Source organism: Bacteroides sp. HMSC067B03, assembly GCF_001811315.1.
GTDB classification, from domain to species: Bacteria; Bacteroidota; Bacteroidia; order Bacteroidales; family Bacteroidaceae; genus Bacteroides; species Bacteroides faecis.
The window spans coordinates 3117-60787 of the sequence record NZ_KV804409.1 but is presented as its reverse complement, the minus strand read 5'-3'; the positions used below and the strand labels follow the sequence as shown (position 1 = coordinate 60787).

Here is a 57671-nt window from a genome sequence, read left to right as displayed (position 1 = left end):
TACGGCGAATGTGCTTCCGAACAAAGAATATACTGTGATATTGACAGATGCGAACGATCAGGAAGTCGGACAGAAAAAGGTACGTACCAATGAATTCGGTTCGTTTGCCACAGATTTTGCATTGCCTTCGGCCTGCTTGAATGGGATGTTCTCGTTGAAGGCCGGAAATGGCAGGACAAGTATTCGCGTGGAAGATTATAAACGCCCGACATTCGATATCACTTTTGAGAAACAGACAGGAAGTTATCAACTGGGAGATCAGGTAGAGGTAAAAGGTAAGATACAGTCTTATAGCGGTGTTTTATTGCAGGATCTTCCCGTGAAATATACCGTGAAGCGTTCTGTCTTTAGTTTGTGGCGGTTTGCGGAAAGCACACAGATCGCTTCCGGTGAGGTGACTGCCAATGAGAACGGGGAATTTACGATACCGGTCTGTCTGGAAGAAAATGATGCTTATAAGAATGATGCCAGAGTATACTACCGTTATTCGATAGAAGCTACTGCAACCAATGTGGCGGGTGAAACGCAGTCTTCTACAGATGTGATTGCAGCAGGTAACCGTTCGTTGGTTTTGCAGACCGAGTTAGCTGATAAGACTTGTAAAGATAAGCCGTTTCATACCGTATTTAAGGTACAGAATCTGAATGGTCAGCCTGTCGAAGTGACGGGTACGTTCAATTTGTACAAAGCCCAAGATGCGGATTTCAAGAAACTGGATGAGAAGCCGGTGGCAACAGGAACGTTCACTTCTAACGAAGAAATGACGATTCATTGGGGAAATCTTCCTTCCGGACCTTATGTATTGAAAGCAACGGTGAAAGATACACAAGGCAAGGAAGTGACAGCTGATGCGAATACGATTCTTTTCTCTTCGAAGGATCAGCGTCCGCCGATTGAAACGACTGTGTGGTTCTATGAGGCAAATACGGAATTTGATGCTGAGCATCCGGCAATGTTCTGCTTCGGGACTTCGAAGAAAGAGGCTTATGTGATGATGAATGTATTTTCCGGAAATGAACTGCTGGAAAGTAAAGTCATGAACTTGTCCGATACGATTGTACACTTTAAATATCCGTATAAGGAAAGTTATGGAGAAGGTGTCTTTCTCAACTTCTGCATGGTAAGGGACGGACAGGTATATCAGGAACAGGTCCGATTGAAGAAACGCCTGCCGGACAAGACGTTGACAATGAAGTGGGAAGTATTTCGTGATAAACTGCGTCCCGGACAAAAAGAGGAATGGAAGCTGACGATTAAGACACCGCAAGGACAGGCTGCCGAGGCAGAAATGTTAGCGACTATGTACGACGCTTCGTTGGATAAGATATGGAATAGAAAGCAGAATTTCAGTATTTATTATAATCAGCTCATCCCTTATTCCAATTGGATGAGTGGATATTTCGGCAATAATTCGTTCAATTACTGGTGGAATCAAAAATATCTCAAGGTGCCGGCAATGGAGTATGATCATTTTGTGACGCAACTATCCATTGAGCATTTCTTGTCTGCCCAGTTGGGAGGGGTACCGGTAATTGTTAGTGATGCTATGGATCAAGCATCATCTAGGACTATACGTATTAGAGGTACAAATACATATGCTGCAAAAGGGAAAGTGGAAATGGTTGGAGCTGTAGCTTCTAATGCTGCAATGGAAGTTGCAATGGATGCGGCAGGAAATATTGAAGAGGAAACCCTCCCTGAAGCCCCTGCCGACTTGCGTACCAATTTGGCGGAAACAGCTTTCTTCTACCCGCAACTCCGTACTAATGAGCAGGGAGAAGTTTCCTTTTCTTTCACTATGCCCGAGAGTCTGACCCGTTGGAACTTCCGCGGATATTCTCATACGAAAGGAATGCTGACGGGTACATTGGATGGTGAAGCTACTACGAGCAAAGAATTTATGCTGACTCCCAATCTTCCCCGTTTTGTTCGTGTCGGAGATAAGACGTCTATTGCTGCTTCTATTTCCAATATGACCGGAAAGCTGCAGGTCGGTACAGTGAGCATGATTCTCTTTGACCCGATGACGGAAAAGGTGATCAGTACACAGAAACAGAAGTTTACCGTAGAAGCCGGAAAGACAATAGGGGTTAACTTCATGTTTAGCGTGAGTGATAAATACGAGATACTGGGCTGCCGGATGATTGCTGACAGCGGTACATTCAGTGATGGTGAGCAGCAGTTGCTTCCGGTGCTTAGCAACAAAGAGCATTTGGTAGAAACTCTTCCGATGCCTGTCCGTGGAGAAGAGACACGTATTTTCTCTCTCGACAGCCTGTTCAATCATCACAGTAAAACTGCGACTGACCGTAAACTGACTGTCGAGTTTACCGGAAATCCGGCCTGGTATGCTATTCAAGCATTGCCTTCATTGAGTCTCCCGGAAAACAATAATGCTATTTCATGGGCTACCGCCTACTATGCCAATACGTTGGCTTCTTATATAATGAATAGCCAGCCACGCATCAAGGCTGTATTCGATAGCTGGAAACTTCAGGGTGGCAATAAAGAAACTTTCCTGAGCAACCTGCAAAAAAATCAGGAGGTGAAGAACATTCTGTTGTCTGAGTCTCCATGGGTGCTCGAAGCGCAAACGGAAGAACAGCAGAAAGAACGCATCGCCACTCTGTTTGATCTGAATAATATCCGTAGCAATAACATTGCCGCTTTGACAAGATTACAGGAATTGCAGAATTCAAGCGGAGCATGGTCCTGGTACAAAGGAATGAGCGGCAGCCGCTATGTCACTACGTACATTGCCGAATTGAACGCCCGTCTTGCTATGATGACCGGTGGGAAACTGGATGGTGCAGCACTTGCTTTACAGAAAAATGCCTTTACCTATCTCCATCAGGAAGCTTTGAAGGAGTATAAAGAAATTCTTAAAGCACAGAAAGACGGTGTGAAGTTTACAGGTGTTTCCGGAAGTATCCTGCAATATCTGTATCTGGTCGCAATTTCGGGTGAACAAGTCCCTGCTGCCAATAAATCTGCCTATACTTATTATCTCTCCAAGGTGGGTGAAATGCTCACGACCGCTTCGATGGATACGAAAGCGATAGCTGCCATTATTCTGGATAAAGCAGGACGGAAGAAAGAAGCTCAGGAATTTGTTGCTTCCCTGAAAGAGCATCTGACGAAGACAGCCGAACAGGGAATGTTCTTCGCTTTCAATGAAAACCCGTACGCTTGGGGTGGAATGAAGATGCAGGCTCATGTAGACGTGATGGAAGCATTGGAATTGATAGGCGGAAATAACGATACTGTAGAAGAAATGAAACTTTGGCTGCTGAAGCAGAAACAGACGCAGCAGTGGAATTCTCCGGTAGCTACTGCCGATGCTGTCTATGCTTTACTGATGAAAGGCGTAAACTTGCTCGATAATCAGGGAGATGTGCGTATTGTTATTGCTGATGAGGTACTGGAGACCGTTTCTCCAAGTAAGACGACTGTGCCGGGGTTAGGCTATATCAAACGTTCGTTTACACAGAAGAATGTGGTAGACGCTCGTAAGATAGAAGTCGAAAAGAGAAATCCGGGCATTGCGTGGGGAGCTGTTTATGCGGAATATGAATCACCGGTCAGCGATGTGAGACAACAGGGAGGAGAGCTGAATGTACAAAAACAACTCTATGTAGAACGTATGGTGAACAATGCCCCTCAACTGCAACCTGTTACTGAAAAGACGGTTCTTCAGGTAGGCGATAAGATCGTTTCCCGTTTGAGCATTCGTGTAGACCGTCCGATGGACTTTGTACAGTTGAAAGACCAGCGGGGAGCCTGCTTCGAACCGATCGGCAGTGTATCCGGTTACAATTGGAGTAATGGAATCGGTTATTATGTAGATATCAAAGATGCTTCCACTAACTTCTTCTTCGACCATCTGGGCAAAGGAGTGTATGTATTGGAGTATGGCTATCGCATCAGCAGAGCAGGAACCTATGAGACCGGCTTGGCTACGATGCAATGCGCCTATGCGCCGGAATACGCTTCCCATTCTGCTTCAATGACAATAATTATCAAATAGTTCAGGGAGGGGATTTCTTGTCCACCGATGAGAAAGGCGTTCCCCACCGATGAAGAAGGTGTTCCCCACCGATGAAGGCCTCCCTCATCGGTGGGGAACTTTTTGTTGATGAATACTGCCTTGCAGGAGCCGTCACCGGGTAAAGTATTTTCTCAAACGGTGTTAATCTATGTAATCTGTGATGAAAAACTCATCTAAAACTCCTACATTTGTGGACCAAAATAAAATATATCACATGAAACGTACTTTACTATTGATATTTACACTGCTTACTGTCACTTTGGCGGCTGTTGCCCAACCTCGTATTTCTTCTAATAAGGAGACGCACAACTTTGGACAAATAGAATGGAAAAAGCCGGTAACAGTGGAATATACGATCACCAATACCGGAAACGAGCCGTTAGTGCTGACAAATGTCACTACTTCCTGTGCCTGTGCTGTAGCAGACTGGACAAAGGAACCGATTGCTCCGGGTGCCAAAGGAACCGTAAAAGCTTCTTTTGATGCGAAAGCACTGGGGCGTTTTGATAAGTCAATAGGTATCTATAGCAATGCCACCCCGAATCTGGTTTATCTGAAATTCACCGGTGAGGTAGTGCAGGAAATCAAAGATTATTCAAAGATTCTTCCTTATGCTATCGGTAATATCCGCATTGACCGTGACGAGTTCTCTTTCCCCGATGTTTATCGTGGACAGCAACCGTCTATGACATTCAGCATTGCCAACCTTTCCGACCGCCCTTACGAACCGGTATTGATGCACTTACCTCCTTATCTGAAGATGGAAGCGGAACCTAAAGTACTGCTGAAAGGTAAAAAAGGAACGATTAAACTGACGCTGGATGCCAGCCAGTTGCAAGACTTCGGACTGACACAGACTTCTGTCTACCTGTCCCGTTTCTCCGGTGATAAAGTGAGTGAAGACAATGAGATACCCGTTTCAGCCATTCTTCTTCCCGATTTCTCGCGTATGACGGAGAAAGATTCTTTGAATGCTCCTTCCATCCACATCTCGGAGACGAATATTGACCTGAGTATTCCGTTGATCAAGAAGAATAAAGTCAGCCATGATATATTGATCGCTAATGCGGGCAAGACCCCGTTAGTCATCAGCAAGCTACAGGTATTCAACTCTTCTGTAGGAGTAAGACTGAAAAAAACGGTCATTCCACCGGACGGAATGACCAAGTTGAAAGTGACAATCCACAAGCGGGATGTAGGTAATAAGAAACATCATTTACGTATCTTGATGATTACAAACGACCCGTTGCGTCCGAAAGTTGAAATAAATATCAAACGCTAACTCTTATTGCCATGGAACATCCTGAAAATAACGAAGAATATAAAGGACTCGTTGTCAATAAAGGCATCGAACAGCCCTCATCTGTGAATCCTTATTTGAAACGTAAACCTAAAAAGCGTCAGCTTTCGGTTGCGGAATTTGTAGAAGGTATTGTGAAAGGTGATGTCACTATTCTCAGTCAGGCTGTGACATTGGTGGAGAGTGTGAAGCCCGAACATCAGGCTGTCGCTCAGGAAGTGATTGAGAAGTGTTTACCTTATTCCGGCAATTCCATTCGGGTAGGTATCAGTGGGGTGCCCGGTGCAGGTAAAAGTACATCAATCGATGTATTCGGCCTTCATGTGCTCGAAAAAGGCGGCAAGTTGGCGGTATTGGCCATTGACCCGAGCAGTGAACGCAGTAAAGGCAGTATATTGGGAGACAAGACACGTATGGAGCAGCTTTCCGTACATCCTAATTCATTTATCCGCCCCAGCCCCTCAGCGGGTTCATTGGGAGGAGTCGCAAGGAAGACCCGTGAAACCATTGTGCTTTGCGAAGCTGCCGGATTCGATAAAATCTTTGTGGAAACCGTTGGAGTAGGACAAAGCGAAACGGCGGTTCATTCGATGGTGGATTTCTTCTTGCTGATTCAACTCGCAGGTACGGGAGATGAATTGCAGGGAATCAAACGCGGGATCATGGAAATGGCGGACGGTATTGTGATTAACAAAGCCGACGGAGATAATCTGGAACCTGCCAAGCTGGCTGCCAGTCAATTCCGCAATGCGCTGCATCTGTTTCCGGCTCCCGAATCGGGATGGATTCCGAAAGTATTGACTTATTCCGGTTTTTATAATATCGGCGTGAAGGAAATCTGGGACATGGTGTATGAATATATCGACTTTGTGAAGAAAAACGGCTATTTTGGATATCGCCGTAATGAGCAGAGTAAGTACTGGATGTACGAGACAATTAATGAACAGCTCCGTGATAGTTTCTATCACAATCCTCAGATTGAAGCGATGCTTCAGGAGAAGGAACAACAAGTGTTGCAGGGAAATCTTACTTCGTTTACAGCTGCTAAGAGCCTGCTGGATACCTATTTTGATGAATTAAAACGATGATAAACCGGAAACAGTGATGGATTAAAAAACGACCGAACATTTACCCCCGATAAATATACCCTAATTAGTAATAACCAATTGTTAACTTTAACACCTGATGAACAAAACCTTATTAACCGGGCTTTTGTGTTGTAGTTTGTCAATACAAAGCTTCGCAGACCAACCGTTAGAGGGGTTCGCTTATGGATCAGTGAATGCCCCTACAGGAAAAGAGTGGGAATCTCCCGAAAATCTGGCGCTGAACAAGGAACAGCCGCATGCTTATTTCTTCCCGTTCCAGCATCTGGACAATGCCCGAAAGGTATTACCGGAGAACAGTCAGTTCTGGCAGTCACTCAATGGTGACTGGAAGTTTCACTGGGCACCCGATCCGGACTCCCGCCCTAAAGATTTCTATGAGACGAATTATGATGTAACTTCATGGGATGTGATTCCCGTACCTTCTAGCTGGAACATTTATGGCATTCAAAAAGACGGAAGCCGGAAGTATGGAACCCCTATTTACGTCAACCAACCGGTGATCTTTCAGCATAGCGTGAAAGTGGACGACTGGCGTGGGGGTGTGATGCGTACCCCTCCTGCCAACTGGACCACTTATAAGGACCGGAATGAAGTGGGTTCCTTCCGCCGTGATTTCGAAATTCCGCAGGACTGGGACGGACGTGAGACCTTTATCAGTTTTGATGGTGTCGATTCCTTCTTCTATCTGTGGATTAACGGTCAATATGTGGGCTTCTCCAAGAATTCACGCAATACCGCTGATTTCAATATCACTCCCTATTTGCAGAAAGGTAAGAATACCGTAGCTGCTGAAGTATACCGTAGTTCGGACGGTTCCTTCCTCGAAGCTCAGGATATGTTCCGTTTGCCGGGTATCTTCCGTACGGTTGCCTTGTATTCGGTTCCTAAAGTTCATTTCCGTGACTTGGTTGCCACCCCCGATCTGGATGCTACTTATACAGACGGTTCTTTGACAGTCAATGCTGAGATCCGTAATCTGGGTAAGAAAGCAATAAAAGACTACAAAGTATATTATTCTTTATATGCTAACAAACTTTACTCTGATGAGAATACATTAGTAGATGGATTCCTGTCTCCTGTTATCGACAAAATCGCTCCGAATGAAACAGGCACTGTTCAGACTGTCCTTAAGGTGAAAGCTCCCAACAAATGGTCGGCGGAGTTTCCTTATCGCTACACATTGGTAGCCGAATTGAAGGATAAGAAGAACAAAACAATTGAGATGGTTTCCACTATTGTCGGTTTCCGGAAGGTGGAGATTAAAGATACTCCTGCCTCCGAAGATGAATTCGGGCTTGCCGGACGATATTATTATGTGAATGGAAAGACGGTCAAACTGAAAGGGGTAAACCGGCACGAATCCAATCCGGGAGTGGGGCATGCCATTACCCGTGAGATGATGGAAAAAGAGATTATGTTGATGAAGCGCGCCAACATCAATCATGTACGTAATTCACATTATCCGGATGATCCGTATTGGTATTTCCTGTGCAACAAATATGGTATTTATCTGGAAGATGAGGCTAATATAGAATCTCATGAATATTATTATGGTGCTGCTTCTCTCTCTCATCCGGTAGAATGGAAAAATGCACACGTAGCACGTGTGATGGAAATGGTGCGTGCCAATGTCAACAATCCGTCTATCGTTATCTGGTCGTTGGGCAATGAAGCCGGACCGGGGAAGAATTTTGTGGCTGCTTATGATGCTTTGAAGAAGTTTGATGCTTCCCGCCCTGTACAATATGAACGTAATAATGACATTGTAGATATGGGCTCCAACCAATATCCGTCTATCGGCTGGGTACGCGGAGCCGTTCAGGGGAAATATGACATCAAGTATCCGTTCCATATATCCGAATATGCTCACTCAATGGGGAATGCCTGCGGCAATCTGATTGATTACTGGGAGGCGATGGAATCGACCAATTTCTTCTGTGGCGGTGCTATCTGGGATTGGGTAGACCAGTCCATGTACAATTATGACCCGAAGACAGGTGTTCGTTATCTGGCTTATGGGGGCGACTTTGGTGATACTCCCAATGATGGACAGTTTGTAATGAACGGCATCGTGTTTGGTGACCTTGAACCGAAGCCTCAGTACTATGAAGTGAAAAAGGTATATCAGCACATCGGAGTGAAAGCGCTGGATATTGAAAAAGGAGCATTCGAAATCTTCAATAAGTACTACTTTAAGAATTTGGCAGAGGATTATTTGTTGGTGTGGTCACTCTATGAAGATGGTAAAGCGATACAGACAAGTCAGCCGATGGATATTAACGTAGCTCCACGGCAGCGCATGCAGATTACGCTTCCTTATAATTATGCCTCTCTTAAAAAAGATGCAGAGTACTTTGTAAAAGTCCAATTCATATTGAAAGGTCAAAGACCCTGGGCTGCCAAAGGCTTCCCGATGGCAGAGGAACAGATTTTGTTGAAGGAGGCTACAGACCGCCCATCCATCCGTGAGGTGGCAGCCGGTGCAGGAAAACTGGATGGATTCGTGCTGGACAAGGATACGAAGCGTATCTTTATAAAAGGGGCTGACTTTGAAGCCATATTTGACCCGCAAACCGGAAGTATCTACAGTCTGAAGTATGGCGACGAGACAGTTATTTCCGATGGCAACGGTCCGAAGCTCGATGCTCTCCGTGCTTTTACAAACAATGATAACTGGTTCTATGCTCCCTGGTTCGAACATGGTTTGCACAATCTGATTCATAAAGCAACTGAATATAAAGTGCTGAATAAAGACAATGGAACTTTGGTATTGAGCTTTACGGTAGAATCTCAGGCACCGAATGCCGCACGTATTAAGGGCGGTACAAGCTCCGGTAAGAATAGCATCGAAGAACTGACCGACAGAAAATTCGGAAGCAATGACTTTAAATTTATCACTAACCAGATATGGACAGTATATCCGGACGGTTCTATCGAATTGCAGTCCAGCATTACTTCCAATCGTTCAAGTTTGGTGCTGCCGCGTTTGGGCTATGTGATGAAAGTTCCCCAACAATACAGTAACTTCACTTACTATGGACGCGGACCGGTAGATAACTATGCCGACCGTAAGAGCGGACAGTTTATCGAACAGTATACGAATACCGTAGCAGGTGAGTTCGTAAACTTCCCGAAACCTCAGGATATGGGCAATCACGAAGATGTTCGCTGGTGTGCGTTGACCAATCAGGCAGGCAATGGAGCTGTCTTCGTAGCTACCGACCGTCTTTCGGCTTCGGCACTTCAGTACTCGGCTCTCGATCTGATTTTGGCTTCCCATCCTTATCAGTTGCCGAAGGCAGGCGATACCTATCTGCATTTGGATTGTGCAGTGACCGGTTTGGGTGGTAACAGTTGTGGTCAGGGAGGTCCTCTTGTACACGACCGTGTGTTTGCCAACCAGCACAGTATGGGCTTCATCATTCGTCCTGCCGGTAAGGAACTGAGTGTTGTTGCCAATGTTGCCCCTGCGGGAGATCTTCCTCTGTCTATCACCCGCACTCCTGCCGGAATGGTCGAATTGACTTCGGCAAAGAAAGATGCTGTCATTTGTTATAGCATTGACGGAAGTAAGAAAGTGCAGGAATACACAGAACCTGTCCCTATGCGTAACGGAGGTACGATCAAGGCATGGTATAAGGATAGTAAGGATATCAGCAGCACAATGAAGTTTGAGAAAATAGAAAGCATTCAGACGCAAGTTGTGTACGCCAGTAGTCAGGAATCGGGTGAAGGTGATGCTTCTCATCTGACTGACGGTGATCCGAATACCATTTGGCATACCATGTATTCTGTGACAGTAGCCAAATATCCGCATTGGGTAGATTTGGATGCCGGTGAAGTGAAAGAAATCAAAGGATTCACTTACTTGCCACGTCAGAATGGCGGTAACGGTAATATCAAAGATTACTCTATTCAGGTCAGCATGGATGGAAAAGAGTGGGGAGAGCCTGTTAATAAAGGAACGTTCGCAAGGGACTCCAAAGAAAAGAGAATCTTGTTTGACAAACCGGTGAAAGCACGCTATATCCGTTTCACGGCTTTAAGCGAACAGAACGGACAGGATTTTGCATCCGGTGCTGAGATAACGATTCTGGCTAACTAGGAATTATTGAATATATAGCAGAAAGAGACTGACTTTTTAGTCAGTCTCTTTATTTTAATCGGAATTAGGGAACTCCTACAGCTCCTTTCCCGCTTTCTCAAAATCCGCCTTAGACTTACTCTGTGTCACAATATACACACCCAAAAACACGAGCGTAATGGCAATTCCCTTTTCCCAGCCGAAGCTCCCGATTCCCATGATAATCGCTGCAATCGAAGCCACAATCGGCTGCATATAATTATACATACTTACTACTGTCGGGCGAAGTAGCCTCTGAGCTGTCATGATGCAGAGATAAGCCAGGAAACTTCCTCCCAATACGACATACAGTACCTGCACAATGGCAATCGTTGGAATAGCAGCCCATTGAATAGTTGAAATATCATAGTAGGAGAAAGGAATATAGCATATCGAAGCGTAGATAAACATCCATTTATTAATAGTCACTGTCGAATATCGTTGTGACAGACCTTTGAATACCGTTAAGTAGATAGAGAAACTGATCTGCGCAACCAGACAGAGCAGGTCACCAATCAGACTTCCGTTGCCGCTGCTTGCCGCCTGACTGCTGATAATAAGAATCAGCGCTCCCATGGCACCGACGAAAATACCCAGCACTTTCTTATTCGTAATCGGTTCTTTCAGATAGATAGCAGCTACGACCATGGTCACTATCGGCAGGGTCGTTGTTACGATAGATGCGTCGATAGGTGAAGTCATGGAAAGTCCGAAGATAAATACTCCTTGATTGAAAACCAGTGCAAACAAGGAAGCAAAGAAAATCTTAAGCATATCACGATGATCCACATGTTCCTGCTTGCAAAAGATGGAAAGTATCCAAAATGCAGCTGCAGCTCCTACCATACGAAAGGTAGTGACGGAGATTGCAGAAAACTCCTGAAGTGCCGATTTTCCGATAGGAGACATTAATCCCCACATTACGTTTGCAGTTAGTGCAAACAGATGGCCGTGCGGGTTCTTATTATTACCCATAAGTTCGTGTATACCTTTTAATTGTTACCTTTATTGAAAACTGCTGCAAAGGTAACTAATTTGTCGCATGATTTGTTTATATTTGCCTTGATTAAAATTGAATATTATGGAACAACAGGCAGACTATATCCAGCGGATCGAGATCAACGGACTCTGGGGCCGCTTTAATATAAGATGGGATTTACGCCCGGATGTGAATATTCTTTCCGGCATCAACGGAGTGGGAAAGACGACTATTCTGAACCGTTCGGTGGGATACCTCGAACAGCTTTCGGGCGATATACAACTCTCCGGTGAAATGAAGAGCGATGCGAAGAACGGGGTACACCTTTTCTTTGATAATCCCGAAGCGACTTACATCCCTTACGATGTGATTCGTAGCTACGACCGTCCTTTGATTATGGGTGACTTTACGGCACGCATGGCAGATAAGAATGTGAAGTCCGAACTGGACTGGCAACTATATCTGTTGCAACGCCGCTATCTTGATTATCAGGTTAATATCGGTAATAAGATGATTGAGATGCTTTCCAGCAATGACGAAGAACAGCGCAATAAAGCGGCTACTCTGTCCCTTGCCAAGCGTCGCTTTCAGGATATGATTGACGAACTTTTCAGTTACACCCGTAAAAAGATAGATCGCCGTCGGAATGATATAGCCTTTTATCAGGATGGAGAACTGCTGTTTCCATATAAACTCTCGTCCGGTGAAAAGCAAATGCTGGTGATTCTACTAACGGTACTTGTGCAGGACAACAGCCATTGTGTTCTTTTTATGGATGAGCCGGAGGCCTCTCTGCATATTGAGTGGCAACAGAAATTGATTTCAATGATCCGGGAACTGAATCCCAACGTACAAATCATTCTGACCACCCATTCGCCTGCCGTTATCATGGAAGGCTGGCTGGATGCAGTGACAGAGGTGAGCGATATTTCTACGGAAGCGGATGGGTTTAAAATCCACCCGACTATTAATTGTTAATAACGATCTATACATGGCAACTTCACTACGCGATAATCTGACTTCTTCTTACTTCAATGCTGCTCACAAGCTATATTCAAAAAAGGCACGCCGGCGCATCATTGCTTATGTAGAGAGCTACGATGATGTTGCCTTTTGGCGCACATTACTCGAAGAATTTGAAAATGACGAGCATTATTTTCAAGTGATGCTCCCTTCGGCTACTTCGTTGGCGAAAGGTAAGAAGATGGTGCTTATGAACACGCTGAATACTGCCGAACTTGGAAGAAGCCTGATTGCCTGCGTAGACAGTGATTATGATTTCCTGTTGCAGGGGGCTACGAATACTTCTCGTAAAATCAACCGGAACAGATATATCTTCCAGACCTATACATACGCCATTGAGAACTATCACTGCTTTGCCGAAAGCCTTCACGAAGTATGTGTACAGGCTACATTGAACGATCGTTTTATTCTGGATTTCAACGCTTATCTGAAGCGATACTCCGAAATCGTATATCCGCTTTTCTTATGGAACGTGTGGTTCTATCGTCAACGGGATACTTATACTTTTCCGATGTACGATTTCCATACTTATACAGCTTTGCGTGAGATCAGTCTTAAACATCCGGAACACAGTCTGGAAGCACTGCAACATCGTGTCAATCAGAAACTCTCTGAACTGAAGGCACGTTTCCCCGGTTCTGTCGGCCAAGTCAACGCATTGCGGCCGGAATTGAAGGAACTGGGGCTTGTCCCGGAAACTACCTATCTGTATATGCAGGGGCATCATGTGATGGATAATGTGGTAATGAAACTCTTGATTCCTGTCTGTACCGCCTTACGCCGGGAACGGGAACAGGAAATCAAACGACTGGCAGAGCATAATGAACAATTCAGGAATGAACTGACTTGTTATCAGAATAGCCAGGTGAATGTGGAGATTATGTTGAAGAAGAATGTTGCTTATAAGCGACTCTTCCACTACGATTGGCTGAGGCAGGATATTCAGGAATATCTGGCAAAGGAAAAATAAACCGAAGGGAATAAATAAAAGAATAAAGGACAGTAAACTAAAAGAGGAACTATTTTATGAAAGAAGTGATTGATACGGTGAGTGTGGCGTTAGCAAATGGAGAAACGGAAAATGTAGGGAACGCTGTGATGCAGGAGGTTAACCGTACGTTGGTCTCGGCAGGAGTGGATGAGGTCTGGGCGGACAAAATAGATAATCTGATCGTATTGCTATTCATTATAGGAATTGCTTTATTGGCTAATCTGATCTGTCGAAAAATTATTCTGCGGGTAGTGGCCAAGTTGGTGAAGCAGACTAAAGCTACTTGGGACGATATTGTATTCAACCATAAAGTGATGGTGAATGTCAGCCGGATGGTAGCACCTATCTTGATTTATATTGCCATTCCTATCGCATTCCCCGAGCATGCGGATTCTGATTTACTTGATTTCCTGCGCCGTCTCTGCCTGATATATATCATTGCTGTTTTTCTTCGTTTTATCAGTGCTTTGTTTACGGCTGTCTATCAAGTATACAGTGAGCGGGAGCAGTATAGGGACAAACCGTTGAAAGGACTTTTGCAAACGGCACAAGTGATTCTTTTCTTTATAGGAGCTATCATTATTATCAGTATTTTGATCAATCAGAGTCCGATGGTCTTACTGACCGGATTAGGAGCATCTGCCGCTATCCTGATGTTGGTATTCAAAGACAGTATCATGGGATTTGTGTCCGGTATCCAGCTTTCTGCCAACAATATGCTGAAAGTGGGCGATTGGATTACTATGCCAAAATATGGGGCGGACGGTACTGTGATAGAGGTTACCCTGAATACTGTAAAGGTACGTAATTTTGATAATACGATAACGACTATTCCTCCTTACCTCCTGATAAGCGATTCTTTCCAGAATTGGCAAGGGATGCAGGAATCCGGTGGACGTCGAGTGAAGCGTTCCATTAATATTGATATGACGAGTGTACGCTTCTGCACTCCGGAAATGCTGGAGAAATATCGTAAGATACAGTTATTGACAAATTATGTAGAGGAGACGGAGAGGGTAGTAGAAGAATATAATAAGGAACATGATATTGACAATTCCGTGTTAGTGAACGGACGAAGACAGACCAATCTGGGAGTTTTCCGTGCCTATCTGACAAATTATTTGCGGAGTTTGCCTACCGTTAATCAGGAAATGACTTGCATGGTACGTCAACTTCAGCCTACAGAGACAGGTATTCCATTGGAACTTTATTTCTTCTCTGCCAACAAAGTTTGGGTGGCGTATGAGGGCATACAGGCAGACGTGTTCGATCATGTGCTGGCCATCATTCCGGAGTTCGGTCTGCGAATCTTCCAAAATCCTTCAGGTGAAGACCTGCGTCGGATAGGAGTGAAGATAGAACATTGATTCAAAAAATAGCATATTATATAAACGATACATACTGTTAACTATAATTGATTATGAATACACCTATACCCAACCAGATTATCCGTGAGATTACACCTTTGTCTGACAAAGACTGTTTCTATATTGCAGAACGTTATAAAACGGAATTTACTTATCCGATTCATAATCATTCTGAATTTGAACTGAACTTTACAGAGAAGGCTGCGGGAGTAAGACGTGTTGTGGGAGATTCCTCTGAAGTGATAGGAGATTATGATCTGGTTCTGATCACAGGCAAAGATCTGGAACATGTATGGGAACAAAATGAATGTCGTTCCAAAGAGATACGAGAGATCACTATTCAATTCTCTTCAGACCTGTTCTTTAAGAGCTTTATCAATAAAAACCAGTTCGACTCTATTCGCCGGATGCTGGATAAGGCTCAGAAAGGACTCTGTTTTCCGATGTCTGCTATACTCAAGATCTATCCCATGCTGGATACGCTTGCTTCTGAAAAGCAAGGATTCTATGCAGTTATCAAATTTATGACGATTCTCTATGAGCTCTCTCTCTTTGAGGAAGAAGCCCGGACATTATCCAGTTCTTCTTTTGCTAAGATTGATGTCCATTCCGATAGTCGTCGTGTACAAAAGGTGCAGGAGTATATCAATCTTCACTATCAGGAAGAAATTCGATTGGGGCAGTTGGCTGGTATGGTCGGAATGACTGATGTGTCGTTCAGCCGCTTCTTTAAATTGCGCACGGGGAAAAACCTTTCCGACTATATCATTGATATCCGGTTGGGTTTTGCTTCGCGGTTGCTGGTAGATTCTACGATGTCTATCGCAGAAATCTGTTATGAGTGCGGGTTCAATAACCTTTCTAATTTTAATCGTATCTTTAAGAAGAAAAAAGATTGTTCTCCTAAAGAGTTTCGCGAGAACTACCGGAAGAAAAAGAAACTGATCTAGCTTTTCTGTATCCACCCTATTATAATAGTTTAGAGTCCTGTTCCCTGAGATTTATTCTTCGGGGTACTAAAATCTATTATCCGTTATGCAGATTAAATCTTACAGAGAAGTGGATTAAAGCTGTATTGTAAGTCGTTGATAACAAGTTTGTAACACGATGTAATAAACCTGAAACGGCTATTTCAAACCATTGTATCTGATTCGTATTCGTATTGTAACCTCCTCCTTCTACCTTTGCCGACGTAATTAAAAACGTAGAGCGAAGTTCGATGAAAAAACTATTTCTTTTTAGATTTTCTGTTGCAGCCTTTTTTTGTTTGTTGTGTGTTCTTCCTGCATTGGCTGCCAATATCAAGATTAAAGGTGCGGTGAAAGACAAGCTCTCCAAAGAACCTTTGATTGGAGCAACGATACGATTGGTGGGAACTCCTGCCGGAGCTGTGACCGATATGGACGGTAATTTTGAGTTGAACAGTACCGGTGTGTTGGAAGGTATGTATGATGTTGAAATAAAATATATAGGATACAAGACGGAAGTACGCCGCAAAGTTCGTGTGGAGAACGGGAAACTGGTGATTTTGGATCTGGAATTGGAGACGGATACACATGAACTCTCGGATGTAGTGGTGGTAGCAAAGAAGAATCGCGAGAATGAGAATATGTTGTTGCTCGAACAACAAAAAGCAGTCATTGCCGTGCAGGCTGTCAGCGTCAAGGAGCTTTCCCGCAAAGGTGTTTCCGATGCGGAGGGAGCTGTAACCAAAGTGGTGGGGGTTTCTAAACAGGATGGAGTCAAGAATGTCTTTGTCCGCGGACTGGGCGACCGCTATAACGCGACTACCTTTAACGGATTTTCTGTTCCTTCGGAAGATCCGGAATATAAGAATATCTCTCTCGACTTCTTCGGTACGGATATTATTCAGTCTGTTGGCGTTAATAAGGCATTTAATGCCGGAGGTATCAGTGATGTGGGCGGTGCGACGATCGACATTGTTTCCAAAGAACTGATCGGTAGCGGAAACCTGAATATCGGTATTTCCGGTGGACTGAACACTCAGACAGTGACAGCCGACTTTCTGAAACTCGACGGAGTCAATTTTCTGGGTTTTGCCAATACAACAGAACCTGCCGATGAAAATAGCTGGGGATTCAAGAATAAACTGGACCCTTCCAGTCAGAGCTTTCAGATGAACCGAAGTTACAGCATCTCCGGTGGAAAGCGGTTTTATCTAGGAAAAGACAAGAATCCGCTCTCTTTCTTCCTGACTGCCGGACATACGACAGATTATCAATATACGGATGAAACAATTCGTAATACAACGACAAGTGGTACGGTGTACAAAGATATGACGGGTAAGAAGTACACCGAGAATATCAGTCAGCTGGCACTGGCCAATGTGGATTATGATATGCAGAACCGTCATCATGTGAGTTACAATTTTATGATGATTCATGCCAATGTGCAATCTGTGGGTGACTATACCGGTAAAAACTCGATCTTTAGTGATGATTATGATAATCAAGGATTTACCCGTCGCCAGCAAACGAATGACAACTTGCTGATCGTTAACCAGCTGATGACTAACTGGGGACTGACCAAAACATTGAGTCTGGATGCCGGTGCTTCTTATAATATTGTGAAAGGAAACGAACCCGACCGCCGGATCAACAATATAACAAAGGCAGAAGAAGGCTACACCTTACTTAGAGGTAACTCCCAACAACGGTACTTCTCCACTTTGGATGAAGATGACATCAATGTAAAGGCAGGACTTGTTTATCGTCTGAAAGATAATGTAGAAGAAATCTCTCAAATACGTCTTGGCTATGCGGGCCGGTTTGTTGATGATAATTTTAAAGCGACTGAATACAATCTGACTGTGGGACACGCTTCTTCCATTCCTTCACTCGACAATTTTTCGCTCGACGACTATTATAATCAGACGAATCTTTCTTCCGGATGGTTTGCCGTTCAGAAGAACATCGATAAGTATTCGGTCACGAAAAATATTCATTCCGCTTATGCGGAAGCTACTTACCAGTTTACTCCCCAGTGGATTGTAAATGTAGGAATGAAATATGATAATGTAGATATTCAGGTAGACTATAATGTGAATAAAGGTGGTTCGGAAGGGAACAACACGATTCAAAAGGACTTTTTTCTTCCAAGTTTGAATTTGAAATACAATCTGAGTGAGAAGCACTCCTTACGTTTGGGTGCAAGTAAAACTTATACGTTGCCGCAACCTAAGGAAATTTCTCCTTATCGTTACGTAGGAGTGAACTTTAACAGTCAGGGTAATGCGAACCTGAAGCCCTCGGACAACTATAACGTCGATTTGAAATGGGACTTTAATCCTACTCCGACTGAACTGATTTCTCTGACAGCCTTTTATAAACTCATCAAGAATCCGATCTCACGCATTGAGGTAGCAAGTGCCGGAGGATATCTTTCTTATGAGAACATAGCAGATAAGGCAACGGTAGCCGGAGCGGAAGTGGAGGTACGCAAAAACCTGTTTGTCCGCCCGGTAAGCAGTGCGGCAAACGGAATGAATAAACTCTCTTTCGGTTTGAACGGATCGTATATCTATACGAATGCGAAAATGCCTTTGGCAACCGTTACCACCGGGTCGCAACTGGAAGGTGCCGCCCCCTGGATTGCTAATTTTGACTTATCTCATAACTACACAAAAGGAGATCATAGTTTCATCAATACATTGGTGCTCAACTATGTCAGCGATAAAATTTATACCATCGGTACGCAAGGCTATCAGGATATCATGGAACAGGAAATCATGACACTTGACTTCGTCTCGCAGGCCAAACTGAATAAGTATATCTCACTTACACTGAAAGCCCGTAACCTTCTGAACCCATCGTATAAGTTGAGTCGCAAGGCTAATGAAAGTGGAGAAGAAGTGGTACTTAGCGATTACAAAAAAGGAATAAATATCAGTCTGGGAGTGTCGTGCACATTTTAAACCGGATCATGAAATAAGATTATTAACTAATTATTAAAGTAAAATGAAAAGATTGTTTGTAAACTTGATGACGTTTGCCGCTATGGCAACTGCACTGACATTCACTGCATGTAGTAGTGATAGTGACGGAGATGGTAATGGAAATGGAAACGGTGGAAATGGTGAAGGAACAGGTAGCTCTATCGTGGTAGGCGAAAATATTCTGTCCGGAACACTGACCGGTGAACAGACATTGGATGCGAAAGAATACATTCTGAACGGAACAGTCATCATTGCCGACGGAGGTCGTTTGAATATTCCTGCCGGAACTACCATCAAGGCACGTGAAGGTTTCAGCAGTTATCTGTTGGTTGCACAGGGAGGTAAACTCTATGCCGATGGTACGGCGGATAAACCAATCGTCTTTACGGCAAATACAACAAGTCCGGTGTCCGGATATTGGGGTGGAGTAATCATCAATGGTAAAGCTCCTATTTCCGGTTCGAAGGCCGATAAGAGTGATACAGCATTGACTGAAATCAACAATGACTATAAATACGGCGGTAATGTAGACAATGATTGCTCCGGTTCATTGACTTACGTGAAAATCTGCTATGCAGGTGCCCGCTCTACTGCGGATATCGAACATAACGGACTGACCTTGAACGGTGTTGGTAACGGAACAAAAATAGAAAATATCTATGTGTTGGAAAGTGCTGACGATGCAATCGAATTCTTTGGTGGTACGGTGAACGTAACTAACTTGTTGGCTGTTAATCCGGACGACGATATGTTCGACTTTACACAAGGTTATTGTGGTACATTGAAGAACTGTTATGGCGTTTGGGAAAGAGACTATACAAGTACGGAAGCCGATCCGCGCGGTATCGAAGCTGACGGTAATATGGATGGTCTGTATCCGGATCATTTGCGTCAGTCTGACTTTATAGTAGAAAACATGACGATCGTAAACAATGCTGCCAATACCACAGATAACGTAGACCGTATGCAAGATGTGATTAAAGTACGTCGCGGTGCGAAAGCTACTATCAAGAATGCATTAGTGAAAGGTACAGGCGGAACAATCGATTTGATCGATATGAAGGACAGTAAAGGTGCGGGTGACGCCAATTCCAGTATTAATATTACTAATACGCTGAGCATCACAGGAGGTAATAAGCTGAATGGTGACTTGAACACATTGGTTGAATCTGAAAACAATACCGGTGCGGATGCTTCTTTGTTCGGCTGGACAGGATCTAATTTATCTTCATTCTAATATACAAATTCGAAATCCGTTTTTATAGAGTTCAAGGGAGGCTTTGCAGGTGACTGTAATGTCCTCCCTTGCCGCATTTATATTTTCTTATTTAACCTCTTTCTTTTTAATAGCAATTATTTCAGGTTTTATATGATTTGCCTGATACTATTTCGTATATTTGTTCTTTCATTACTGTACAAGACATAAAATATGCAAACAGACAACGAACGATACCGAAAAATGGCTTCTCTAGCCCAAGTAGGATGGTGGGAAGCAGATATATCGGCAGGATATTACTTATGTTCTGATTTTCTTTGCGACCTGTTAGGATTGGAAGGTGATACTATTTCAGCAGCAGAATTTATAAATATGGTGCGTGAGGATTATCGTGATCAAATCTTTCAGGAGTTTCGCGCAAACTCATCTATTCATAAAGACTTTTACGAACAAACCTTTCCCATTCATTCAAAATATGGTGAAGTCTGGTTGCATACCCGCCTGGCTTTTCGTGAAGCCGGTACGGGAGACAATGGCGGAGACCGGTCTTTCGGAGTGATTCAACGGGTGGAGGCTCCCAAAGAAGAGGAACAGCGAAACGCTTTGCGGCGTGTGAATGATCTGCTTCGTCGTCAAGGTTTTATTTCGCAATCTCTGCTTCGTTTTCTTCGGGATGATGAGATAGAATCTTGTATCTCGGATATCCTAAAAGATATACTGAATATTTATCATGGCAGGGGGCGTGTTTATATCTTTGAGTATGATAAAACACAGACTCATCATAGTTGTATCTATGAAGTTGTTTCCGAAGGTGTTTCGGCAGAGAAAGATAGTCTGCAATGTATACCTACTGATGAATCGAAGTGGTGGAGCCAGCAAATCTTATCCGGCAAACCTATTGTACTGCACTCATTGAAGCAGTTGCCGGAAGAGGCGGTGGATGAATATCAGATACTTGTCGTTCAAGGTATCACCTCATTGATGGTCACTCCTCTGATGGCGGGCGATCATGTGTGGGGATACATGGGTATTGATCTGGTAGATACTTATCATGAATGGAGTAATGAAGATTTTCAGTGGTTCTCTTCATTGGGAAATATCATTAGTATTTGCATCGAATTGCGTAAAGCCAAAGACCGTGTAACCCGGGAGCAGTCTTTCCTGAAAAATCTTTTCCACTTTATGCCGATGGGATATATACGTATGTCTATCATTCGCGATGAAAAGAATCAGCCTTGTGATTACCGGATAACGGATGCTAACCAGATCAGTACCCGTTTCTTTGGAAATCCGCTGCAAGAATATATGGGGGCTTTAGCCTCCGAGATATATCGTGATCCTTCATCAAAACTGGATTTCCTGGTTGATGTGTTGGAAAGTGACTCATATAAGGAGAAAGATGAATACTTTCCTAATACAGGATTGTATAGCCATTGGATTCTTTATTCGCCTGAGAAAGATGAAGTAGTCGGTCTGTTTACGGATTCTACGGAAGCTGTAAAAGCGAACCGGGCATTGGACCGTAGCGAGAAACTCTTTAAAAGCATTTTTGCCAATATTCCGGCAGGGGTGGAGATCTATGATAAAGATGGATATTTGATCGACTTGAACAATAAAGATCTGGAGATATTTGCTGTGGCAGATAAGAGCGATGTGATCGGAGTCAATTTCTTTGATAATCCCAATGTGCCGCAGGATATTCGTGACCGGGTACGGGATGAAGACTTGGTGGATTTCCGTTTAAGCTATTCTTTTGAACGTGCACAAGGATATTACCAGCCTAATCGCTCCAGTACCATTGATATATATACGAAAGTTAGCAAACTGTATGACAATGAAGGAAACTTTAATGGGTATATCCTGATTAGTATTGATAATACGGAAAGCATTGATGCCATGAATCGTATCCATGATTTTGAGAATTTCTTCCTCCTGATATCAGACTATGCGAAAGTAGGATATGCGAAGTTGAATCTTTTGAATCGGAAAGGATACGCCATTAAACAATGGTACAAGAATTTGGGAGAGGACGAAGATGTTCCGTTAGCTGATATTGTGGGAGTTTATCGCAATATGCACCCGGATGATCGTCAGTCTATCCTTGACTTTTATAAAGAAGTAAGAACAGGGAACCGGAAACACTTCCAGGGAGAAATGAGGGTGAAACGTCCGGGTAATAAAGATGAGTGGAACTGGATACGAATGAATGTGGTGGTTACTACCTATCTGCCTGAGAAAAATGAAATAGAGATCATAGGGATCAATTATGATATTACAGAGCTGAAAGAGACGGAGGCAGAATTGATTCTGGCACGTGATAAGGCGCAGATGATGGATCGACTGAAAAGTGCTTTCCTTGCCAATATGAGTCATGAAATCCGTACGCCACTGAATGCGATTGTTGGTTTCTCAGACTTGCTGGTTGATACGGAAAGTATCGAGGAACGGCGGGAATATATCCAGATTGTCAAGGAGAACAATGACTTGCTTTTACAACTGATTTCGGATATACTGGACTTATCGAAGATCGAGGCAGGTACATTTGAATTCACTAGTGGAGATGTAGATGTGAATATGCTTTGTGAAGATATTGTCCGTTCCATGCAGATGAAGGTGAAGGAGAATGTGGAACTGGTATTTGATCCGCATCTTGCGGAATGTAGAATTATCAGTGACCGCAATCGTCTGCATCAGGTGATTTCCAATTTTGTAAATAATGCGATTAAGTTTACTTCGGAAGGCAGTATTCGTGTAGGTTATCAACAGGAGGGAGGAGAACTGGAGTTTTATGTGCAAGATACGGGAGTTGGCATTGACAAAGAAGGCCAGTCACATATTTTTGAACGTTTTGTGAAGCTGAATTCATTTGTGCATGGTACCGGTTTAGGTCTCTCTATCTGTCAAAGTATTGTGGAACAAATGGGTGGGCAAATAGGAGTGGAATCCGAGCCGGGAAAAGGTTCGCGTTTTTGGTTCCGTCTTCCTTGTTTCGTGGTGGTTTCAGAAAAATAGATAAGTAAGAATGCTATAAAAGTAACGGTCTTGATGAGATTTCCTCATCAAGACCGTTACTTTTATAGAGAGTCGGTTTCTTATATTCCGAATGATAGTTTATCGATAGACTGATATACGATGCTTGCGATACCCAGTCCGATAATACCCAGTGTGCAGAGTGCCAGTCCCCACTTCGTGCAGCGGTCGCTGCGGAAAGTTGGAATCGGATGATCGGAAGGCGTGATATACATTGCTTTTACGATCAACAGATAGTAATATAATGAAATTACAGTGTTGGCTAATGCTATGAATACCAGCAGATGGAAACCTGCCTCGAAAGCTGCCATAAAAATGAAGAACTTTGAGAAGAATCCTGCAAACGGCGGGATACCTGCCAACGAGAACAGGGAAATAGTCATTAGGAAAGCCATTTTCGGGTTCGTCTTATAAAGTCCTGCATAATCTTCGAGTGTAAACTTCTGACTACGTAACGCTACGATGGTAATCACAGCGAATACGCCGAGATTGGCAGCAGCATATACAAGTACGTAATATACCAAAGCAGTCATTCCCTGTGCTGTTCCTCCGATGATACCCAGCATGATATATCCTGCCTGTGAAATACTGGAGAACGCCATCAGTCGTTTTAAGTTCTGCTGACGGATAGCGAATATGTTGGCAATGGTGATAGAGGCGATAGTCACCCAGTAAAGCACTTCCTGCCAGTCATGTATCATCGGTGCGAATACTTTGATCAGGATAGCCATCAGCACAAATGCTGCCGAACCTTTAGAAATGACACTCAGGTAGGCAGTAACTGCACTTGGTGCGCCTTCGTAAACGTCTGCCGTCCATAAATGGAACGGGACCAGAGAAAGTTTAAACGCCATACCGGTAAAGAAGAATACAAATGCCATGATTTGCAACGGATTTCCGTCGATATGTGCAGGAAGGTCTTCGAAATAGAGTGTTCCTGCGGAACCGTAAATCATAGAAAGACCAAAGAGCAACAGTGCACTGGAGAAGAGGGCGGTAAGGATGTACTTGGCACCGGCTTCAGCAGAGTTGTGACGATACTTGTCGAAAGCAATTAATGCTGCCATAGGGATGGAGGCTGTTTCCAGTCCGATAAAGAACATCAGGAAGTGTCCTGCGGAAATCATAAGATACATACCGAACAAGGTAGAGAGTATAAGTACATAGAACTCGCCTTGTTTGAATGAAGTATCATCGCGTTTCATCCATTCGTGTGCCATCAGGAAAACGATCAGTGTACCTATATTCAGTATTGATTTGACAACCGTATGCATGGGCACATAGTGATACATGCCGCCAAAAATATCGGCAGTTGTCCCGGGAACCAGATTGATCGCTGTATGGATTGCCATCAGGATAACAGGCAGCATGGTGTTTAAGACAGGTGTCGTTCCTTTTTGCTTGTGTGCGTCCGGGCTCATGAAGAGATCGGCAAGGAATAGCAGTAGTAAAACTGCTATGAGCGACAGCTCTTCCCGCATATGTAGAAATTGTGAATAATCCATCTTTATAAATTAAGAATTAAAGATTAAAAATTAAAGGTTATGGGATGAGTTGTGAGACCACAGGGAGTACACTTTCACCAATCATGTGGCTTACCCAGAAAGGAGCCATACCCAATCCGGCTACACAAACGATGAGGCAAATAACAGCTACGCGTTCATCCCAGGTCGCATCTGTCAATGCGAGATGATGTTTGTTAGTGCAGGTGCCGTACAGAATCTTGCCTACCAGACGCAGGATATAAACTGCCGTAATAACAATGGATGAACAAGCGATGATGGTCAGTGTACGGTGGAATACATCGTTGTTCTGGAAAGATCCGACGAAGATGGTCATTTCAGCAATGAATCCACTTAAGCCCGGCAAACCGAGATTGGCAAGACCGGCAATCACATAACAAACGCTGAGGAACGGCATCACTTTCATTAACCCTGCAAGTTCGCGGACATCGCGGGTATGCGTACGTCCGTAGATCATACCGATCAGGGCGAAGAACAAGGCTGTCATCAATCCGTGGGAAAGCATCTGAAGAATGGCTCCTGTTGCGGCTGTCTGATTCAGCATCAGAATGGCAAAAAGTACCAGTCCGCAGTGAGATACGGAAGAGTAAGCATTGATGTATTTCAAGTCTGTCTGTACGCAAGCGGAGAAAGCTCCGTAGACAACAGAGATACCTGTCAGTATCAGGAAGATCCATGAAAGTTCATTAGCAGCTTCCGGCATCAGATACATGGCAATACGGAAACATCCGTAACCTCCCAGTTTCATTAGTACTCCGGCATGAAGCATGGATACGGCAGTCGGTGCGGAAGCATGACCGTCGGGACTCCATGTATGGAATGGGAAAAGAGCACCCAATACGCCAAACCCAAGGAAGGTCAGCGGGAACCAGATGCATTGCTGTGCAAAAGGTATGTTGTGCAACTGTGCAATCTCCAGAAGGTTCATGGTAGTAGCTCCCGAACCGAAATAGATTCCGAGGATACCGATCAGCAGGAAAGCGGAACCACCCATTAGCATAAGTGTCAGTTTCATGGCTGCATATTCTTTCTGTCCCGATCCCCATACGCCGATTAGCAGGTACATAGGAATCAACGCGATTTCGTAGAACATGAACATGGTAAACAAGTCGATTGATATAAAGAATCCGAATACTCCCATAGACAATAGGGTGAACCAGAGGAAATATTCTTTTGTCAGAGGTTGCAGACGCCAGGAAGCGAACGTACCTGTGAACACAATAATGGCAGACAATAATAACATCGCTACCGAAATTCCGTCAACACCTACCGAATAAGCGATGTTGAGCGGAGCATACCAAACCGTATCTGCACGGAATAACATTTCTGCCGTGTTTCCGGCACTGCGTTCTCCCAAATACATGAAGGTAAGAACGACGGAGGCTATCAGAAGTGCCGATGCGCCGGTAACCATAACCCCTCGGATTGCTTTTATGCCCCGTGCTGCCCAAAGTCCGGCAAGCATCAGTAAGGGGATGAGTACGAAGATTGATAAAAAATTCATCTTTATGATTTACTAATTAAAGATTTACTATTTACTATATTAAAGAACCAACAGCAGGATAAGCGCCAACGCTCCGCAAAGGAACACATATGCGTATTGCTGTACCTGACCGCTTTGTAAACCACGAATTTCGTCGCTGGTTGTATTCGTTGCCCATGCCAGAAAATCAAAGAATCCGTCTACAACATGACGGTCAAACCAGGCGATAGGAGTAGAAATGCAGCGGAAGATAATCTTGTGTGTTACAAACTGGTATATATCGTCGATATAAAAACGATTGTATGCCGCCTTGTGTAAGCCTTTAAACTGTTTGGCCAACGAATCGGCGACTGGCTGTCTGGCATTCTTATACATCCAGGTAGCAACTGCTATAGAAATGATTGCAATAACAACACTTGTGATAGCTACTGACGGATCAAGATGAATAGAATAGGATTCACCGTTCGAACTGATAAAGTGTCCGAAAGGGATGAAACCTGCTCCACAGGTAACAGCAGCCAGAAACATTAATGGAAATGTCATAGCCAACGGACTTTCATGTGGGTGGCAAGGTGCCGCTTCCTGGTTTCCGTGCGGTGTATGATCCGAATGGGAACTTGCCCGGGACGGCTCTTTCCCCCAGAAGATACCATAGTAGAGACGGAACATGTAGAATGCTGTCATTGCAGCAATCACTGTCATTACCCAACCCATTACCGGACTGTATTGGAAGCATGCTGCCAGAATCTCATCTTTGGAGAAGAAACCGGAGAATGGAGGAATACCGGCAATGGCAAGACAGGCAATCAGGAATGTCCAGTGAGTAATAGGCATGTATTTGCGTAATCCTCCCATAGCTGACATTTCGTTGGAGTGTACCGCATGGATAATGCTGCCGGCACCCAAAAATAGTAATGCTTTGAACATGGCATGTGTGAAGAGGTGGAACATGGAAGCCATGTAGCCCAAACCTCCTTCATGTGGGTCCATAGAAGTACAAACGCCTAAAGCTACCATCATAAAGCCAATCTGTGAGATCGTAGAGAATGCCAGTACACGCTTGATGTCCGATTGTACGCAAGCTACACTTGCAGCATAGAAAGCCGTGAAGGCACCTACCCAGGCAATCATGTGCAGCACATCAGGTGCATAAGCGATGAAAAGCGGAAACATACGGGCAACCAGATACACACCGGCAACGACCATTGTAGCAGCATGGATTAGGGCACTGACCGGAGTCGGACCTTCCATGGCATCAGGTAACCAAATGTGTAATGGGAACATGGCACTCTTTCCGGCACCACCGACAAACATCAGTCCGAGCGCTAATGGAAGCATGGAGGCTCCGCCACTAATCAATGAAACTGTGTCCGGGGTAAAACCGAAGGTTCCACCATAATATCCGTAGATCAGAATACCGATCAGGAAACCCAGGTCAGCAAAACGAGTGACGATGAACGCTTTCTTGGAAGCCGCAATAGCAGCAGGTTTGGTATAGTAGAATCCGATCAGTAAGTAAGAACTTACACCCACCAGTTCCCAGAAAAGATACATCTGGAAAATATTTGTTGCCACAACCAGTCCCAGCATAGACATGGTGAAGAGTGACAGGAAAGCGTAATAACGTTGAAAACCAGTCTCGCCTTTCATATAACCGAAGGAGTAGATATGCACCATCAGTGATACGGTGGAGATGACGATCAACATCATCACAGATATGGGATCGAGCAGAATGCCCAAGTCAAATCGTAAAGTCTCGGTGAAAGGAAGCCACGTAAAATTATAAGGTATCAATGTGGCAAATGTTCCGTCTTCCAGGCGTGGAGCGGAGAAATATTGGAAAGCTGTAACGTATGATAGTACTGCTACTGCTCCCAGTATCAGCGTACCGATAGTACCCGCTGTCCGATGAGACATCCATTTTCCTCCGATTCCCAGAATGAGGAAGGAGAGGAAGGGAAGAAGGAGTATTAGAATTGTTAGTTCCATACAGTTTGTTTTAATTACTTGTTTTATTATAATTCATTCTTTATCTTTTAGCTTATAGCCGTCATTACCGGACTTGCCGTTGTGTTTCCCGGTATGAAACCTTTGTTTCCCCGGTGCGAAACTCTTGTTTCCCCGGCGTGAAACTCTTGTTTCCCCGGTATGAAACTTTTAGTTTCAAGGCATGAAACTCTTAGCTCCTCCGGTGATGAAACGCGTCACCACTTCAAGTCGTCCAGATTGCGAACCTGAATGCTTCGGAGATTACGATAAATGTTAATCATGATGGCGATAGCGATTGCTGTTTCCGCAGCCGAGATGGCGATGGAAAAGAGTGCAAAGAAATAACCTTCCATTCCTCCCGGAAAGAGAAAACGGTTGAACACGGCGAAGTTGATGTCCGTGGCATTCAGCATTAACTCTACAGAAATCAGGATAGCCAGCGTGTTACGGCGGGTAAAGAATCCATAGATTCCTGCAAACATCATGATGGTAGAAACTACCAGATAATATTCCATGTGTATCATATCTGAAATTATTAGGTTTTAAGTGTTAAGTATTAATTCCCTGCGGTTCATTGCGCAGCCTAATACCTGATACTTAATAGTTAATACTTACTTATTTATCTCTTTCGGGCGATTATGATACCACCGATGATACAAGCCAGCAATAAAATACTGATTGCTTCGAAAGGTAATATATAACCATATTTGTCACTGCTTAGCAGGGCATTACCGATAGCGTGAATGTTTATCTCCTGCGGTGCCAGATTTCCGGTTTGCAGGAAGTTGTGCTTCAGAGTGATGAACAAGATAATTCCCAGACCTGCAATCATCGTAAAGAGTCCTGCCAGAAGCCTGCTTCGTTTTAGTTTCTCGGCGCGGTCACCTTCTCCGCTGGTCAGCAGGATGGAGAATACATAAAGAACGACGATACCACCGGCATAAACCATAATCTGGACAGATCCCAGAAATGTGTAACCCAGCAGGAAATAGATGCCAGCCGTGCCGAAGAGCACGAAGAGCAGATAGGTGGCTGAGCGGACAATACGTTGGGTAGTCACCGTCATGATGGACATTGCAATAATAAATGCTGCCAAAAAGTAGAATACTACTGTTTCAAGTGTTGATCCCATATCTAAACTTCTTTTTTCTTTTCAATTACTTTACTACCGACATGATTCAGTCGCAAGACAAGCTTCGTCCGGTCAAAGACAGCATGCTCGAAATTCTGGTCGAACGTGATGGCATCGTGCGGACAAGCATTCACGCACAGTTGGCAGAACATACAAGCTCCCAGGTCATATTCATATTTTGCCAGGATTTTCTTCTTCTTACCGTCCTCTGTCTCAATCGTTTCGCTGGTCACTTTGATTGTATCGTTCGGACAAGCCATCTGACACAATCCGCAGGCTACACAGCGGTGTTCGTTATTCTCATTGTGGGGCATTGCCAGTGTACCACGGAACCGGTCGAACATTTTCAGCTCTTTCCGGTTTTCAGGATACTGTTCAGTCACCTTCTTACGGAAGTATACCTTGATACTGGTTTTCATACCCGTTGCTAGAGTGCTGATACCATGTATCAGTCCTCCTAAGTACGTATATTTTTGATCTTTATATTCCATAATTCTTATATTATATGATTATTCCAAATGGAAACCCGGTTGCGCCGTCTTACCGTTTAAAAGTGGAAGCCGAAAGCGACACAACATGCCATTAACAATAGGTTTACCATAGAAATAGGAACCAGATATTTCCATTCCAGATTCAGAATCTGGTCGATACGCAGACGTGGAAAAGTCCATTTGATCCACATTAAGAGGAACACAACGAAGAATGCCTTGGCAAAGAACCAGATGAAGCCGGGGATGTAGTCCATTACAGCGTTGAATCCGTCCAGACCAACGATATGCAGCGGCATCCAGCCTCCTAAGAAGATAGTAGCGGCTACACTGGCTACGATAAACAAATTCAGATATTCCGCTAGATAAAAGAAACCGAAGTGCATACCGGAATATTCCGTATGATATCCGGCTGTCAATTCACTTTCAGCTTCAGGAAGGTCGAACGGACCACGGTTACATTCTGCATTTCCGGCAATGAGATAGATGATGAAAGCGATCACGGCAGGAATATGTCCTTTAAAGATAAACCATCCGTTGGCTTGCCCCTCTACAATTTCAGAGAATTGCATGGTACCCATCAGTACAACCATCGTCATGATACTCATGCCTACAGACAGTTCATAACTGATAATCTGTGCACCGCTTCGCATGGCACCGATCAGAGAAAACTTATTATTACTACCCCAGCCGGCAAGCAGAATACCTACTACACCGATACTGGAAGCTGCCAGCAGGAAGAATACGCCCACATTAAAATTCAGAATTTCCGCTCCTTTATTAAAAGGAATACAAGCGAAAGTGAGGAACGAGGCGATAATTACCATGAATGGAGCCAGGTTGTAGAGAAAGCGGTCGGCATCCTTTGGAGTGAAAATCTCCTTGGTCAGCATCTTGAGTACGTCGCATATCACTTGAATAGAACCCCATTTACCGACACGGTTCGGACCGAGACGGCACTGGAAGAAACCACAGACTTTACGTTCCATGTAAATTAATACGATAGCCAGAATAGCATATAGTGCAATGATGCACACGCCGACAGCTACGCACTCTATAAAGATAGCCCATCCCTCCGGCATGACGGAGAGCAGCAGCTCATGTATCCAGTTTGTTACTATACTAAAGTCGAACATATATATTTTAATTATTAGGTTTTAAGTATTAAGTATTAATTCCATGCGGAATATAGCGTATATCATATTGCATAGTCGGTTAATACTTAATACTTTATACTTAATACTTGTTTTATCTCTTGTTTATCGGTCGATATCCGGTACTACATAGTCCAGTGTTCCTCCGATGGCAATCAAGTCAGCGATCTTTGCTCCGCGACAAATCGTATCGATTGCAGCAACAAGTGGCAATCCCGTAGCGCGATAGTGCAGGCGATAAGGCATCTTGTCACCCTGACTTTCGAGAAAAACTCCGAATTCTCCACGGCTTCCTTCTACGGCAGCATAATAACTGCCTTCGGGAACACGGATGATAGGTTTCATCTTTTCCTGGTAGGGTCCTTCGGGAATATTGTCTATTAATTGCTCAATAATCTTCAGGCTTTCCATGATTTCGTCCATACGAACCAAGTAACGGGCAAAACAGTCGCCTTCCGTATAAACAATTTCCTGAAAGTCTACTTTATCATATACACCATACGGTATTCGCTTACGCACATCACAAGCCCATCCTGAAGCACGGCCTGTACCTCCGGTACAACCAAATGAAATTGCATCTTCACGACTTAAGACACCGACTCCCTTCATACGGCTTTGAGCGATAATGTTGCCGGTAAATATGTCATGGTATTCGTGAATGATTCCTCTCATATAAGGGATAAATTCTTTCACTCGTTTGATGAAATTAGGATGAAGGTCAGCTTGTACACCACCAATAGTATTGTAGTTCATAATCAAGCGTCCGCCACAAGTTTCTTCAAAAATATCGAGAATCTTTTCACGGTCACGGAATCCATAGAAGAAAGCTGTTAGTGCTCCGAGGTCCATGGCAAGCGCGGAGTAGAATAGTAAGTGAGAGTCAATGCGTTGCAACTCATCCATGATAGTACGGATGTATTTGACACGGTCGCTCACTTCAATGCCCATTGCTTTCTCGATACACATGCATAAAGCATGGCGGTTTTGGTGTGCTCCCAGATAATCGAGGCGGTCTGTTAACGCCAGTGTCTGCGGATATGTAAGACTTTCGTTCATTTTTTCAATACCCCGGTGGATATAACCGCAGTTAGCATCGATTTTACGAATGATCTCGCCTTCAAGAGAAACGCGGAAGCGCATTACACCATGCGTTGCAGGGTGTTGCGGACCAATGTTGACTACATACTCTTCTTCTCCGAAGAGTTTCATTTCTCTGTTTTTAATGGTTCCGTCCGGATTAAGTTCTATTTCCTGTGTTGTATCGAACGTCTCCTCGTTGGCCATACAAAGCGGATTGTCTTTCTCCGGATCATTATCTTTACGCATGGGGTATCCTACCCAATCATTACGTAAGTAAAGGCGGCGCATATCCGGATGACCTACGAAAACAATGCCATAGTAGTCGAAGACTTCGCGTTCGTAAAAGTCGGCTATCTTCCATATATCGCTGACTGACGGAATTTCCGGTCGTTCACGGTCGTTCACGGCTGTTTTTAGTGCTATCCGTTCTCCCGTAACAGTCGATTCCAGATGGTAGACAACGCCTAAACCACGGAGTTTCTCCGGGGCGTCCTTCTCGTCTGCCACTCCCCAGTCCATACCGGTCAGGCTTTCCAAGAAGTCCATCTGTTTTTCATTTCGCAAGCGCAGCATCTCGTCGTGTAACGCTGCAGGAGCTATAAATTGTATTTCTTGCATAATTGTTTAAATTAAGAATTAGGAATGAAGAATTATCTGAATTTCGGAACTACATAGAAACTCTTCATTCTTCATTTTTCATTCTTCATTTCATAAATTCCGGTTTCTTCTCTTTTCTATTCGTTCCACCAAAGAATTTTTCTATTTTCACTTTACGTTGTAATTGCATCATGCCATAATAGAAAGCTTCCGGGCGCGGCGGACATCCGGGAATATATACGTCTACCGGAAGAATCTTGTCCACTCCGTTCACCACGTGGTATGACTTTTTAAAAGGACCTCCACTGACGGCACATCCACCTACGGCAACCACATATTTCGGATCAGGCATTTGGTCATACAAGCGTTTCAGTACCGGTGCCATCTTATTCGTGATTGTTCCGCAAACCATGATCATATCAGCTTGACGCGGACTGGCACGTGCTACTTCGAACCCGAAGCGGGCCATATCATAACGCGCGGCACCCAGTGCCATGAATTCGATACCGCAACAGCTGGTTGCGAAAGTAAGCGGCCACAGTGAATTGCTGCGTCCCCAGTTGACCAGATCGTCCAGAACCCCGAGAAAAACATTCGCTCCTCCGGCATTAAGTTCTTTGACCAACTTTTCCAATGATTCATTATCGATGAATTCATCATACGGAATTGATTTTATTTTCGGTTTTTTGGTTATTTCCATTCCAAAGCTCCTTTCCTCCAGGCATAAGCAAGACCCAGAACTAAAATAATAAAGAAGAAGAGAATGCTAACGAGTCCTTGGGGCCCCATGTCATGCATGACCACTGCCCACGGGAACAAGAAAGCTGTCTCCACGTCGAACATCAGAAACAAGATGGCAAACAAGTAGTAACCTACACGGAACTGCATCCATGATTTGCCACGCGTTGGTATACCACATTCATAAGCTTCAAACTTTTGTACATTGTACGAACGTGGTGAAATAGCTCGTGAAAGGGCTATTACTACACCGACAAAAGCAAGCGCTGTCAGTAAAACAACAACTAAAAATGTAAAATTCATAATTTCAATAGCTGTTTAGATTGAATATTATATAGAGATAAACAATTAGTTTTTCCACACCCGGATGAAACCAACTGTAATGAATTGACGAATAAGATAAAAGATTGTACCGTCTAAATGACGATCTTCCTTAGGCCATATATATAATATGTAATAGGATCGTAAAAGTACTTGGGAATATGAAGTGAATGAGTTTGCGAAGTGTTTTGCTGGCTTTTATATTCACGAAAATAAGCAATCAGCAGTTGCACGCTTTTATCCGTGGGGACATGTGCAACATCTGCATGACTCATATCACAAGATTGGGTAGAATAAAAATAATATAGGCGTTCAAGAGCATTATGAACAGGGTGGTCCTGAGATACGTAGCATTTCTCCTGGCGATATGTCGGGGGGGCTACTCTGCAGTTATCTTCCATTGTTTCATTGGGAACAACATGGATCAGCAAAGCAAGTACCAGAAATAGTCCGTATTTTAAGCTTTGTTTCATCTTTCTCTTTTAACGGCTGCAAATATAGGATTAATATTCATATTTTTTGCAAAGTCCGGATTACAAAAAAGTATTTTTTAACTTGCTTTACTTCAAGTCCGTTTTTATCTTCATATTGCTCTGGAGAATTATCTTCTTTTATAGTATGAATCAGTTCGCATTTGGTTAAAAGATGTAATAAAAAGAACGATTTACGTTCTTTTTGACGAATTACCCAAAGAAAATTCATTTTTTTGCAAATTGTATATAACACATTGATATGAAATACACACTTTGCTTTATAACAATTTTACTAGGTTCATTGTTGGATCTTCATGCAAATAGCGAGAATGATTCTCTGTTGAAAGTTTTAGATAAAGTGATTTCTGAGCGTCTTGTGTATACAGAAAAGAAAGAAGCTACTATCAAAGAGCTGAAAGCGAAAAAGAAAGAACAGAAGACATTGGACGATATGTACCGTCTGAACTCCGAAATCCTCCACCAATATGAAACGTTTGTCTGCGATTCTGCAGAACAATACATTAATGAAAATATTGAGATAGCTAAAAAACTGGGTAATGAAACCTACTTATTGGAAGGCAAGTTACAGTTGGCTTTTGTTTATTCGTTGTCGGGGCTGTTTGTTCAAGCTAATGATATTTTCAAGTCTATCAATTGTTCGGATTTACCAAGTCATTTACAAGCTTTGTATTGTTGGAATCGTATTCGGTATTATGAAAACCTGATTAAATATACAGATGATGTTCGGTTCGCCAGTGAATATTTGGTTGAAAAAGAGGCATATCGAGATACAGTCATGAGTATTTTGTATGATGCCTCGGAGGAATATTCGAAAGAAAGAGCTATAAAACTTCAGGATCAGGGAAATGCAAAAGAAGCACTTAAGATACTGACTAAAATCTATCAAAAGGAAAAAACTGGTACTCATGGGTTTGCGATGATGTCTATGGGACTGTCAAGAGCGTATAGACAGGTTGGAGAGCTTGAATTAGAGGAAAAGTATCTTATATTAGCTGCTATGACCGATATAAAATTGGCAGTGAAAGAAAATGAGGCTTTATTGACTTTAGCTGTGAATTTATACCATAAAGGAGATATCGATAGATCTTATAATTATATCAAAGTAGCATTGAGTGATGCTATCTTTTATAATTCCCGTTTTAAGAATACGGTAATAGCCCGTATTCATCCTATTATAGAGAATACTTACTTATATAGGCTAGAGAAGCAAAAGCAGAATCTTCGTTTTTATATTTTGCTCACTAGTCTGTTTGTAGTAGCTCTTGCTATCACTTTATATTTCACTTATAAACAGACTAAGATTGTTTCCCGTGCAAAGAAGAATCTTAATGTTATGAATGAAGAGTTGGTTGCGTTGAACAAGAATTTGGATGAGGCTAATTTAATAAAAGAAAGATATGTAGGCTATTTTATGAACCAGTGTGCCGTTTACATTAATAAACTGGATGAATATAGGAAAAATGTAAATCGAAAAATAAAAACCGGACAAGTAGATGATTTATACAAATCTTCTTCTCGTCCTTTTGAAAAGGAACTGGAAGGATTATATACCAATTTTGATAAAGCGTTCTTAAAATTGTATCCTAATTTTGTCGAAGAGTTCAATTCATTGTTGAAACCGGAAGATTGTTATAAACTGGACAAAGACCAGTTGAATACAGAATTGCGTATTTTTGCTTTGATGCGAATGGGGATTACAGATGTTTCGCAAATTGCTGTTTTCTTGCATTACTCAGTACAAACGATCTATAATTATAAGAGTAAAGTGAAGAGGATGTCTGTATTAGATGGAAATATCTTCGAAGAAGAGGTGAAAAAGCTTGGTTCTTTGTCTCAAAAATGATTCTATTTGGTTTACCAAAACCTTAAAATGGTAAATTGGTAAAATATTGAATAATAATATGTTATCTGAAAAATACCTTTAAAAATATCTACTTTACAGCCTACTTCCAATAAGAAGTAGGCTTTTTTCATCTCTATATTTGCATCACAAGATTTTTGATAACTGAATACTAATCTAAAGAAACACAACTATGGATTTTTCAGAATTGTATCTTACTTATTATTCAAAATTAGTTCGGTTTGCAAAGGAATTTGTGATACTGGAAGAGGATGCCGAAAACATAACACAAGATGTGTTTACCGACTTATGGGCGAAGCGCGATTCTATGGATCGCATTGAAAATATGAACGCGTATCTTTTCAGGTTAATAAAGAACAGATGCTTGGATCATTTGAAACATAAAATGTTTGAACAGAAATATATTGAGTTTGTACAAACATCTTTCGAAATAGAAATGTCTTTGAAGTTACAATCTTTAGACAGGTTTGATGTATCGGATATCTCGGAAGGAAATGAAACGGAAATTCTCGTTCGCAATGCAATCAATAGTTTGCCTCGGAAATGTCGTGACATATTTTTATTAAGTCGTGTCGAAGGATTAAAATATAGAGAAATCTCAGAACGTTTGGGTATTTCAGTAAATACAGTAGAATGTCAGATGGGGATAGCACTCAAAAAGTTAAGGGTAAAACTAAATATTTGCCTTGCAGCATGACTTTTAATAATTTTATTGATATTTTTTTAGGGGTATTTACCAGGATAATCGTTCTTTTGTAAAAAGGAACGAATAATGGGAACTAATTTAAATAAATATTTTGCAGGTGAATTGACTTCAGAAGAGAAGGAAGACTTCCTTTTGGATGTGAATAATAATGGGGAAATACGAGAGGAATTTATTGAGTATCAAAATGTTGTGGCTCTTGTGGATTGGTCGTTTCCTAAGGATGATAGAGAACTTGCTAAGCAAAAACTATCTGAATTTATGAGTCGGATAGAGAATTGCGAAAATAAATAGGCTTAAAAATACCATGAATAGACTTTATAACATCATATTACTACTTGTTTTTATATGTACGCATGTTCATTCGCAACAAGCTTATTTTGTTGATGGATATCATGGAGGGATATACGGGCATTATCCGGTGAAGTGGAAAACTCAGTTTATTGTCGACCAGTTGTCCAAGCATCCGGATTGGCGAATTTGTCTGGAAATAGAGCCTGAAACATGGGATACGGTGCAAATACAGACTCCTGAAGCCTATCGACAATTAAAAAATATAGTAGTAAGTAAACAGGTAGAGTTTACAAATCCTACTTATGCTCAGCCTTATTGTTATAATATATCGGGCGAAAGCATTATACGTCAGTTTCAATATGGTATTGCTAAGATAAATAAACATTTTCCGGGAGTGACTTTTACCACTTATTCTGTGGAAGAACCTTGTTTCACAAGTTGTTTGCCTCAGATATTGAAGCTATTTGGTTTTAAGTATGCTGTACTCAAATGCCCGAATACTTGTTGGGGAGGATACACTAACGCTTATGGCGGCGAATTGGTCAATTGGGTAGGCCCGGATGGAACTCCCATTCTTACTGTTCCTCGCTATGCTTGCGAGAAATTGGAAGAGAATTCTACTTGGCAGACAACTGCTTGGTGTAATGAAGAATCTTATCTGAATGCTTGTCGTGATGCAGGGATTGAACATCCTGTGGGAATGTGTTTCCAAGATGCCGGATGGAAAAATGGTCCATGGTTGGGAAGTGGAAAGAATATAAAAAGTAATTCAATTTATGTGACGTGGAAAGATTATTTTGAGAATATTTCCATTGGTAAAACGAATGATGACTGGCATTTCTCGCAGGAAGATATGCGTGTAAACTTAATGTGGGGAAGCCAAGTGTTGCAGAGAATTGCTCAAGAAGTACGTACTTCTGAGAATAAAATAATAATGGCAGAGAAGATGTCTGTTATTGCTCATCTTGCCAATGGTTACACTTGTGTTCAGGAAGATTTGGATGAGGCATGGCGTACTTTGATGCTTGCGCAACATCATGATTCCTGGATTGTACCTTATAATGGACTAAATAAATTTGGAACGTGGGCGGATCAAATAAAGCGATGGACAGATGAGACAAATACTGTGGCTGATAAAATTACTTCCGCTTCTATATGCAGTTTTGATAACGATACTATTAATTCTGAAAATGCTCAGGGATTTGTACGTGTTTATAATACATTGGGGATAAGAAGAACAGAGCAGGTCAATGTTGTACTTCCACAGGAATATGCAGATACTGATTTGGAAGTCAATGATTGTAGAAATAAAAAAGTTGATTATTCAATAGGAAAAGAAGGTGGAAAAATTAGATTGTTGTTTGAAGCAGATGTTCCTCCCTTCGGCTACTCCACATACTGTATAAAGCAAGTAAAGACAGGTAAAAGAACGGTTTCAGGAAACGAAAAGATAATAAATGAACGGGAATATGTGGTTGAAAATGATATGTATAAAATTGTTTTTGACTTGTCGAAGGGAGGAATTATTAAAAGTCTGGTAGCCAAAAAAGAAGGAAACAAGGAGTTTGCCAAACAGACGGGTGACTATTCGATTGGTGAGCTGAGAGGCTATTTTTATGACGAAGGTAAGTTTCGGTCTTCTACAGAGACTCCAGCTAAGATGACGGTTTTGCGGAGTAATATACAAGAGACAAAGGTAAAATTGGAAGGAGAAATCGCTTCACATCCTTTTGTACAGATTATAAGCATTGCCCAAGGGGAGAAACGTATTGATTTTGATCTTACTATTAACTGGAAGAAAAATGTAGGTATAGGAGAATATAAAGAAAATAGTTGGCGGGATAATCGCAGAGCTTATTGTGATGACAGATTTAAGTTAAGTGTACTTTTCCCTGTAGATCTTCGTTCTCCCCGTATTTATAAAAACGCACCGTTTGATGTTTGTGAAAGTAAGTTAGATAATACATTTTTCAATAGTTGGGATCAGATTAAGCATAACATTATTCTCCATTGGGTTGATTTGGCAGAGCAGGAAGGGGATTATGCATTGGCTTTATTCTCAGATCATACAACTTCCTATTCACATGGAGAGGATTATCCGCTAGGATTGACTGCTCAATATTCTGGTAATGGACTTTGGGGACCTGACTATAAGATCACGGGACCATTGAGAATGAAATATGCTATTGTTCCTCATCGTGGAAAATGGGACAAGGCTGCTATTGCAACGAAGAGTGATTGTTGGAATGAACCATTGTTATGTTCTTATCATCCATCTGTAAAATTGGAGTCAAGATCATTGGTAAACTTAAAGAACAGCGGTTATCAGGTGAGTGCTGCCAATATGAAAGATGGGAAAATTATATTACGCTTGTTTAATGCGGAAGGTGACAAGAAGCAGCACAATATCACTTTTGATATACCGCTGTCTAGTATAGAAGAAGTAGATCTGAATGGTAGAATTATCGACAGAAAGACAATAAAAACACGTGCCGGAAAATCTGAAATTAGTATTTCTATCCCTCGTTTCGGTATAAAGACATTTGCTTTGAACTTGAATTGAACATATTCTAATAATAGTAAACTGTAATATTTTTATGTATAAAGCTAGCGCTAATCTTTTAATAGCTTGCTCTTTTTTGTGGCTGACAGCTTGTTCTTCGGCAGGAGTGGTAACAGAAGATTTAATTCCGACTGATTATGTAAATCCTTTTATAGGTGCCAGTACCAGTGTAGGAGCTGCCGGTGTTTATCATGGATTAGGTAAGACATTTCCCGGCGCTACTACTCCTTACGGCATGGTACAAGTAAGTCCTAATACAATAACCGGCGGTGACAATGGTTCCGGTTATAGTGATGAACATAAAACCATTGAAGGTTTTGCCTTTACCCAAATGAGTGGAGTAGGGTGGTTTGGGGATTTAGGAAATTTCCTTGTGATGCCTACAACGGGCAAATTGCAAAAAATTGCGGGTAAAGAAGATGGAAGTATAAAAGGTTATCGTTCTGCTTATGATAAAGCAACCGAAATAGCTAAAGCAGGGTATTATTCAGTAGAACTGACTGATTATAAGATTAAAGTAGAGAGTAGTGCGACACCTCATTGTGGAATATTGCAATTCACTTTCCCTTCCAGTGAGCAATCTCGTATTCAGATAGACTTGGCACGTAGAGTGGGAGGAACCTCCACTTCGCAATATGTGAAAGTATTGGATGATCATACCATCCAAGGTTGGATGAAGTGTACACCCGATGGTGGCGGATGGGGAAACGGTGAGGGAAACTCCGATTATACTGTTTATTATTATGCACAATTTAGCAAACCATTGAGTAATTATGGTTTTTGGAGTGCAGATATTCCCGATGACTGGGTTCGGAAGCGTGATGAAGTGGTGAGTATTCCTTATCTGACACGTGTATCACAAGCTCCGGTCATTAAAGATAAAAAAGAGCTGGAAGGAAAGCATCTTGGATTCTTCACCGAATTTCCGACGAAAGAAGGAGAAGAAGTTGAGATGAAAGTCGGTATCTCCTTTGTCGATATGGAAGGAGCAGCCAACAACTTTAAACAGGAGATTGCTTCTAAAAACTTTGCTCAAGTAAAACAGGAAGCAAATGATTTGTGGAATCAAGAGCTTAGCCGTGTACGGATATCCGGTGGAACGGATGACGAGAAAACTGTTTTTTATACATCATTGTATCATACTATGATTGATCCGCGTATCTATACAGATGTAGACGGGCGATACATTGGCGGAGATAAAAAGATACATGAACAGGATGGTACATTTATCAAACGTACCATATTTAGTGGTTGGGATGTTTTCCGTAGCCAGTTCCCTTTACAAGCGATGATCAATCCGCATTTGGTGAGTGATGCGTTGAATTCACTGATAACGATGGCAGATCAGAGTGGACGGGAATATTACGAACGTTGGGAACTTCTGAATTCTTATTCCGGTTGTATGATAGGTAATCCTGCATTGTCGGTGCTGGCAGACGCTTATATGAAAGGAATTCGCACATACGATGTGGAAAAAGCATATCAGTATGCAGTCAACACGTCGGCTAAGTTTGGGAATGATTTGTTGGGATATACACCTGAACCGTTGAGTATTTCGTATACTCTGGAATATGCTTATGCAGACTGGTGTGTGGCTCAGTTGGCAAAGGCGTTGGGAAAAGAAGAAGATGCAAAGCTCTTTTATGAAAAAGGGCAAGCCTATCATAATATGTTTGATGTGGAAAAAGGCTGGTTCCGTCCCCGTAATGCAGATGGATCATGGAAAGCATGGCCGGAGAATGCACTGACCGAAGAATGGTATGGTTGCATTGAGTCGAATGCTTATCAGCAAGGTTGGTTTGTACCGCATGATGTTCCGGGAATGGTTGAATTGATGGGTGGCAAGGAAAAGGTAATAGCTAATCTGACTAATTTATTTGATCATACTCCTTCTGATATGTTATGGAATAATTATTATAATCATGCTAATGAACCGGTACATTTTGTTCCTTTCCTTTTTAATCAGCTGGATGTGCCTTGGTATACACAGAAGTGGACACGATATATCTGTAAAAATGCTTATGCGAACAAAGTAGAAGGAATTGTTGGCAATGAAGATGTCGGACAGATGTCTGCGTGGTATATATTGGCTGCTTCCGGAATTCATCCTTCCTGTCCCGGTAATACACGTATGGAAATAACCAGTCCTGTTTTTGACAAGGTAGAATTTAAGCTGGATTCAAAATATCATCAGGGAAAAGTATTTACTATTATTGCTCACAATAACAACACAAATAATCTATATATACAAAAAGCCTTACTGAATGGCAAGGAGTACAATAAATGTTACCTTGACTTTGCTGAGATTGCAGCAGGAGGAACATTGGAATTATTTATGGGCGATAAGCCCAATACAAAATGGGGAGTTTTATCTAACATTTAAAATAGCTGAATAATATGATGAATAAGTTTAGACTTCTTTTACTGGCATCAAGTTTGTTTGTACTGAATGGAATAGGGCATGCTCAGACTTCTACCATGTCATTGAACAGTTCCAATCCCAAGATAGTATGGGAAGTCAAACCGCAGGCAGATTTGAATAATATGGGAGGAGAACAAATCTCTACCCCAGGTTTTAAAATGCCGGACTATGTGAAAGGAGTAGTGCCCGGAGCAGTTTTTACAGCATATGTTGAAGCCGGAATCGTTCCCGATCCTAACTATGCTGATAATATATACAAAGTAGACGAGGCGTTTTATAACCGTCCTTTCTGGTATCGTACGGAATTTGAACTTCCGGCATCTTATTCAGCCGGTAAGCGTGTTTGGCTTCATTTTGACAATACCAATCGTTTCGCCGATTTCTATTTTAACGGAGAAAAAATATCGGGGACAAAGACATCTACTAAAGATGTAAGCGGGCATATGTTGCGTTCCAAATTTGATGTGACACATCTGATTAAGAAATCAGGAAAGAATGCGGTTGCGGTTTTGATTACTGATCCCGACCAGAAAAAGACTCGTAAAGGAAAAGATCCGTATGGTGTTGCTTGTAGTCCCAGCTATCTGGCAGGTGCCGGTTGGGATTGGATGCCGTATGTTCCGGGGCGTCTTGCCGGAATTACAGGAAATGCATATCTGTCTATTACAGGTGATGCTGTGATGGAAGACCCGTGGATTCGCTCGGAATTGCCGACTTTGCAACAAGCGGAGTTATCTTTCTCTACAGGAATCAAGAATGCTTCTTCTGCTCCGAAAGAAGTGGAAGTTTCCGGTGTTATTCAGCCGGGAAATATAACCTTTTCCAAGCACATTCGGGTGGGAGGAAAAGAAACAGCACAGTTGTCGGTAGATAAAAGTGATTTTGCTGCATTAGTTATTCGTAATCCGAAACTTTGGTGGCCTAACGGCTATGGAGAACCGAATCTTTATACCTGTAAACTGACTTGTTCGATAGATGGAAAAGTATCGGATGAAAAGGATATTACTTTTGGTATCAAAAAGTATGAATATAAGATGATCAACAACGTAGTGAATTACCCGGTTCTGACATTCTTTATCAATGGACAGAAGATTTATCTGAAAGGTGGAAACTGGGGAATGAGCGAGTATCTGCTTCGTTGTCATGGCAAAGAGTATGAAACCAAAATCAAGTTGCATAAAGATATGAACTACAACATGATCCGTTTGTGGACAGGTTGTGTGACTGATGATGAATTCTATGATTATTGCGATAAGTATGGAATCATGGTATGGAATGATTTCTGGCTGTATGTAGCTTATAATAGCGTAGCTCAGCCGGAAGCATTCAAAGCGAATGCTCTTGATAAAGTGAGACGTTTAAGGAATCACCCTTCTATTGCTATCTGGTGCGGTGCTAATGAAACACATCCGGAGCCTGATTTGGATAATTATTTGCATGAGATGATAGCTCAAGAAGACAAAAACGACCGAATGTATAAGTCTTGTTCCAATCAGGACGGTTTATCCGGAAGTGGATGGTGGGGAAATCAGCCGCCTAAACATCATTTTGAGACTTCGGGCAGTAATCTGGCATTCAATGAACCGGCTTATCCGTATGGTATAGATCATGGCTATGGTCTGCGTACTGAAATAGGAACGGCTACCTTTCCGACATTTGAGAGTGTGAAACTGTTTATACCCCAAGACTCATGGTGGCCTCTGCCTACTGATGAACAATTGAAAGATGATGATGATAACGTTTGGAATAAGCATTTCTTTGGTAAAGAAGCGTCCAATGCCAACCCTATCAATTATAAAAAATCAGTAAATACACAATTCGGGGAATCTTCCTGTCTGGAAGAGTTCTGTGAGAAAGCTCAGTTGCTGAATATTGAAGTAATGAAAGGAATGTATGAAGCATGGAATGATAAAATGTGGAATGATGCAGCCGGACTTCTGATCTGGATGAGTCATCCGGCATATCCATCATTCGTATGGCAGACGTATGACTATTATTATGATCCTACCGGAGCTTATTGGGGAGCAAAGAAGGCTTGCGAACATCTTCATCTCCAGTGGAACTCTTCTAATAATAGTATAAAAGCAGTAAATACCACTACCAAAGACTTGAAGGGCGCTTATGCTAAAGCAACTATCTACAACCTGAATGGAAAAGAGGTTGCGGCTTATGGACGTACAAAACAGATGGACGTACCGGCAAGTAACATTGCGGAAGCATTCACGTTAAACTTCAATCCATACAATCTGGCTTTTGGCAAGAATGTGGTAGCTTCTTCATCATCAGCATCCAGACCGGCTTCTTTAGTAGCTGACGGAGGAGCAGGGAGTCGTTGGGAAAGTGATGCGAGCGATTCTCAATGGATTTATGTTGACTTGGGTAAGAAAGAAAAAATAGAGAATGTTGTGTTGAAATGGGAAACTGCACGTGCCAAAGAGTATGAAATCCAAGTCTCGAATGATGCGAAGAAATGGAAAACTGTCTATACAAACAAAGATGGAAAAGGCGGTACAGATGAGATCAAACTCTCTCCGGTTACTGCGCGTTATGTGAAAATGGAAGGAGTTAGCCGTGCTACAGACTTTGGATATTCACTGTATGAATTTGAAATCTATGGTAAGAAACAAAAAAATGTTGAGGAATTGACTCCACTCCATTTCATCCGGTTAGAACTGACAGACGCAAATGGTAATTTGATTTCAGATAACTTCTACTGGAGAAACGGTGTGACTGATCTTGATTATACGGCCTTGAATACGTTACCGGAAGCAGAATTGTCTTGCAAGTTAGTTGACAAATCGATGATATCTGAAGGGAAGATGAAATTATCGGTGAAAAATCATTCGAAAACAGTTGCTTGTGCTAACCGGATAAGATTGGTGAATACGGCTACTCAAGAAAGAATTCTTCCTGTTATCATGTCTGATAATTATATAACTTTGATGCCGGGTGAAGAACGGACCATTTCTGTTGAAGCAGAACCGGAAATGTTGAAAGAGGGAGTCAGTGTTTTGCTTAAACAGTATGGTAAGGCTGAACAGAAGAAATTGGATATATGATATATGTAGAAAACTAAGGACTACTTTTTTATTTTGAATACCAGAAGATAGTAAGTTCAGCATTGCTGCGCTATCTTCTGTTTTTTTATATCTCTTATATACTGTATTTACTATGCTCAGGAGTAGAAAGTGAACGCTTTACCTTGAATAACCTGCTTGATTTAATAGACAATGATTGACTTATTAATCTAGTATGTATGCTTGCTTAATGCCTTTTGGTACTAGCAATAGTTCGTTTCATGTACGTAATCCCATCGTTTCACATACGTAATCCCATCAGATCACGTACATAGTCCGAATGCTCCATGTACGTGAAACGAAGACATATTACTGACAAAGCTTATTCGTCAAAGCTTCTTTATGTATTAATGTTACCGTCATTTGTTTTAATATGTGCTATGATAAATAGTTTTGTGTACGGACAGAACGAAGAAAAATAGGACGTTAAGGTTGTATAAATCAGTGGGCATACTTGATGTGGGTAGACTGGAAGTGACAATAGAAACTTCGAAAATCTTATTATCACTCTTATTGTCACTGCTTATTATCACCGATATTCGTTTGATTGATAAATGGTTATCTCTGAAAAGTGACAAGTGACAATAAGAAATTGATTTTTCCTAGTGGAAGTTGCAGGAAAAATAAAAGATCTGTTTTAGTGGTTAAGTAAACTTGAATCGTCTTTTTAAACAAGATTCTTTTTCATTCAAAGTTGGAAAAGAGAATGTTTTGAAGGATAAATAATTAAATTTGTAATAAAGCATATAATCAAATGAACTGTAAAATAAACGTAAAGGTATTTTTCCTGCTGTTTCTAGTCTGCACTTGTTGTAATAGCTTGTGCGCACAATCGGCAATTCCTCCCTTTAAAAAAGGAGAACGGGTAGTTTTTGTTGGAAATAGTATAACCCATGGCGGACATTATCATTCGTTTGTGTGGTTGTATTACATGACTCGTTTCCCAAACAAGCCGATAACAATAATGAATGCCGGAATTGGCGGGGAGAGTGCATGGGATATTAAAGATCGGTTGGACTACGATGTTTTTGACAGAAAACCGACTTATGTGACTCTGACTTTTGGTATGAATGACACAGGGTATGATATTTTTTGGAAGGAGAATGCTAAGGAGTTGTCGGAGCAACGGATCGAAAAATCATTGGAAAGTTTTCGGGAAATAGAGAAACGCTTGCTGGCAGAGAATAAAATGACCAAAGTGCTGATAGGTGGTTCACCTTATGATGAAACGACGAAATTGAATAGTTTGCTTTTTCTTCATAAAAATGATGCTATTTTAAAGATAATTGATGCCCAGCGCAAAGCGGCTAAGAAGAATGGATGGGGATTTGTGGATTTTAATCAGCCGATGGTGCAAATAAGTCTGGAAGAGCAAAAGAAAGACTCAACATTCACTTTTTGTAGAGTGGATAGAATCCATCCTGATAATGACGGGCAGATGGTGATGGCTTATTTATTTTTAAAGGCGCAGGGATTGGATGGGGTCGAAGTATCGGATGTTTCGATTGATGCAAATAACAAGAATCTATTAAGTCATAGGAATTGTAAAGTCTCCGGACTGAAGAAAGAAGCAGGTAGTTTAAGTTTTGATTATTTGGCAAATTCACTTCCTTATCCTTTGGACTCTATTCCAAGACATGGTTGGGGAAACAAAAGGTCACAACGCGATGCTATGGATTTAGTTCCGTTTATGGAAGAATTTAATCAAGAGCGTTTGCAGGTGACTAACCTGGGAAAAGGTCATTATCGGTTGACAATAGACGGATTGTTTATTGATAATGTTTCATCTGAGCAGTTGGAAGATGGTATCAATCTGGCCGATTATCCCAATACACCCCAGTATCAGCAAGCTATGAAAATCATGTATCTGAACGAAGAACGTTTTGAAGTGGAAAAACGTTTCAGAGAATATTTGTGGACGGAATACTCGTTCTTGAAAAAGGAAGGTCTGTTGTTTGCTGATAATGAGGAGGCCGTAAATAAACTTAGGGAGTATTTACCTAAAGATGGTTTTCTGAGAATGAGTTATGAGTGGTATACCAAAGCGATGTATCCTGAGATACGCGAAGTGTGGAGTAAATATATGAAGACCATTGTCGATACAATCTATAAAATGAATAAGCCGACAACTCATAAAGTCAAGTTAACAAAGATAGATTGAGTCATTTATTATTTATTATGAGAGTATTGGACTGATGATCCATAGCTGTAATATTCATAGAAACTTATTTATGAAGAATAAAAAACTGTTACTAGGCATAGGAATAATATGCTGTCTTTGGTGTCTGCCAAAGATTGTACATGGGAAAGAGAACAGGGGGCCTTTCTCTTTGGTGGAGTTAAAATGTGAGAATATGGTTGATCCTTTGGGGATTGACAACGTTACTCCCTGTTTTAGCTGGAAATTGAAAGGAGATGGGGCGGTGGATAGACAAGCCTTTTACGAAATTCAGGTAGCGTCAGATAGTCTTCTGTTAATAGGGGGGAAGGCGGACTTATGGCAATCGGGAAAGTTGAAATCTGATGTTTCTGTGATGGTACCTTATCAAGGCTTGCCTCTGGCTTCGCGTTCTTTATGCTATTGGAGGGTACGTGCCTGGGACCGGAAAAGAAATGTTTCCCAATGGAGTACGGTGGCACGTTTTTCTATTGGTCTTTTGAATAAGGAACAGATACATGGCGCCTATATCGGTTCATCCCCGGAAGGAGGCAAAGTTTGTGCTCCTTTACTTCGCAAAAAAGTGCAAATAGATGAACTGGCAACAGCTTTTCTTTATGTGAATTCTCTGGGGTATCATGAAGTATATGTCAATGGAAAGAAAGTTACGGAGAATGTTCTTACCCCTGCTGTTTCACAGCTGAATAAACGTTCGTTAATGGTCACTTATGACGTATCTTCTTATTTGAAAGAAGGAGAGAATGATCTGTTGATATGGCTTGGACAAGGTTGGTATAAGAAAACTACTTTTGGTGCTGCTTATGACGGTCCGTTGGTAAAAGCGGAACTGGATATGCTGAAAGATGGAAAATGGAAAGTATTAACTGCAACCGACACTTCTTGGAGCGGACGTGAAAGTGGTTATTCAGATATAGGTAATTGGTGTGCTTTGCAATTTGGTGGTGAAAGAGTGGATGGGCGAATAGTGCCGACAGAATTTTCAACCTATTCTCTGGATAAAATGAAATGGTACCCTGTGGTGGAAGTAAATGTACCGGAACACATCGTTTCACCTCAAATGTGTGAAGCTAACAAGATACATCACACATTGCAACCTGTTTCTATCAGGAAACTTAGTGAAGGTACTTGGTTGGTAGATATGGGAAGAATACAGACCGGATGGTTTGAAATGCAGATGCCGGTGTTACCTGTGGGGCATGAGGTTACGATGGAATATAGTGATAATCTGACTAAGGAAGGAGATTTTGACAAACAGGGTGAGAGTGATGTTTATATTTCCGGTGGACGGAGGGGAGAATATTTTAGGAATAAGTTCAATCATCATGCTTATCGTTATGTCCGTATCTCCAACCTTCCGGTAGGACCGAAAACTGAATGGATAAAATCTCTCCAGATTTATGGCGATTATCGGCAGACCGCGACTTTCGAATGTTCGGATGCAGACTTGAACGCCATTCATAATATGATTCAATATACCATGAAGTGTCTGACATTTAGCGGATATATGGTCGACTGTCCGCATCTGGAGCGAGCAGGCTATGGTGGCGATGGAAATTCGTCTACAATGAGTTTGCAAACAATGTATGATGTAGCGCCGACTTTCACAAACTGGATACAAACATGGGGAGATTCAATGCGCGACGGGGGAAGTCTGGCTCATGTAGGTCCTAATCCCGGTGCAGGTGGCGGCGGTCCGTATTGGTGTGGATTTATTGTGCAGGCGCCATGGCGAACGTATGTGAATTACGATGATTCGAGATTGATAAAGAACTATTATCCAAAAATGAAAGAATGGTTCTCATATGTGGATAAATATACAGTGGATGGATTGCTGAAACGCTGGCCTGACACTCAATATCGTGATTGGTATCTTGGTGACTGGCTTGCACCGATGGGAGTGGATGCAGGAGCGCAATCTTCTGTTGATCTGGTGAATAATTGTTTTATCAGTGAATGTTTGGGGACAATGGAGAAAATAGCCCTGATACTTAGAGAAGAAAAGGAAGCACAAGAGTTTGCTGTGCGCAGGAAAAATCTTAATGAGTTGATTCATCAGACGTTTTATCATCCGAGTGAAGGCATCTATTCTACCGGTTCACAGTTAGACATGTGTTATCCGATGCTTGTAGGAGCTGTACCGGATTCTTTGTACGATGATGTGAAAAGAAAGATGATGACTGATACTGAAAAGCAGTACAAGGGCCATATTGCTGTAGGGCTGGTAGGTGTCCCTATTCTGACAGAGTGGGCTATTCGTAACAGGGAAGTTGACTTTTTATATCAAATGCTGAAGAAACGTGATTATCCAGGTTATTTGTATATGATAGATAATGGCGCTACAGCGACTTGGGAGTCTTGGAATGGTGAACGGAGCAGGGTGCATAACTGCTATAATGGAATTGGAGCCTGGTTTTATCAGGCAATAGGAGGACTAAGAATGGATGAGACAGCACCCGGTTATCGGCATGTATTTATCGATCCACAAATACCGGAAGGTGTGACTTGGGCTAAGATGACCAAAGACACTCCGTATGGTGTGATTGCTGTTGATTGGGAATTGACAGATAATATTATGACTCTTCAAGTCGATATTCCTGCAGGAGTTACTGCTACACTCTGTATTCCCGATGGGGCTGTTGCTTGTAAGATGAATGGGAAGAATGTTCGTATAGAAAAGAAAACAATCCAATTAAACGCAGGTAATTTAAAATACTATATTTACATGAAATAATAGATACGTATGAGAAAACATTTATTGTCAGCGCTTTTAGCGGTGTGTCTGGTTGCTACGGCCTTTGCTCAACAAGGGAAAGTATATGAGACACGTACTGTGAAAAGTGAGATTTTGGGAATGGAACGCAGTTACTCCATTTATTTGCCGGCAGGCTATGAGGAAGGAGATGGTAGTTATCCTGTATTGTATTTGCTTCACGGGTTAGGTGACAATCATACGGGATGGATACAATTTGGTCAGGTTCAGTATATTGCTGATAAGGCGATTGCTGAGGGGAAATCAGCACCGATGATTATTGTTATGCCTGATGCTGACACGGTTCATAAAGGCTATTTTAACTTGCTGGACGGAACGTATAATTACGAAGATTTCTTTTTTAAGGAATTAATCCCACATATAGAGAAAACGTACAGGGTGCGTGCTGAAAGTCGTTACCGTGCTATCTCCGGCTTGTCGATGGGAGGTGGTGGAGCGTTGTTTTATGCGCTTCATTATCCGGAGATGTTCGTTGCTGCTGCTCCGTTGAGTGCTGTTGGAGGGGAATGGACATTCGATCAAATGAAGAATCAATCGGATTTATCGAAGGTATCGGAAGAAAAGAAAGCGGAAATTCTCGGACAAATGGATATACAAACTATCTTGGAGAAATCCCCGAAAGAAAAGTTAGACCGCATCAAATGGATTCGCTGGTATATCAGTTGTGGTGACGATGATTTTTTATCGATAACGAACTGTCTTCTACATAACACGCTGTTGCAACATCAGGTTGGTCATGAATTTCGTGTGAAAGACGGTGGGCATTCGTGGACTTACTGGCGGATGGAGTTACCTGAAGTAATGAGGTTTGTATCCAGAATATTTACTCAATATTAAGCGTAAGTAAAGTAGGTTTTGTAGAGATAGGCTTTGGAGAATAAGACCTTTTGTCCTATGAATCAAAATTTATGGATATTTTTTTTATTTCTTTTTAGTGGTATTTGCCTGTTTACTCGTTCTTAATATAAACATTGTTTTTTATGGGTTTAATTTAGGTAAAAGGTTAGGATTGGTGTTTGATTGATTTTCAATTTTATCCTCCGGCTAAAATTGGCTCCTCATTACTCTTACTATAGTCGGAGGGAGCTTGCAAAATATCGTAGGTTAAGATAGGTGGATTGTTTTTTAAAAGGTAAAGAGGTTTTGTTTTCAGTTGAAACAGGAAAAATAGTGACTAGAATACAAAATCATATGACGAAAATAGTTCGAATATTAGTTTTCGCATTTCTGATGCTCATATCTGTTTGCGGTGTAGCGCAGGATAAGATTAAAATAGCTTGCATTGGCAATAGTATCACCGAAGGGGTTGACAATTATCCGACTCCTTTGGCTCGTATGCTTGGAGATCAATATGAAGTTGGTAATTTTGGAAAGTGGGGCCATACTTTATTGCGAAAAGGTGATCATCCTTATATGAGTACCGATGCATTTATCAATGCACAGAAATTTCAACCGAACGTTGTAATTATTAAACTTGGTACTAATGATTCCAAACCAGAAAATTGGAAATATAAGGATGAATTTGAAACTGATTTAGAATATATGATCACTACTTTCCAGAAGTGTGGATCTAAACCGAAAATCATTATATGTCGTTGTATTCCGGCAAGTAATAATTTATATGGAATCCGCAATGAGGTAATAACAGATGAAATTAATCCGATCCAAAAGAACGTTGCAAGAAAGTTCCATCTGAAATTGGTAGATCTGTATAGCCCATTAGAGCATAAAGTTGATTCAACTTGCTATGTATGGGATAATGTGCATCTGAATAAGAACGGTTCGCTCATATTGGCGGAGCATATATATAAAGCTATTACAGGTAAAAAAGCTCCTAAATTAAGAGATCCATTTGCTAAATAGAAGTAGGAGAAAAATCATACTATAAAACAACACATGAAGCGATATATTTATTTTATTTTTTTATCATGTTATGCAGCTAATCTATTGCTGACAGGTTGTGTACGACAGAAATTTGTTGTGATGGATATGGTACACCATAATCCGGGTGAAGCTATGACAGAATCAAAGTTTCTCGATCCTTCTTTCTTGAAAACAAATGAATATGGAGCAAAAGTTTTTTTCTTGTTTGAGGCTGCGCAGTTTGGAATTGACTGGAAGAGTTTTGATCCTTCTTTATTTCCGGATACTACTGAAGCCGGGCGCTGGGTGGCAGAGAAAGCAGAAATAATCCATAAAAAATATGATGCGGCAAAAAAGGAAGGTCTTCAGGTATACTGCATGCTTGATATGTTAGTACTTCCTTCCTCATTGGTAGAAAAACATAGAGCAGAACTTACTAACGAACAAGGAAAACTTGATATCTCGAAACCTTACACTCAGTTTTGTATTCGTGAATTGATGGAGGAAATGTTTAAAACGTTTCCACAATTGGATGGATTAGTGATTCGTACAGGAGAAACTTATCTGCATGATGCTCCTTATTACGTAGGTAATCATCCGGTACAAAACGGTATGCATGACCATATTACGTTAGTTAATTTATTGCGGAAAGAAGTTTGTGAAAGACGTAATAAGAAGTTGTTTTATCGTACATGGGATATGGGACAATTGCACTCGGTCCCAAAATATTATTTATCTGTTACAGACAGTATAGAGCCGCATCCCAATCTTTATTTCTCTATCAAACACACCATGACAGATTTTTGGAGATCAGCAATTGTAAATCCTGATATGAATTATAGTGCACTGGACAAATATTGGCTGGAAGAATCAGGACAATATGGTGTTCCTTTTAATCCTTGTATAGGTATTGGTAAACATCAACAAGTAGTAGAAGTGCAATGCCAACGTGAATATGAAGGAAAGGGAGCGCATCCAAATTATATCGCCAAAGGAGTAATTGGTGGTTTTGAAGAATTTAAGAAACCTGGTATAAAGAATCCGTATTGTTTAAACCAAGTGAAAGATAATCCCTTGTTTAAGGGTATTTGGACTTGGTCACGTGGTGGTGGTTGGGGAGGGCCTTATATCAAAAATGAGTTTTGGGTTGAATTAAATGCTTATGTCATGTCGCATTGGGCTAGTAATCCTTTGAAAACAGAAAAGGAAATACTATATGATTTTGCAAAAGCAAAGGGGCTTCCCGAGTCGGAATGGGAGATGTTTCGTCGGCTTTGCCTGTTATCAGAAGATGGAGTGATAAAAGGGCAATATAGTGCTATGGGAGATACTTATGTTAATTGGACACGTGATGATACCATAACTGGAGATGTATATCAAAAGAGTTATTTTGATCGTATGATTGAAAGAAATCAGGTAAATGCTTATCTGAAAGAAAAGGAAGAAGCTGTCCGTATTTGGAAGGAAATAGAACAGATCTCTCAAAAACTACATTTTCCTTCAGAAGAATTGAATCATTTCATTCGTACTTCCTGTTCGTATGGGCGCATTAAATATGAGCTTTTTTCTGTTTCGTGGCAGATTATGCTATGTGGTTATGTGGCAGATACAACAAAAAAGCCTTTTAATCGGGTAGAAATGGATAAGTATATTACCATATTTGATAGTTTGTGGAAAGAATGGAATGACTTATCTAAAGAAAACGATGATTGTCCTTCATTGTATAAGATTTCTTCTAACTTTTTTGGTTTTCCGGTTGGTATACAAGAGACAGTTGATAAATACAGGAAATAGCTTTCTACCTTTCCTCTTATATGTTATAGAAAATAAAAAATGAATGAATATTACTTAGTGGTTAGTATTATTCTAGTCGTCTTAATATTAATTGTAGCGAAAAGTATGAGAAAGAAACATAAAATAACAAAAGTAAGACTATGATCATTATTATTATATAAATTCTTAAAAACGGTATTTTCTATGAGAAACTTATTACAAAAATGTTTTAAATGGCAGTGGCTTGTTTGCATAGCTGTAGGCTGCTGCTTTGCGTCTTGTAAAGACGATGAAGAGTCAACTTCGGGCTATGACCCGAATAAGCCGATTGTGTTGACTGATTTCTATCCGAATGAAGGCAAACTTGCCACTCAAGTGATTCTTAATGGATCAAATTTTGGGAATAGTAAGGAAAATGTGAAGGTCTTTTTCAATGATAAAGAGGCTTCTGTAATTTCAGTGAAGGATGATAGAATGTTGGTATTGGCTCCAAAACGTGCATCTACAGTAGAGGACCCGGAGTGTGTTGTTAAAGTACAAGTGCAGGAGCAAATGGGAGAGTACAATCAGACATTTAATTATTATATCCAGACCACTGTTACTACATTAGTGGGAGGAAGTACATCAGCGCAGGTGAATCCAACAGGAACTATACCACTTTCGGAAGCACAATTTAGAGCAAATATTGACAGGTGTATTTGTGTAGATAAGGATAAAAATGTTTTCTTTTTAGTAGATAATGATGGAAAATTTGCTGCATTTATGTTGAATGAGGAGGCTGATAAATTAATATCTCTAAAATCAGATATTAATGCGATGTTTAACTCTCCTATCTTGGGATATAATAGTAAGGAGGGAATCGTTTATCAGTTTTGGGCCAATAGAGATAGTCATGATGTTAATTATTTTGACCCTAAGACGGATTATGCACCAACTACAGCTATAAGCTCTGTTTCATGGGATGATTCAAATTTCCCAAATATTGAAGGATTTGGAGTATGGGCAGCCAAGTGTAATTTTACAATGGGACCAGATGGAAAAATGTATTCAAGAATGTTGGGTGGAAATCTGGTACGGATTGATGTAGAGAATGCTAGGGGAGAGAATCTAACGAATGGGGATTTGGTTGGAACCAAGGATGGTAGTGCTTATGGACTTGTTTTCGATCCCCAAGATGAGAATGTTTTTTATTTCTCAAATAACGATAAACATTGCATTTATAAATATGATTTACGTACTAAAGAATGGGCATGTTGGGCTGGTCAAGAAGGTAAAAGCGGATATTTGGACGGACCGATAGGACAGGCTATGTTTAATAAACCTGGACAGATGTGTGTCGATTCCGAAGGCAATATAATTTTGACTGATACCGAGAATCACTGTATTCGTAAGATAACAATGAGTACAGGTTATGTATCTACATTAGCAGGAAAACCTCAAAATTCAGGTTATGTAAATGGTAGTGCAGAAGATGCTCAATTTAAAAAACCACTGGGAATCTGTATTGATAACGACGATGTAATGTATATCGGTGACTCAGAGAACCGTGCTATTCGTCGATTGGCTGTCGAATAAATAATTAGTGAAACTTTATATTTAATATAATATGAATCGAATATTTGTAATTTTTGCTTTGCTTCTTGCGTTTGTAGCACAAGTACACGCACAGAAAGAGCATAGCTTCATGTTGACTGGTACAGTCTTCGATGAATTTAATGAACCGGTTCCGGGAGCAAATGTATATGTTAAAGATAAACCGGGTGTGGGAATAACTACTAATATTGATGGTAAATTTCGGTTAAAGGTGAACATATATGATATAGTGGTTGTGTCTTTTTTGGGATATGAAAACTATGAGCAACGTTTAACGAATAAAATTGATAACATTAAAGTTACCTTAAAACCGGCTACGGAGAATATTGATGAAGTAGTGGTAGTAGGTATGGGTACACAGCGAAAGGTCAGTGTTGCTGGTGCAATTACAACGATGGATCCAGCACAGCTAGAGGTTCCTGCTACAAATATAGTTAATACACTAGCAGGTCGTGTTGCAGGTGTGATTGGAGTTCAATCTAGCGGTGAACCGGGCAAAAATATTTCCGAGTTTTGGGTGCGCGGTATTGGTACGTTTGGTGCTAATAGTGGTGCATTAGTGTTGATTGATGGTTTGGAAGGTAGTTTGAGTCAGATAGATGCTGCCGATGTTGAAAGCTTTTCTGTTTTGAAAGATGCTGCGGCTACAGCGGTGTATGGTAGTCGAGGTGCAAATGGTGTAGTATTGGTAACGACGAAGCGTGGTTTGGAGTCCAAATTGAAGATCAGTGGTCGTGCTAATATGACAATCTCACATTTAAAACGTTTACCTGAATATGTTAATGCCACTCAATATGCTGAAATGGCAAATGAAGCTTCTGTTGCAACCGGATTATCTCCTATTTATAACAAGACAGAAATGGATATTATAAAATATGGTTTAGATCCGGATCTGTACCCAAACATTGACTGGCAAGATGTTATTTTAAATCCCAATTCTTTCCAGCAAACTTATTATGTAAGTGCTCAAGGTGGTAGCAGTGTTGCCCGTTATTTTGCAAGTTTAGGAATGTCGAAAGAATCTGCGGCTTATAATCCATCCAAAGATAGTAAATACAATAAAGGTGTAGGCTATGATACTTATAATTATCGTTTGAATTTGGATATAGATTTGACTAAAACAACTAAAGTCTATATTGGAACAACTGGCTATATGTCGGTGAATACTCGCCCGAGCATGGGGGAATATTCTAGAGGAGTCAGTTTGACAGATTGGCTATGGAGTTCACAGGCAAAGACTACTCCAATAAGCTATCCATTACGCTATTCAAACGGATATTATCCTGCTGCAGGAACTAAGGATGAAATATCTCCGTATGTTCTATTGAATTATACAGGTAATGCTAGAGAACAGAATACCAGGAATTTAGTTACTTTAGGTATTACACAGGATTTGTCGATGATTACTAAAGGGCTATCAGCTAAAGTACAGGGATCATGGGATACACAAAGCTTATTCGGAGAAGCGCGCTATAAAATGCCGGAACTAAATGAGGCATTGAAGGAGCGTAACCCTAATGGTACCTTGAGTTTTGAGAAAATAGCTGATGAAAAGAACGTTACATATAGTAGTGCTGCTTGGGTTTGGAGGAAGCTATATTTAGAGGCAAATGTTAATTATGACCGTACCTTTGGTGATCATCGTGTAGGCGGTTTATTGTTTTATTATATAGAAGATACATCTGAAACTGGTGCGGATAAAAGCATGAATGCTATACCAAAACGTTATCAAAGTCTTTCTGGTCGTTTTACATATGGTTTTAAAGATACATATTTTTGGGATTTGAACTTTGGTTTGAATGGATCTGAAAACTTTGAACCAGGTAAACAATATGGATTCTTTCCGGCAGGAGCTTTCGCATGGGTACCATCTTCATATGAATTTATGCGTGAAAATGTAAGTTGGTTGAATTTTCTAAAGCTTCGCGTTTCTTATGGTGTTGTTGGTAATGACCGCATCAGTTCTAGACGTTTTCCTTATCTGACCCTAATAAAAGAAGAAAATGCTTCAAATCCTTGGGGAGGGACTGGTAGCTTAACAGAAGAACAAGTTGGTGCCAATAATTTGATGTGGGAAAAAGCAAAGAAATTTGATGTTGGCATGGATCTTCATTTATTTAAGGATAAATTTACTTTGACTTTAGATTATTTTAAGGATACACGGGATGGAATTTTTCAGGAACGTAAACAAATTCCTGATTATGTAGGCTTGATTCAAATGCCTTATGGTAATATAGGTCGTATGAAGAGCTGGGGTGCTGATGGAAATATACGGGGCTCAATACAAAATGTGGCATGAATGAAATGTAGGGTGAAGTACATGAAACCGCCTGTACATCGGTGATTGGCGAATGCCGCGCACTATATTGGGGAAGAAAACAAAAAGTTCCGTTCCTTCCATTTTGCTTCCGTTGCTTCTATATTCATTCCGGT

General features: G+C 41.5%; 35 protein-coding genes and 1 pseudogene (1 of these 36 only partly in view). 24 read left to right on the top strand and 12 right to left on the bottom strand.

The features are described from left to right. The 4 genes and pseudogenes from HMPREF2794_RS18290 to HMPREF2794_RS18275 all read left to right on the top strand — a co-directional run. Positions 1-4027 (top strand): annotated as a pseudogene (locus HMPREF2794_RS18290) (alpha-2-macroglobulin family protein); its annotated part reaches 1025 nt to the left of the window's first position; the annotation flags it as partial. Positions 4028-4262: 235 nt separating this feature from the next. After that, positions 4263-5330: a DUF1573 domain-containing protein gene (locus tag HMPREF2794_RS18285; RefSeq protein ID WP_010536638.1), complete on the top strand. Its 1068-nt coding sequence runs from the start codon at positions 4263-4265 to the stop codon at positions 5328-5330. An 11-nt stretch (positions 5331-5341) separates the two neighbouring features. Beyond that, positions 5342-6436: a methylmalonyl Co-A mutase-associated GTPase MeaB gene (gene meaB / locus HMPREF2794_RS18280; protein ID WP_010536639.1), complete on the top strand. Its 1095-nt coding sequence runs from the start codon at positions 5342-5344 to the stop codon at positions 6434-6436. Between the two features lie 97 nt (positions 6437-6533). Continuing rightward, positions 6534-10562 carry a glycoside hydrolase family 2 TIM barrel-domain containing protein gene (locus HMPREF2794_RS18275; RefSeq protein ID WP_070752139.1) on the top strand — a complete coding sequence of 1343 codons (4029 nt, stop codon included), beginning with the start codon at positions 6534-6536 and terminating at the stop codon, positions 10560-10562. A gap of 75 nt (positions 10563-10637) precedes the next feature. Here HMPREF2794_RS18275 and HMPREF2794_RS18270 read toward each other — a convergent pair whose 3' ends face one another. Further along, entirely contained in the window at positions 10638-11555 is a 918-nt protein-coding gene (locus tag HMPREF2794_RS18270) for a DMT family transporter (RefSeq protein WP_010536641.1), read from the bottom strand. A 106-nt stretch (positions 11556-11661) separates the two neighbouring features. Between HMPREF2794_RS18270 and HMPREF2794_RS18265 the strand changes: the two genes are divergently transcribed. The 7 genes from HMPREF2794_RS18265 (at position 11662) to HMPREF2794_RS18235 (ending at position 23123) form a co-directional block, all read left to right on the top strand. Further along, positions 11662-12537 (top strand): AAA family ATPase, encoded by an 876-nt coding sequence (locus HMPREF2794_RS18265; protein WP_010536642.1) that lies wholly within the window; start codon positions 11662-11664, stop codon positions 12535-12537. A 13-nt stretch (positions 12538-12550) separates the two neighbouring features. Further along, positions 12551-13552, top strand: coding sequence for a DUF4435 domain-containing protein (locus tag HMPREF2794_RS18260; RefSeq protein WP_022302309.1), 1002 nt, complete (start codon positions 12551-12553; stop codon positions 13550-13552). A gap of 56 nt (positions 13553-13608) precedes the next feature. Further along, a complete protein-coding gene (locus tag HMPREF2794_RS18255) occupies positions 13609-14940 on the top strand; it encodes a mechanosensitive ion channel family protein (protein WP_081030734.1) in 1332 nt (443 codons plus the stop codon). A 53-nt stretch (positions 14941-14993) separates the two neighbouring features. After that, positions 14994-15890, top strand: a complete 897-nt coding sequence (locus HMPREF2794_RS18250) for an AraC family transcriptional regulator (RefSeq protein WP_010536645.1) — start codon at positions 14994-14996, stop codon at positions 15888-15890. Positions 15891-16159: 269 nt separating this feature from the next. Then, positions 16160-18874 (top strand): TonB-dependent receptor, encoded by a 2715-nt coding sequence (locus tag HMPREF2794_RS18245; protein ID WP_055268577.1) that lies wholly within the window; start codon positions 16160-16162, stop codon positions 18872-18874. Between the two features lie 43 nt (positions 18875-18917). Continuing rightward, entirely contained in the window at positions 18918-20132 is a 1215-nt protein-coding gene (locus HMPREF2794_RS18240) for a hypothetical protein (protein ID WP_010536647.1), read from the top strand. A 192-nt stretch (positions 20133-20324) separates the two neighbouring features. Continuing rightward, the gene (locus HMPREF2794_RS18235) at positions 20325-23123 is read left to right on the top strand and encodes a sensor histidine kinase (RefSeq protein WP_010536648.1); all 2799 of its coding nucleotides are present in this window, start codon (positions 20325-20327) and stop codon (positions 23121-23123) included. 80 nt (positions 23124-23203) lie between these two features. Here HMPREF2794_RS18235 and HMPREF2794_RS18230 read toward each other — a convergent pair whose 3' ends face one another. The 11 genes from HMPREF2794_RS18230 to HMPREF2794_RS18180 all read right to left on the bottom strand — a co-directional run bounded on the left by HMPREF2794_RS18230 (position 23204) and on the right by HMPREF2794_RS18180 (position 34119). Continuing rightward, positions 23204-24646 carry an NADH-quinone oxidoreductase subunit N gene (locus HMPREF2794_RS18230; protein ID WP_022300932.1) on the bottom strand — a complete coding sequence of 481 codons (1443 nt, stop codon included), beginning with the start codon at positions 24644-24646 and terminating at the stop codon, positions 23204-23206. 37 nt (positions 24647-24683) lie between these two features. Beyond that, positions 24684-26168: a complex I subunit 4 family protein gene (locus tag HMPREF2794_RS18225; RefSeq protein ID WP_070752137.1), complete on the bottom strand. Its 1485-nt coding sequence runs from the start codon at positions 26166-26168 to the stop codon at positions 24684-24686. Positions 26169-26207: 39 nt separating this feature from the next. Further along, the gene (gene nuoL, locus HMPREF2794_RS18220) at positions 26208-28136 is read right to left on the bottom strand and encodes an NADH-quinone oxidoreductase subunit L (protein ID WP_022300931.1); all 1929 of its coding nucleotides are present in this window, start codon (positions 28134-28136) and stop codon (positions 26208-26210) included. 215 nt (positions 28137-28351) lie between these two features. Continuing rightward, on the bottom strand, positions 28352-28660 hold the full coding sequence (gene nuoK, locus HMPREF2794_RS18215; protein WP_007764713.1) for an NADH-quinone oxidoreductase subunit NuoK: 309 nt from the start codon (positions 28658-28660) through the stop codon (positions 28352-28354). 95 nt (positions 28661-28755) lie between these two features. Beyond that, the gene (locus HMPREF2794_RS18210) at positions 28756-29268 is read right to left on the bottom strand and encodes an NADH-quinone oxidoreductase subunit J family protein (protein ID WP_010536653.1); all 513 of its coding nucleotides are present in this window, start codon (positions 29266-29268) and stop codon (positions 28756-28758) included. Positions 29269-29270: 2 nt separating this feature from the next. Next, positions 29271-29759, bottom strand: a complete 489-nt coding sequence (locus HMPREF2794_RS18205; RefSeq protein ID WP_010536654.1) for a 4Fe-4S binding protein — start codon at positions 29757-29759, stop codon at positions 29271-29273. Between the two features lie 56 nt (positions 29760-29815). Then, positions 29816-30892: an NADH-quinone oxidoreductase subunit NuoH gene (nuoH, locus tag HMPREF2794_RS18200; RefSeq protein ID WP_010536655.1), complete on the bottom strand. Its 1077-nt coding sequence runs from the start codon at positions 30890-30892 to the stop codon at positions 29816-29818. 123 nt (positions 30893-31015) lie between these two features. Beyond that, positions 31016-32608 carry an NADH-quinone oxidoreductase subunit D gene (locus tag HMPREF2794_RS18195; RefSeq protein WP_010536656.1) on the bottom strand — a complete coding sequence of 531 codons (1593 nt, stop codon included), beginning with the start codon at positions 32606-32608 and terminating at the stop codon, positions 31016-31018. An 85-nt stretch (positions 32609-32693) separates the two neighbouring features. Then, positions 32694-33287, bottom strand: coding sequence for an NADH-quinone oxidoreductase subunit B (locus HMPREF2794_RS18190; RefSeq protein ID WP_008764304.1), 594 nt, complete (start codon positions 33285-33287; stop codon positions 32694-32696). Beyond that, entirely contained in the window at positions 33278-33628 is a 351-nt protein-coding gene (locus HMPREF2794_RS18185) for an NADH-quinone oxidoreductase subunit A (protein ID WP_008760952.1), read from the bottom strand. The genes HMPREF2794_RS18190 and HMPREF2794_RS18185 overlap by 10 nt, the downstream gene beginning before the upstream one ends. A gap of 113 nt (positions 33629-33741) precedes the next feature. Continuing rightward, a complete protein-coding gene (locus HMPREF2794_RS18180; protein WP_010536657.1) occupies positions 33742-34119 on the bottom strand; it encodes a hypothetical protein in 378 nt (125 codons plus the stop codon). Positions 34120-34378: 259 nt separating this feature from the next. On the opposite strand from HMPREF2794_RS18180, the gene HMPREF2794_RS18170 reads away from it, so the two are divergent. The 13 genes from HMPREF2794_RS18170 (at position 34379) to HMPREF2794_RS18110 (ending at position 57537) form a co-directional block, all read left to right on the top strand. Beyond that, entirely contained in the window at positions 34379-35983 is a 1605-nt protein-coding gene (locus tag HMPREF2794_RS18170; protein ID WP_022301547.1) for a DUF6377 domain-containing protein, read from the top strand. Positions 35984-36173: 190 nt separating this feature from the next. Then, positions 36174-36698: an RNA polymerase sigma-70 factor gene (locus HMPREF2794_RS18165; protein ID WP_055268580.1), complete on the top strand. Its 525-nt coding sequence runs from the start codon at positions 36174-36176 to the stop codon at positions 36696-36698. A 75-nt stretch (positions 36699-36773) separates the two neighbouring features. Further along, a complete protein-coding gene (locus HMPREF2794_RS18160; protein ID WP_010536661.1) occupies positions 36774-36998 on the top strand; it encodes a hypothetical protein in 225 nt (74 codons plus the stop codon). Between the two features lie 13 nt (positions 36999-37011). Further along, positions 37012-39561 (top strand): glycoside hydrolase family 38 N-terminal domain-containing protein, encoded by a 2550-nt coding sequence (locus HMPREF2794_RS18155; protein WP_055268581.1) that lies wholly within the window; start codon positions 37012-37014, stop codon positions 39559-39561. Positions 39562-39595: 34 nt separating this feature from the next. Then, positions 39596-41944 carry a GH92 family glycosyl hydrolase gene (locus HMPREF2794_RS18150; protein ID WP_022301546.1) on the top strand — a complete coding sequence of 783 codons (2349 nt, stop codon included), beginning with the start codon at positions 39596-39598 and terminating at the stop codon, positions 41942-41944. 14 nt (positions 41945-41958) lie between these two features. After that, positions 41959-45042, top strand: a complete 3084-nt coding sequence (locus tag HMPREF2794_RS18145) for a discoidin domain-containing protein (protein ID WP_070752135.1) — start codon at positions 41959-41961, stop codon at positions 45040-45042. 772 nt (positions 45043-45814) lie between these two features. Continuing rightward, positions 45815-47221: an SGNH/GDSL hydrolase family protein gene (locus tag HMPREF2794_RS18140; RefSeq protein WP_022301544.1), complete on the top strand. Its 1407-nt coding sequence runs from the start codon at positions 45815-45817 to the stop codon at positions 47219-47221. A gap of 70 nt (positions 47222-47291) precedes the next feature. Then, positions 47292-49970 (top strand): family 78 glycoside hydrolase catalytic domain, encoded by a 2679-nt coding sequence (locus HMPREF2794_RS18135; protein ID WP_055268583.1) that lies wholly within the window; start codon positions 47292-47294, stop codon positions 49968-49970. A gap of 9 nt (positions 49971-49979) precedes the next feature. Next, entirely contained in the window at positions 49980-50846 is an 867-nt protein-coding gene (locus HMPREF2794_RS18130) for an alpha/beta hydrolase (RefSeq protein ID WP_055268584.1), read from the top strand. 354 nt (positions 50847-51200) lie between these two features. After that, on the top strand, positions 51201-51872 hold the full coding sequence (locus tag HMPREF2794_RS18125) for a GDSL-type esterase/lipase family protein (protein ID WP_240052979.1): 672 nt from the start codon (positions 51201-51203) through the stop codon (positions 51870-51872). A gap of 33 nt (positions 51873-51905) precedes the next feature. Continuing rightward, a complete protein-coding gene (locus HMPREF2794_RS18120; RefSeq protein WP_070752134.1) occupies positions 51906-53666 on the top strand; it encodes a hypothetical protein in 1761 nt (586 codons plus the stop codon). Between the two features lie 183 nt (positions 53667-53849). Then, on the top strand, positions 53850-55220 hold the full coding sequence (locus HMPREF2794_RS18115; RefSeq protein ID WP_010536670.1) for an IPT/TIG domain-containing protein: 1371 nt from the start codon (positions 53850-53852) through the stop codon (positions 55218-55220). Positions 55221-55251: 31 nt separating this feature from the next. Beyond that, positions 55252-57537 carry a SusC/RagA family TonB-linked outer membrane protein gene (locus HMPREF2794_RS18110; protein WP_246839616.1) on the top strand — a complete coding sequence of 762 codons (2286 nt, stop codon included), beginning with the start codon at positions 55252-55254 and terminating at the stop codon, positions 57535-57537. Positions 57538-57671: the final 134 nt, after the last annotated feature.

What these genes read in the sequence shown, in the direction of transcription:
- HMPREF2794_RS18285 (WP_010536638.1), top strand. Translation starts at nt 4,263, where the DNA reads ATGAAACGTACTTTACTATTGATATTTACACTGCTTACTGTCACTTTG.
- meaB (WP_010536639.1), top strand. Translation starts at nt 5,342, where the DNA reads ATGGAACATCCTGAAAATAACGAAGAATATAAAGGACTCGTTGTCAAT.
- HMPREF2794_RS18275 (WP_070752139.1), top strand. Translation starts at nt 6,534, where the DNA reads ATGAACAAAACCTTATTAACCGGGCTTTTGTGTTGTAGTTTGTCAATA.
- HMPREF2794_RS18270 (WP_010536641.1), bottom strand. Translation starts at nt 11,555, where the DNA reads ATGGGTAATAATAAGAACCCGCACGGCCATCTGTTTGCACTAACTGCA.
- HMPREF2794_RS18265 (WP_010536642.1), top strand. Translation starts at nt 11,662, where the DNA reads ATGGAACAACAGGCAGACTATATCCAGCGGATCGAGATCAACGGACTC.
- HMPREF2794_RS18260 (WP_022302309.1), top strand. Translation starts at nt 12,551, where the DNA reads ATGGCAACTTCACTACGCGATAATCTGACTTCTTCTTACTTCAATGCT.
- HMPREF2794_RS18255 (WP_081030734.1), top strand. Translation starts at nt 13,609, where the DNA reads ATGAAAGAAGTGATTGATACGGTGAGTGTGGCGTTAGCAAATGGAGAA.
- HMPREF2794_RS18250 (WP_010536645.1), top strand. Translation starts at nt 14,994, where the DNA reads ATGAATACACCTATACCCAACCAGATTATCCGTGAGATTACACCTTTG.
- HMPREF2794_RS18245 (WP_055268577.1), top strand. Translation starts at nt 16,160, where the DNA reads ATGAAAAAACTATTTCTTTTTAGATTTTCTGTTGCAGCCTTTTTTTGT.
- HMPREF2794_RS18240 (WP_010536647.1), top strand. Translation starts at nt 18,918, where the DNA reads ATGAAAAGATTGTTTGTAAACTTGATGACGTTTGCCGCTATGGCAACT.
- HMPREF2794_RS18235 (WP_010536648.1), top strand. Translation starts at nt 20,325, where the DNA reads ATGCAAACAGACAACGAACGATACCGAAAAATGGCTTCTCTAGCCCAA.
- HMPREF2794_RS18230 (WP_022300932.1), bottom strand. Translation starts at nt 24,646, where the DNA reads ATGGATTATTCACAATTTCTACATATGCGGGAAGAGCTGTCGCTCATA.
- HMPREF2794_RS18225 (WP_070752137.1), bottom strand. Translation starts at nt 26,168, where the DNA reads ATGAATTTTTTATCAATCTTCGTACTCATCCCCTTACTGATGCTTGCC.
- nuoL (WP_022300931.1), bottom strand. Translation starts at nt 28,136, where the DNA reads ATGGAACTAACAATTCTAATACTCCTTCTTCCCTTCCTCTCCTTCCTC.
- nuoK (WP_007764713.1), bottom strand. Translation starts at nt 28,660, where the DNA reads ATGATACACATGGAATATTATCTGGTAGTTTCTACCATCATGATGTTT.
- HMPREF2794_RS18210 (WP_010536653.1), bottom strand. Translation starts at nt 29,268, where the DNA reads ATGGGATCAACACTTGAAACAGTAGTATTCTACTTTTTGGCAGCATTT.
- HMPREF2794_RS18205 (WP_010536654.1), bottom strand. Translation starts at nt 29,759, where the DNA reads ATGGAATATAAAGATCAAAAATATACGTACTTAGGAGGACTGATACAT.
- nuoH (WP_010536655.1), bottom strand. Translation starts at nt 30,892, where the DNA reads ATGTTCGACTTTAGTATAGTAACAAACTGGATACATGAGCTGCTGCTC.
- HMPREF2794_RS18195 (WP_010536656.1), bottom strand. Translation starts at nt 32,608, where the DNA reads ATGCAAGAAATACAATTTATAGCTCCTGCAGCGTTACACGACGAGATG.
- HMPREF2794_RS18190 (WP_008764304.1), bottom strand. Translation starts at nt 33,287, where the DNA reads ATGGAAATAACCAAAAAACCGAAAATAAAATCAATTCCGTATGATGAA.
- HMPREF2794_RS18185 (WP_008760952.1), bottom strand. Translation starts at nt 33,628, where the DNA reads ATGAATTTTACATTTTTAGTTGTTGTTTTACTGACAGCGCTTGCTTTT.
- HMPREF2794_RS18180 (WP_010536657.1), bottom strand. Translation starts at nt 34,119, where the DNA reads ATGAAACAAAGCTTAAAATACGGACTATTTCTGGTACTTGCTTTGCTG.
- HMPREF2794_RS18170 (WP_022301547.1), top strand. Translation starts at nt 34,379, where the DNA reads ATGAAATACACACTTTGCTTTATAACAATTTTACTAGGTTCATTGTTG.
- HMPREF2794_RS18165 (WP_055268580.1), top strand. Translation starts at nt 36,174, where the DNA reads ATGGATTTTTCAGAATTGTATCTTACTTATTATTCAAAATTAGTTCGG.
- HMPREF2794_RS18160 (WP_010536661.1), top strand. Translation starts at nt 36,774, where the DNA reads ATGGGAACTAATTTAAATAAATATTTTGCAGGTGAATTGACTTCAGAA.
- HMPREF2794_RS18155 (WP_055268581.1), top strand. Translation starts at nt 37,012, where the DNA reads ATGAATAGACTTTATAACATCATATTACTACTTGTTTTTATATGTACG.
- HMPREF2794_RS18150 (WP_022301546.1), top strand. Translation starts at nt 39,596, where the DNA reads ATGTATAAAGCTAGCGCTAATCTTTTAATAGCTTGCTCTTTTTTGTGG.
- HMPREF2794_RS18145 (WP_070752135.1), top strand. Translation starts at nt 41,959, where the DNA reads ATGATGAATAAGTTTAGACTTCTTTTACTGGCATCAAGTTTGTTTGTA.
- HMPREF2794_RS18140 (WP_022301544.1), top strand. Translation starts at nt 45,815, where the DNA reads ATGAACTGTAAAATAAACGTAAAGGTATTTTTCCTGCTGTTTCTAGTC.
- HMPREF2794_RS18135 (WP_055268583.1), top strand. Translation starts at nt 47,292, where the DNA reads ATGAAGAATAAAAAACTGTTACTAGGCATAGGAATAATATGCTGTCTT.
- HMPREF2794_RS18130 (WP_055268584.1), top strand. Translation starts at nt 49,980, where the DNA reads ATGAGAAAACATTTATTGTCAGCGCTTTTAGCGGTGTGTCTGGTTGCT.
- HMPREF2794_RS18125 (WP_240052979.1), top strand. Translation starts at nt 51,201, where the DNA reads ATGACGAAAATAGTTCGAATATTAGTTTTCGCATTTCTGATGCTCATA.
- HMPREF2794_RS18120 (WP_070752134.1), top strand. Translation starts at nt 51,906, where the DNA reads ATGAAGCGATATATTTATTTTATTTTTTTATCATGTTATGCAGCTAAT.
- HMPREF2794_RS18115 (WP_010536670.1), top strand. Translation starts at nt 53,850, where the DNA reads ATGAGAAACTTATTACAAAAATGTTTTAAATGGCAGTGGCTTGTTTGC.
- HMPREF2794_RS18110 (WP_246839616.1), top strand. Translation starts at nt 55,252, where the DNA reads ATGAATCGAATATTTGTAATTTTTGCTTTGCTTCTTGCGTTTGTAGCA.